This window comes from Streptomyces sp. NPDC001530, from assembly GCF_042894545.1.
Classification (GTDB): domain Bacteria; phylum Actinomycetota; class Actinomycetes; order Streptomycetales; family Streptomycetaceae; genus Streptomyces.
In genome coordinates this window covers 1-57,274 of the sequence record NZ_JBIAVS010000006.1, presented here as the reverse complement: position 1 = coordinate 57,274, position 57,274 = coordinate 1, and the positions used below count along the sequence as shown (strand labels likewise).

Here is a 57,274-nt window from a genome sequence, read left to right as displayed (position 1 = left end):
GCTGTAGAGACTCATGCGCGTCTGCTTAGCGGAACTCACTCCTCCAGATCCGGCAGCCGCGCCGGAGCCGGGCAGATGCGTTCACCGTGCTGGTCGAAGACGAACAGATGGGCGATGTCGACGAGGAGGGGGACCTGCATGCCGTGGCGCAGTTCGATGTCGGGGGTGGTGCGGACGACGAGGTCACCGGGCAGACGGCCCTCCGGCGGCGCCGGTTCGGGGACATCGGGTCCTGTGTCCCCCGGGTGCTCCAGGACCACGACCGGCCCGGCCCGCAACGCTCCGGCGCGCTCCCGCAGCCGGTCCAGGACGGTGCCCTCGCGGCGCCGGCGCCGGGTCGGGCGGGCCGGTCGCGGCGCCTCCAACTCCGGTACGACGGCGGGCCGCGAGCCGGTGTTGAAGTGGACGAGGACCTCGTGCCCCTGGAACTCCACGTGCTCGACGAGGCCGCTGATCGCCACCTCGCCCGGCCGCGCGGCGGACGGCTTGGCGAGTCGGACGGCCTCGGAACGCAGCCCGACGATGACCTCGCGGCCCTGCTGCACCCGCAGCAACTGGTGGTCCAGCGACAGGGGTTCGGGCAACCGCAGGTACTGCTTGCCGAGGCTGATCGACATCGCTCCGTCGAGCGGGGCACGGACGAGACCGCGCAGCAGGTTGATCCGCGGGGTGCCGATGAAGGCGGCGACGAAGACATTCGCGGGCAGCGCGTAGACCGTGCGGGGCGTGCCCAGCTGCTGCAGGACTCCGCCGCGCAGCACCGCGACCCGGTCACCGAGCGACATCGCCTCGGCCTGGTCGTGGGTGACGTACACCGTCGTCGTGCCCAACTCCCGGGTGAGCCGGGCGATTTCGGCCCGCAGGTGATTGCGGAGCTTGGCGTCGAGGTTGGACAGCGGCTCGTCCATCAGGAAGGCGGAGGGATGGCGCGCTATGGCCCTGCCCATCGCGACGCGCTGGCGCTCGCCGCCGGAGAGCTGGTTGGGGAAGCGGTCGAGGAGGTCCTGGATGCCGAGCATCCGCGCGGTGGCGTCCACCCGCGGACGCGGATCCTCGCCGGGGGTCTCGATGCGCAGCGGGAAGCCGATGTTGTCGCGGCTGGTCATACTCGGATAGAGGGCGAAGTTCTGGAACACCATCGCCATGTCCCGCCCGGACGGCGGCAGATCATTGGCGTACTCACCGTCGAGGCGCACCTCGCCCTCGGTGACCTCTTCGAGCCCGGCGATCATTCTCAGCACGGTCGACTTGCCGCAGCCGGAGGGCCCGAGCAGCACGAGGAACTCGCCCGGCCGGATGTCGAGCGACAGCCGCTCCACCACGCGGACGCCGCGGGTGTACGACTTGCTGACGTTGTGCAGAGAGATGGCGCGTGTCATGACGGGTGCCCCCGGGGGCTCACGGGACGCTGGTGCTCCGCGGTCGGACGTCCCGTGCGGGTCGTACGGGACGTGTGAGTCACGGAAGTTAACGGACCGCACACGCCCGGGGGAAGACGCGCGGCGGGATCGGGACGGTCCGGTTCTGCACGGGGAGAAAGTGGACGATCGGGTACCGGTGAGGCGGACGATCGGGTGCCACGTGAAGTGGACGATCGGGTACCGGGTGAGCGAGCGGTTCGGTTCGGCGCGGCGGGGCTCGGCGCGGCCGGGCTCGGCGCGGGGGTTGCCTCATGTGGTGCGGGCCCGTCCCCGGGTCTGCGTGAGGTGGGCGAACACGACGATGTTGCCGGCGTAGCCCGTCCTGCGGTCGTATACGCCGCCCGCACGTGATCAGACGCAGTTCGGGGCGCCCCCTGTCGCCGTACACCTCCTTGTTGGGGAAGCGCGCCTTCTCGTACGTCCGCACGGCGTCCACCGTGTAGACGGCGGTCCGTCCGTCGGCACGCCGGGCCTCGACGAGCCTGCCAGGCCGGAGTTGGCCCAGCGCGGCGAAGATCGCGGACCCCGTCCTGGTGTCGCGGTGACCGACGGCCACGGCCGTGACCGACTCGTCCGGCGTCGGCCCGCCCCCGTACCAGCCGACCCTTTTCGGATCGTCCACGGGCGGCGCCGGTGAGCCGCCGCTCACGATCGAGCCGCACACCGACGACCGGGGCCTCCAGGCCGAAGTACGGGATGCGGAGCGACGTCGCTGGGGAGCGCGGCAGCGGTGTGGGCGGGCGTGCGGGCCGGAGGTACACGACTCCCCCGGTCACGACGAGGCCCACGGCCGCCGCACCGGCGATCGGTGCGAAGTCCTGAGGGGCGAGACCGCCACCGGCGGGGGTCCACCGTGCGGGCCGCACCGGGCCGAGTCGTCGGCGTCAGGCTCGGGGTGCTCGGGCACTCAGCAGCGCCCCGCACCCCGTCAGATATCGCTCTTCGGGCGCAACGGAACCTCGGCCCGCCGCCCCTCACCGCGGACCCGGGCAGGCTTCGCCGGCGAGCGCAGCGCGATCCCCGACGACAGCAGCAACAACGCGCCGAGCATCACGAACGGCGCGGCCACGCCGGCGACTCCGGCCACCAGACCCGCGGCGGCGGGCGCGGCGACCTGACCGAGCCGGTTGCCGGTCAGCCGCAGGGCAAGGGCCGTCGAACGGGCGTCGTCCGGGGCGGCCTGGACGACCGTCGTCATGGACAGCGGCTGGCCGACACCGAGGCAGAAGCCGAGGACGATGAGCATCAGCGCCAGCGTCCACACCGGTACCGGCAGGGCGATGCCGACGCACAGCACGGCCGCCAGCAGGCAGGTGACGGTGAGCAGAAGGGACCGGCCGAGCATCCGCAACAACGGTGTCAGCACCAGCCGGCAGGCGATGGTCGCCGCCGCGCGCAGACTCAGCAACACGCCGATCACGGACGGTGCGATGCCCCGGTGCTCACCGACCACCGGGAGGTACGCGGTGAGGATGTCGGTCGCGGACAGCACGGCGAGGCTGACGAAGATGCCCGCGGGCACGCCCCGGGTGCGCAGAATGCGCTGGACAGGGACCCGGTCGCCTTGCGCGGTACGGGACTTGTCGACCGCAGGGTGCTCGATGCGCCACAGCGAGGTGAACGCGACCGCGGCGCCCGCACCCGCGACGAGCAGCGCGAGCGCGCTGCTGCCCGCCATGTCGGGACCGCCGATCAGGGCGCCCGCCGCGATCGGTCCGACCAGCTGGCCGAGCGAGGCGCCGATGGTGAAGTGACCGAAGTTGCGGTCCTGTTCGTGCGGCGCGGACTGGCGGGCGACGAGCGACTGCGCGCCGATCACGAAGCAGAGGTGGCCGAGGCCCATCACTCCGCTCCAGACCGCCATCGCCCACAGACTGTCGGCGAGGCCGCTCATCGCGCAGCCGCCGGATATGAGGACGACGCCGACGGGCAGCAGCGGCGCGCAGCGCCCGTGGTCCGTGCGACGGCCCAGCGGTACGGCGGCGAACAACGGCAGCAGCGCGTACACGCCCGCGATCACACCGACCGCCCGCTCGTCCGCGCCCAGCGCGAGGGCCCGGTAGGAAACGGCGGGCCGGGCCATCGACACCGCCCCCTGCGCGAAGCCGAAGGCGATGATGAGGCGGAGCAGCCAGCCGCGGTTCCTACCGGGCCCCATGGTTTCTTTTCCTCCCGGGAAGGTCAGATGATGCCGAACAGGATTCCGGCCCCGAGCACGACCAGCGACGTCAGCGCCGCCCACTTCACCACGAACCTGGTGTGGTCGCCGAACTCCACCTTCGCCATACCGACCAGGACGTATACGGCCGGCACCAGCGGGCTCGACATGTGCAGCGGCTGGCCGACGAGCGAGGCGCGGGCGATCTCCAGGGACGAGACGCCGTGCGCCTGGCCCGCCTCGGCGAGGACCGGGAGGATGCCGAAGTAGAAACCGTCGTTCGACATGAAGTACGTGAGCGGGATGCTCAGGATGCCGGTGACGAAGGCCATGTGCGGGCCCATGCCGTCGGGGATGTTGGAGACCAGCCACTTGGCCATGTGGTCGACCATGCCGGTGCCCTGGAGGACGCCGGTGAAGACGGCTGCGGCGAAGACCATGCCGGCCACGTTGAGGACGTTCTCGGCGTGGGCGCCGAGGCGGGCCTTCTGGTCGGGCATGTGCGGGAAGTTGACGGTGAGCGCGAGCGCGGCGCCGAGCAGGAAGAGGACCGGGATCGGCAGCCACTCCATGATCATGGCGGTGAGCAGCGTGACCGTGAGGAGCGCGTTGAACCAGTAGAGCTTGGGGCGCAGGGTGGCGCGGTTCGGGTCGAGCCCCTGGAAGCCGTCGTCCTCGTCGGGCACCTCGGCGTCCGTACCGGACCCCGAACCGCCGCTCGCCACGGCCTTCTTGCCACCAGCGTGGGTACCGGAGCCGCCGGCGCCCGCGCCGACCAGAACCGTCTCCGTCTCCTGCGGCTCCAGCACCTCGTCCAGCGTCAGCACGCCGAGCCGCTTGCGCTCGCGGCGACCGAGGACGTACGCGAGGGCGAAGACGCCGAGCAGACCGACGGCCAGTGCCGGGATCATCGGGACGAAGATGTCGCTCGCGTCGAGCTTCAGCGCGGTCGCGGCGCGGGCGGTCGGGCCGCCCCACGGCAGCGTGTTCATCACGCCGTTGGCCATCGCGGCGACGCCGGTCATCACGACCAGGCTCATCTTCAGGCGCTTGTACAGCGGGTACATCGCCGAAACCGTGATCATGAAGGTGGTCGAGCCGTCGCCGTCGAGGGAGACGATCGCGGCGAGGACCGCGGTGCCGACCACGATGCGCAGCGGATCGGCCTTGCAGAACTTGAGAATCCCCCGGACGATCGGGTCGAAGAGACCGACGTCGATCATCACACCGAAGTAGACGATCGCGAACATCAGCATCGCCGCCGTGGGGGCGAGGCTGGTGACGCCGTCGATGACGTAGTCACCGAGCTTGGCGCCCTTTCCGACGAAGACGCAGAAGAGTGCCGGAATCAGCACGAGCGCCGCGATCGGCGACATCTTCTTCAACATGATCAGGACCAGGAAGGTCGCGATCATGGTGAAGCCGAGGATGGTCAGCATGTGTGGATACCTAACGTTCGCCCTTGAACTCCCACCAGGGCCGGCGGTAGGGCGACGTTAGGTCGGGTCCGAACGCGTTAACAAGACGTTGACACGCGAGCAATAAGCGCAAAACTCCAGGTCACAGGCTTGTCTCGGTGAGCGCTAGCTCCACGGGCACGCCATTGAGCACCGCCGTGCCCGACAGCGGGTCGAGGAGCGAGCCGTCGAGGAGCTGGTTGACGTTGACGCCCGGGTCCAGCGCGGCGTGGCTCATCCGGGTGCCGGGGCGGTCGTGTCCCCAGCCGTGCGGAAGGCTCACCACCCCGCGCCGTACGGCGTCGGTGACCTCCGCCGGGGCGGTCACCTCTCCCCCGGCGCCCTTGACGCGTACGGCCGCGCCGTCGGCGAGTCCGAGGCGTGCGGCGTCGTCGGGGTGGATGTGGAGGGTGCAGCGGTTGGTGCCGCCGGTGAGCGCGGGCACGTTGTGCATCCAGCTGTTGTTGGATCGCAGATGGCGGCGGCCGACGAGCACGATGGCCGCCGGGCGCTCGCGCAGCGCGTCCCGCAGGCGCGGCAGATCGTCGACAATCGGTCCGGGCAGCAGCTCGATCTTCCCGCTGGGCGTCTTCAGCGGCTGCGGCAGGCGCGATCGCAGCGGGCCGAGGTCGATGCCGTGCGGATGGGCGAGGAGCTTGTTGAGGCTCAGCCCGTCGGGGCGGGCGCCGAAGCCGTCGCCGTACGGGCCGAGGCGCAGCATCATGTCGAGCCGCCGCTCGGCGCCGTTCTCGCCGGTGAGCCGGCCGGCGAGCTCCTTCGGGTCGCGGCCGTGCACCGGTGAGTGCGCCTCGGTGACGGCCTTGCCCAGGCTGGTGTCGATGACCATCGCGTCCACGGCGGACGGGTCGGCACCGTGCATGCCGCTCGCGGCGAGGACGAGCCGGGCGAGGATCTCGGTCTCCGCCATGCGGCCGGGCTCCAGGGGGACGGCGGGGCGGTTGTAGCGGACCTGGTTGCGTACGGCGAGGGTGTTGAAGGCGAAGTCGTGGTGCGCGCTCTGCGAGGGCGGGGGCGGCGGCAGGACGACGTGGGCGTGGCGCGAGGTCTCGTTCAGGTACGGGTCGACGCTGACCATGAAGTCCAGTGAGCCGAGGGCCTTGTCGAGGCGGTCGCCGTTGGGCGCGGACAGGACGGGGTTGGCGGCGATGGCGATGACGGCGCGGACCGGGCTGCCCTCCGGTGTGGCGGTGTCGATCTCCTCGGCGAGGGCGGACAGCGGCAGTTCGCCCTTGGCCTCGGGGTGGCCGCTGACCCGGCTGTGCCAGCGGCCGAGCGCGAAGCCGCGTCCGGGGCCGACGGGGCGGGGTGTCTTGTCGGTCGCGGCCTGCGGGAAGAGGGCGCCGCCGGGCCGGTCGAGGTTGCCCGTGAGGATGTTGAGGACGTCGACGAGCCAGCTGGCCAGGGTGCCGTGCGGGACGGTGCAGCTGCCGATGCGGCCGTAGACGGCGGCGGTGGGCGCGGCGGCGAGCTCGCGCGCCAGCGCCCGGATGGTGTCCGCGTCCACGTCGCAGGCCTCGCTTGCGGCTTCGGGGCTGAAGTCCCGTACGGCGTCGGCGAGTTCGTCGACGTCCTGGACGTGCGGGGCGAGGTCACCGAGATCGACGAGCTTCTCCTCGAAGAGGACGTACGTCATCGCCGCGAGCAGCAGGGCGTCGGTGCCGGGGCGGATCGCCACATGGCGGTCGGCGAGTTTGGCCGTACGGGTCCGCCTCGGGTCGATGACGGTCAGGGTGCCGCCGCGTGCCCGGAGCGCCTTGAGCTTGCCGGGGAAGTCGGGGGCGGTGCACAGACTCCCGTTGGATTCCAGGGGGTTGGCGCCGATGAGGAGGAGGTGGTCGGTGTGGTCGAGGTCCGGTACGGGGATCGCGTTGGCGTCGCCGTACAGCAGGCCGCTGGAGACGTGCTTGGGCATCTGGTCGACCGTGGAGGCGGTGAAGAGGCTGTGGGTGCGCAGCGCGGTGAGCAGGACGGGCGGGTAGAGGGCGCCGGCCATGGTGTGCACGTTCGGGTTGCCGAGGACGATGCCGACGGCGTGCGGCCCGTACTGCTCGACGACCGGGCGCAGTCCCGCGGCCACCGCGTCGAAGGCCTCCTCCCAGGTGGCCTCGCGCAGTTCGCCGTCCTTGCGGACGAGGGGGGCGCGCAGCCGGTCCTGGTCCCCGTCGACCGCCCCGAAGGAGGCACCCTTCGGGCAGATGAACCCCTTGCTGAACACGTCGTCGCGGTCGCCGCGGGCGCCGGTCACGCGGGTGCCCTCGATGGTGAGCGTGAGCCCGCAGGTGGCCTCGCAGAGGGGGCAGACGCGCAGGGCGGTGCGGGAGTCGGGGGTGGTGCCGGAGGTGCGGGACACGGGTCCTCCCGGAGGGCGGTGACGGCGGTGGCACACGGACTGGGGCCGAGCATACCGACCGGTATGCATGGAGGGGAGGGGGTGCCGGGGGTGAGGTCGGAAATTCGCGAGCGGTTCGCCGACTCGCGAACGACCATTCACGCCCGTACGTAAAGCCGGGGCCGATCCCCCCGGCACGGACAGCCGGGGGCCTGTTCCCCCGTGAACAACCCGGGGCTGCTGGCCCTGCGAACAACCGGGGGCGGCTGGTCCTGCGAACAACCGGGGGCCGCTGCCCCCGGCACGAACAGCCGGTCCGCGCCTCGCGCGAACCGCTCAGTCGAGAACCCTCGCGAGATAAGCCCGCAGCAGCTCCCGTGTCTCCTCGATGATCCGCTCGTCTCCCTCCGGGGCGACCCGGAAGGCCAGGTGGACCAGGGTGTCGGCGGTTTCCACGGCTATCAGGAAGGTACGGCGCATGTCCTCGTCGGGGGTGCGGCCGAGGTAGCCGGAGAGCAGGTCCATGAGACGGTCGGCGACGCGGGTGTTGGGCTGGGCGGTTCCGGAGCCGACGGGGATCTGGTTGCCGAAGTCGACGAGGGAGAAGCCGGGCGCGGTGCGCTTCATGGCGAGGTACTCGTCGAGCACGGCGTCCATGGCCGCCCGCCAGCCGCCACCTCCCGTCTCCTGGAGGCGGGCGGTGACGCGCTCGGCGTAGCGCTCCAGGTTGCGCTGGGCCAGCGCGTCGGCCATGGCGCGCTTGTTGCCGAAGAAGCGGTAGACGGAGCCGATGGGTACGCCGGCCCGCTGGGCCACGGCACGGGTGCTCAGGGCGTCGTAGCCGACCTCGTCGAGGAGGTCGGCGCAGGCGTCGAGGATTCTGGTCAGTCGTTCGGCACTGCGCCGTTGTACGGGCGCTCTGCGCAGCGAGGTCGCATGGGGCACGGGCTTCATGATGCCTTTCCGCCGGGGTCCGGTGAACCTCCCGTATCAGTACGGGCCTCGGCTCCGCTCCCACTCAACGTCCTCCTCGCGCTCGGTGTCGCCGTCGTCCCGGCCTCCGAGGCCGTGATGTCCGCGGTGCTCTCGACGGGCTTGCCGTCGACGGCCCAGACGGTGCCGTCGTCCGCGTACAGGCGCGCGGTGACATGGTGGGTGCCGCGCGGGACGAGGTCCCCGGCGAGGTGGTACTCGGCGGTGCGTAGCCTGGCGATCGTCCGGCCGTCCACGTAGAGGTGGGCGATGCCCCGTCCGGCCACCGGCACGGGTCGCGTACCGGCGGCCGAGAAACGGAAGTGATGGACGGTCAGCGTCACGTCCCAGCTGTCGTCGGAGTCGGGCTGCACCTCGATCTCGACCTCCGGCGCACCTTTCTTGTCCACCTCACGGTAGAGCCGCCCCTCCTCGTCCGACTCGTCCAGCAGCTTGCCCACGGGTGAGGCCGACACCCCGTCCCTCCGCTCGTGCGCATCACTGGTGCCGCAGCCCGCCGATCCGCCGAGCAGTGCGCAGACCGCGAGCGCGGCGAGCAGTCCACGCGTCCTCCACATGCCCGGGAGCGTAGAACACCGCTCTGACAGTCGGATCCCCCTGAAGTCGGGTTCTTGGGCCGTACAGCGCCCCCTGAGGAGTAGGCCGGGCGACGATTCCGGCCAGCACCCTCCGCCGACCGCGACCGAGTCCGTACGCCCACCGCGACCGAATCCGTACGCCGCCCGTGACCGAATCCGCGCGCCGGGCATGATCCGGTCGATACGCCGGGCATGACCGACTTCGTACGCCGACCTTGGCCGATCCGGTGCGCTCGCCCGGGTCGGCCTCTTGCGCTGGGAAAACCTGAATCCTACGGTGATACATAGGAATCAGGCGCAAGGGAGCGATCATGAGCGGGGACGCGAGGAAGACGGCCGAGGGGCTGACCTACCTCTCCGGTTTCGGCAACGAACACAGCTCGGAGGCGGTCCCGGGGGCGCTGCCGCAAGGCCGCAACTCGCCGCAGCGCGCACCGCTCGGGCTGTACGCGGAACAGCTGAGCGGTACGGCGTTCACGGAGCCGAGGGCGCACAACCGGCGTTCGTGGCTGTACCGGATCCGCCCCTCGGCCGCGCACCCCGCGTTCACCCGCGCCGACAACGGCGCGCTCCGCACGGCTCCCTTCACGGAGACCGCGCCCGACCCGAACCGCCTGCGCTGGAACCCGCTGCCCGAGCCCCCCGCGGGGACGGACTTCCTCGCGGGCCTGTGGACCCTCGGCGGCAACGGCGACGCGACGCAGCGCACCGGCATGGCCGTGCACCTCTATCACGCCAACTCCTCGATGGAGCGGGTGTTCAGCGACGCGGACGGTGAACTGCTGATCGTGCCGGAGCGCGGTGGGCTGCTGCTGCGCACCGAGTTCGGCCTGCTGCAGGTGGAGCCCAGCCAGGTCGCGCTGATCCCCCGTGGCGTCCGCTTCCGTGTGGAGCTGCTGGACGCCTCCGCCCGGGGTTATGTGTGCGAGAACTATGGGGCGCCCTTCCGGCTGCCCGACCTCGGCCCGATCGGCGCCAACGGTCTCGCCAACGCCCGTGACTTCCTCGCGCCGGTCGCCGCGTACGAGGACGTCGAGGGCCCGGTCGAGGTGGTGAACAAGTTCTGCGGCAACCTGTGGACGGCGACGTACGACCATTCGCCGCTGGATGTGGTCGCCTGGCACGGCAACCATGTGCCGTACACCTATGACCTGCGCCGTTTCAATGTGATCGGCACCATCAGCTACGACCACCCGGACCCGTCGATCTTCACGGTGCTGACGTCCCCGTCGGACACCCCGGGCCTGGCCGGCGTCGACTTCGTCGTCTTCGCGCCGCGCTGGCTGGTGGGCGAGGACACGTTCCGGCCGCCGTACTTCCACCGGAACGTGATGAGCGAGTACATGGGGCTCATCGAGGGCGCGTACGACGCGAAGGCGGAGGGTTTCGTGCCGGGCGGCGGTTCGCTGCACAACATGATGTCGGCGCACGGACCCGACCGGGAGACCTTCGACCGGGCCAGCGCCGCCGAGCTGCGCCCGCAGAAGATCGACGACGGGCTCGCCTTCATGTTCGAGACGCGCTGGCCGCTGACCGCGACGGCCCAGGCGGCCCGGGCGGAGCATCTGCAGCAGGCGTACGACGACGTCTGGCAGGGCCTCCAGCGGCACTTCCGCCCGGCCGACTGAGATTCACCACCCGTTGCATTCAACGCCCACGACCGGTACGGATACCCTCGTGACCTCCTTCGCCCCGGACTCGATCGTCCTGAACCGCAAGCTGCCGCTCTGGTATCAGGTGTCGCAGTCCCTGCGTGCCTCGATACTCGGCCGCTCGCCCCAGGACCCGCTGCGGCTGCCCACGGAGGAGCAGCTGGCGGGGCACTACGGGGTGAGCGTGCTGACCATGCGGCAGGCGCTCAAGGAGCTGGAGGACGAGGGGCTGATCACCCGCCATCGGCGGCGGGGCACGTTCATCGAGCCGAGCGTGCAGCGGGGCGCGCCCGTGCGGCTGCTCGGCTCGGTGGACGCAATCGTCGCGCAGCAGTCCGGCATGGCCACCGAGCTGCTGGAACAGGGGAAAGCTCCTGTTTCCGGGGAATTGGTGGAGTATTTTCCGGACTTGGACGAGGTCGCGACGTATCACCGGTTGCGCGGCGACGAGAAAACGGGCGAGCCGACGAACCACGCGCGCAACTACATCAGGCCGGAGCTGGCGGAGCGCATCGACCAGGAGGATCTGATCCGCTGGCCGATGACCAAGGTGCTGCGGGACGTGATCGGCGTCAGCATCAGCCGCATCACCGACACCGTGGAGGCGCGGCTCGCGGACCCGGAGACGGCGCGACTGCTGCAAGTACCGCTGCTCAGCCCGATCCTGCGCTACACGGGCGTCATCTACGACCAGGACGGGCGGGCCCTCGACGTGGCCGTCATCCACTACCGGGGCGACCGTTTCTCCTTCACGGTCACCCTCGACACCCACTGATCACGTCGTACGATGCCGAGCGTGACGCACGACGACGCTCCGCTGCTCGCGGACCTCATGCCGTGGTCCGTCGCACCGCCGAGGCTGGGCCGGGGGTGGCCGACGGCCCCCGACGCCGCGTCTCTGAAAGCGCGCTGGGACGCGCTGATGAAGGCCGAAGCGCCGGACCGCGAGGCGCTGTTCGGCCCCACGCGCTCCCGCACGACGCACTCGGCGGTCGCCCAGCTGCCGGGGCAGTCCAGCGGGACGGGCCGGCTGGCGCGCGAGTCGGGCCCCTGCCCGGAGCCGGTACGCGTCCTGCACGGCCCCTTCGACGAACAGTGGCTCATTCCCGACCACCGGCTGATCGACGCGGCACGCCCCGAATTGTGGCGGGTGGCCGACGAGCGGCAGGTGTTCGCGGTCGAGCAGACGGTGGTGCCGGACGCGTCGGGGCCGGTGCTGCTGGCCGCCTCCGCGCTGCCCCTGAGCGCCGGCCGCTCGGGCCGCGTCCGCCCCCTCTACCGGCGCCCCGGCGGCCTCGAACCGAACCTGGCCCCGGGCCTGTTGGAGCACCTCGGCACACGCCTGGGCCACTCCCCCGCACCCGTCGATATCCTCGCCTGGACGGTCGCGGTCGCGCGAGCGCACCGCGACGGATACGCCGTCCCGCTCACCGCCGACCCCGAAGTGTGGGCGCACGGTGTCGAGTTGGGCCGCCGGATGCTGTGGCTGATGCGCCGCGACGGCGAGCGCCCCAAGCTCCCCGGCGGCCGCCGCCCGTACGTCCGCGCCCCGCTCCCTGCCCGCCCCCTGGATCTGCACTACGACCGTGACGAGGAGGCCCTCCACCTCGACGAGGGCCGGATCTCGCCCGTACCGCCGGAGGCCTGGGACTTCGAGGTGGGCGGAGTGCGCGCACTGGAGCAGTGGTTCGCGGCCAGGACGGAACCGCCACCCGAACCGGGCACCCTGGAAGCCATCCGGCCCGCCACCTGGCCGCAGGCGTGGACGTCCGAACTCCTCGAACTCATCACGGTGTTGGCACTGCTCGCCGAGCTTCGCCCTCAGCAGGCCGAGCTGCCGATCGAGTCACCGATCACACGGGCCGGGCTGCGCAAGGCGGGCGTACTCCCGGTGCCGGACGCGGCGCGGCGGCCCGCCTCCGTCCTCGACCACCACGAAGAGGGCCCCGAGGGGCAGTTCGCGCTGATCTGACCCGTGGGCCTGGCCCCTGGGGGCCTGACCCCTGGGGGGCCTGGCCCCTCGGGTCTAACCCCCGGGGTCTACCCCTTGGGCTCGAAGCCGTCCAGCACCCGCCCCAGTGCCCGCTCGAACACCGCCTCCAGATCGATCGGACCGGCGTCCTCCATGAAGGCCGCCGCCATCCGCGGATACTCACCGGTGGCGAGCCGGCTGCCCAGGTAGGCGATCCGGACCGCGTTCTCCTGCTCCTGCGACCAGGGCAGCGAGCGGGCGCGCTCGGCGGTGGCGAGCTCGTTCCCGACATACGTCGTCACGACCCCGTTGAGCATCGCGATCAGCTCGATCTTCGTGCCGTACGACACGTCGAGCGGGTCGAGGCAGGCCAGGCAGTGCTCCAGGTAGCGCAGGGCGTGGGGGCTGAAGCCGTAGACCGGGGACATCAGGCCCGGCAGCCAGGGGTGGCGGTGCATGAGGCCCCGGGTCTGATGGGCGACCCTGAGCATGTCGGCGCGCCAGTCGCCCGAGGGCTCCCAGATGTCGTGCTCCGCGCTGATGGCGTCGACCATCAGCTCGTACAGGTCCTCCTTGCGCGGCACGTAGTTGTAGAGCGACATCGTGCCGCAGCCCAGTTCGGCCGCCACATGCCGCATCGAGACCGCGTCGAGCCCCTCCGCGTCCGCGATCCGCACGGCGACGGCCGCGATGTCCGCGCGGCTGTACGCCGGCCGCGGACCACGGCCCGCCCGCTCGGGACGGGCCCAGATCACTTCGGGTACGGCGTTGCGCCCTGCCATTGGTCGATCACCTCGCGACCATCCTAGTTACGTACACCGTACGTAGTGCGCTATGGTCGCCTCATGACTACTACGTACGCTGTACTTAGTGAGGGGCTGGAGAAACGCTTCGGGGATGTCCATGCGCTGCGCGGCCTCGACCTGGCCGTGGCGGAGGGCACGGTCTGCGGGGTGCTCGGGCCGAACGGCGCGGGCAAGACCACGGCCGTACGGCTGCTCACCACCCTGCTGCGGCCCGACGCGGGGTCCGCGCGTGTCGCCGGGCACGACCTCGTGCGCGAGGCCGCGGCCGTCCGCCGGAGCATCGGGGTCACCGGGCAGTACGCCTCGGTCGACGGCGACCTCACCGGGCGGGAGAACCTGCGGCTGTTCGCGAAGCTGCACCGGATGCGGGACGCGGGGGCGCGGGCCGCCGAGCTCCTCGATCGCTTCGGGCTGACCGAGGCCGCCGACCGGCCGGCGTCCACCTACTCGGGCGGTATGCGGCGCCGCCTCGACCTGGCGGCGAGTCTGATCCGCCGCCCCGCGGTGCTCTTCCTGGACGAGCCCACCACCGGACTCGACCCCGTGAGCCGCAACCAGATCTGGGAGGCCGTGCGCGCACTGAAGGGTGAGGGCACGACCGTGCTGCTGACCACGCAGTACCTGGAGGAGGCCGACCGCCTCGCCGACGACATCGCCCTCGTGGACCGGGGCAGGGTCGCCCAGACCGGCTCGCCCGCCGAACTCAAGGCGCTCATCGGCTCGTACGCGGAGGTGGTCGTCGCCCACGCGGGCGCGATGGCCGGGGCGGCTGCCGTCCTGGACCAGCTCACCGGCAACGAGCCTTCGTTCGACGACGAGCGGCATGCGGTGGGCGCCGTCACCACCGACCCCACGGTGACACTCCCTCGCCTCGTCCGCGAACTCGACGCCGCGGGCGTGCCGTTGCTCGACGCGAGCTTGCGGCCGCCGACCCTCGACGACGTCTTCCTCCGCCTCACCGAAGGCCGGACCGGACCCAAGGAGCTCGTGACATGAGTACGTTGGCGTACGACGGGACCGCGATGCTGGGCCGCCAGTTGCGGCGGATCCGGCACAACCCGGGGCTCGTCATCCTCACCCAGACCATGCCCGTCACCATGCTGCTGTTCTTCGGCTACGTCTTCGGCAGCGCCCTCGCGATGCCGGGTGAGGAGTACCGCGCCTTCCTGGTACCGGGGTTGCTGGTGGCGACCGCGGCCAACGGGATCATGACCGCGATGTTCCAGGCGGCCCAGGACTCCCACCGGGGTGTGATGGACCGCTTCCGTACGCTGCCGATGAGCCGGGCGGCCGTGCCGCTCGGGCAGGCGGCCGCGGATGTGGTCGTCATGGCCGCCGGGACGGTGCCGTTCCTGCTGGTCGGGCTCGCGGTGGGCTGGCGGATCCAGGGGTCGGTGCTCGAAGCGGTGGGCGGCGTAGGGCTGTTGCTGCTCTTCCGGTTCGCGACCACATGGGTCGGGATCCTGCTGGGGCTCGCCTCACAGAGCGAGGAGGCGGCCGGTCAGCTGGGCGGCGCGACCTTCATCCTGCCGCTGCTGTCCAACGCGTACATCCCCACGGACAATCTGCCGGGCTGGCTGCGGGCGATCGCCGAGTGGAACCCGATCAGCGCGGTGACCACGGCGCTGCGGGACCTGTTCGGGAACGCGCCGGTGCCGGACGAGGGCGCCTGGCCGGTCACCCATCCCCTCGCCGGGTCCCTGGCGTGGTGCGCCGTGCTGATCGCGGTGTTCCTGCCGCTCGCCGTCCGCCGGTACGCGATGGGGCACCTCCCAAGCGTCAAGTAGGGGGAAGGACGGTGAGGGGTGTGCGCAACGCCCACATCTGGTCGCCGAATTACTGCCGCTGGAGGACTTCTGGTGTCGCGACGCCCGGCACGCCGGGCGGCAAAGAATCGTGTAAACGATCAGCAACCCTGGCCCCAGAAGATCGCCCCGTCGACATCCACGCATGACAAAGGCGTGAGCCACGGGCCATGATCCACCGCATGCAGTCACTTCCCCTGCCCTTGGAGGGCATCACCGTCGTCGCCGTCGAACAGGCCGTCGCCGCACCCTTCGCCACCCGCCAGCTCGCCGATCTCGGCGCCCGGGTCATCAAGGTCGAACGGATCGACGGCGGGGACTTCGCCCGCGGCTACGACACCACGGCCGCCGGCCTCGCCTCGCACTTCGTCTGGTGCAACCGGGGGAAGGAGTCCGTCGCCCTCGACCTGAAGGACCCGCGCGGGCTCGACGTCGTACGCCGTCTCGTCGCGGACGCGGACGTGTTCGTGCAGAACCTCGCGCAGGGCGCGGCGGCACGGCTCGGTCTGGACGCGGCGACGCTGTGCGCCGAGCATCCGCGGCTGATCGCCGTGGACATCTCGGGGTACGGGGCGTCGGGACCGTACGCCGACAAAGGCGCGTACGACATGCTCGTGCAGTGCGAGGCGGGGCTGGTGTCGGTGACGGGGACACCGGAGCAGCCGGTGAAGGCGGGGATCCCGGCGGCGGACATCGCGGCGGCCATGTACGCGTTCTCGGGAGTGCTCGCGGCGCTGGTGCGGCGCGGCACGACCGGGCGCGGCGGTCCGGTGGAGGTGTCGATGCTGGATTCGCTCGCCGAGTGGATGGGGCATCCGCTGCACCATGCGATGCACGGAGGAACACCCCCGGCGCGCACGGGTCTCGCGCATGCCGTCATCGCGCCGTACGACGCCTATCCGACGGCGGACGGCGGGCGGGTGCTGTTGTCGGTGCAGAACGACCGGGAGTGGCGTCGGCTCGCTCAACAGGTGCTGAGTCAGCCGGAGTTCGCCGACGATCCGGCGTATGCGACGAACGCGGCGCGGGTGGAGAACCGGGAGCGTACGGACGCGCTGGTGGCGAAGGCGCTGGGCGTGCTCGGCGCCGACGACGCCGTGGCCCGGCTGGAGGGTGCGGGCATCGCGTGCGCGCGGCTGAGGGACGTGACGGAGGTGGCGGAGCATCCGCAACTGGCGGCCAGGGACCGTTGGCGGGACGTGGGGTCACCGGTGGGGCCGTTGCGGGCGCTGCTGCCGCCGATCACGCTGCCGGGTGGGGAGGAGGCGCGGATGGGGGCCGTCCCCCGACTCGGGGAGCACACCGGGGCCGTGCTGCGGGGGCTGGGGATGACGGACGCGGACGTCGCGGAGTTGGTGCGGGACGGGGTGGCCCGCTGAGCCCGGGCGCTCCACTCGGCGCGGTGGCCCGCTGAGCAGGGGTGACCTACCCAGCCTGGGTGGCCTGCCGAGCCGGGGCCCACTCAGCGTGGTGGCCCGCTGAGCCTGGGGGTCCCACTCGGCGTGATGGCCGGCCGAGTGCGGTGGGCTGCTGGGTGTGGGACCCGCGCCCCGGCGGGGAACCCACCGGGCGCCGCTGCCTGCCGTGGGGATGACGGACGCGGAAGTGCAGCGCTGCGCCGGATTGGTGGGGTCGCCGGAGCGCGGGTCGTGGAACGCCGGTGCCGAACCGCTGCTCAGCGGCCGCCGAACAGCGAACGGCGCAGCCGCTTCAGCGGTGCGAAGAGCGACACCCGCCTCACTCGCGCGCCCCTGCCGCTGCTGTCGTGCGCGGTGTCACGCGCGGTGAGCTCGCGCATCAGCGAGGTGGCCTCGACCGTTTCGCGCTGCGGGATGGCAGGGCCGCCCAGCACCGCTAGATGGCGGTCGAGGCGCGAACTGGTCGCGCTGCTCCCGCAGGTGATCGCAGGGACACGTGCCCTGCTGCGCACTGTTATCTGTTCCATGTCACTCCCCACCCGTACGAGTCCACCCGGCCCGGGCAGGCTAACCCTATCGCTCCCTCGTGGCACTCGTGTATCGCGGGCACAGGATTCACCTTCCCCGTAAGGGTGTTGACGATTACTCTCCGAATCCAACCGTTTCCAGGGCGAGTTGGACAACTGGTGTAGTGGTGGGCTGAGCTGAGCCCCCGTGAGGTTCGACGGTCACAGCGAGTGACGTCGCCTTCGTACTCAGTCCGCTCGCGACCAAGGGCGTGTCGCCGTCGAAGAGGCCGAGGGAGCGCGGATTCTCGCCCGGGCGCATGAGCCACAGCTGGTGCACCCGCCCTCCGGAGGGAGTGCCGAGTCCGCTCACCGTCACGACGGCGCGCCGCTCCGATGCGGAGGCGACAACTCCGATTCCGCGCCCCTGTGCGTCCCGGGCGCCGGTCGCGCGTGCGTCGGGCGCCGCGAGAACGTGGGCGATCTCACGTGCCTGGGCGCGCTCCTGGTCCAGCTTGTCCTCGGCTCGGGTCGCCTGTACGGCGAAGAGGGACGCGACGACGAGGGCCGCGGCGGCCGTGGTGGTGGCGAGTGGGGCGAGCAGGGGGCGGAAGCGGGGGGCACGCGCGCGTGAGGGCTGTTGGGGGGTACGCGCGCGTGGCGCCTCCTGGCGCGGCGCCTCCTGCGGTGTCGTGCGTACGGCGGTCAGCACCCGGTCCCGCAGCGCGGCGGGCGCCGGTGCCGCCGTCGACCAGGCGAGCCGCACCGCGTCCTCGGTCAGCGCCCGCACCTCGGCGGTGCAGCGCTCACAGCGCCTCAGATGCCGTTCGAAGCGGCGGCGCTCGTCGGGTTCGAGGGCGTCGAGGGCGTAGGGGGCGGCGAGGGAGTGCAGCTCGCGGCGCGTGAAGCGGTCGAGGAGGCTCATGCGACCCCTCCGAGGCGGTCCGCGGCGCTGCCCGGTCGGGCCACGACGGGGGCGAGGCGGTCCCAGGCGCCGCCCGAGCGGTACAGGGCGCTCATGCGGCACCTCCCAGGCATTCGCGCAGGCGCGTGAGGCCGTCACGCATACGGGTCTTGACGGTGCCGAGCGGCAGGGAGAGCCGTTCGGCGACTTCACGGTACGTGTAGCCGTCGTAGTAGGCGAGAGTGACGGACTGGCGCTGCAGGGCGGTGAGCCGGTCGAGGCAGCGGCGCACCCACTCGCGTTCGAGCCCGGCCTCGACCTCCTCGGCGACCTGGTCGAAGGCGGGGTGATGGGCCCGCCGTCCCTCGCGCTGCTCGCGCTCGGTGGCGGCCCGGGCGCTGCGGACCCGGTCCACTGCACGGCGGTGCGCGAGAGTGAGGATCCAGGACAGGGCGCTGCCGCGCCCGGGGTCGAACCGCGCGGCGGAGCGCCAGAGTTCGAGCAGCACCTCCTGGGCCACCTCCTCCGTCTGAGCCGGGTCCCGGACCACACGGCGCACCAGTCCGAACACCGGCCCGGACACCAGTCCGTACAGCTCCTCGAATGCCTTCTGGTCGCCTCCGGCCACGAGCACCAGAAGTTCGTCCGCCTCCACCCGTCCCCCTCTCCGGCCGCGCACGGCCCGTCCTTTCACCTACGTGTTCGCAGCGAGCGTGTCTACGGATGGGGTTACGGATCAGCGAACCGAAAACGCGGGTCCGCGGCAGAACAAACGCGCTCGTCGATGAAACAAGCTGACGAAGCCGCCGTAAGAACGTTTGGGATTCGACCAATCCACCCCGGCGACCGCTCCGAATGGCGTGCGTCAGGCAATTGGGACGTGAGGACGGACGGCATGACACCTATCTCCAGGAGCGGCGCGGGACGCAGGAGTCTCGCGACCCTCGTATGTGGTGCGCTGGCCGCCGGGGGGCTCGCAGCCGCCGGCGTGACCGCGCTGGAACCGGGGGCGGCCTCCGCCTCCAGCCACCGGGAGGCCCCGCTGATCTCGGGGCAGCCCCAGTACGACAACACGGACGTGTACGCGTTCGTGAGCCCCGACAAGCCCGATACGACGACCATCGTGGCGAACTGGATCCCCTTCGAGGAACCGGCGGGCGGGCCGAACTTCTACACGTTCGCCGACGACGCCCAGTACGACATCCACATCGACAACGACGGTGACGCGCAGGGCGAGTTGGTCTACCGCTACACCTTCAAGACGCACCGCAAGAACGGCGACACCTTCCTCTACAACACGGGTCCGGTCACCAGCCTCGACGACCCCGACCTGAACATCACGCAGACATACGACATCGATCTGCTGCGGCTGCACAACCAGAAGCTGGTGTCGCGGACCAAGGTCGCGGACGACGTTCCGGTGGCGCCGTCGAACGTCGGCAAGGCGTCGATGCCGGACTACGGCAAGCTGCGCGACCAGGCCGTCTACAAGCTCGCGGGCGGCTCGACGACGTTCGCCGGGCAGGCCGACGACCCGTTCTTCCTGGACCTGCGCGTCTTCGACCTGCTGTACGGCGGGAACCTGACCGAGGTCGGGCGGGACACGCTCAAGGGCTACAACGTCAACTCGATAGCCCTGCAGGTGCCGAACGACATGATCCGCGAGTCGGCCGGACAGCCGGTCGTCGGCATCTGGTCCACCACCCAGCGCAAGGACGCGCACGGCGACTGGACGCAGGTCTCCCGGCTCGGCATGCCGCTGGTCAACGAGGTCGTCAACCCGCAGAAGGACAAGGACAAGTTCAACGCGTCCGCGCCCTGGAACGACGGCCAGTTCCTCAAGAACGTGACCAACCCCGAGCTGCCGAAGCTCATCGAGGCGATCTACAAGATCAAGGCGCCGGCGGAGCCCCGCAACGACCTGGTCGACGTGTTCCTGAAGGGCGTGAAGGGCCTCAACCAGCCGCCCAACGTCCGCCCGGCGGAGGAGCTGCGGCTCAACACCTCGATCAAGCCCACCATGCATCCCAAGCGGCTCGGTGTGCTCGACGGCGACAACGCGGGCTTCCCGAACGGGCGTCGGCTCACCGACGACGTGATCGACGCCTCGCTCCAGGTCGTCGAGGGTGAACTGGTCGGTTCCAAGAACGACTTGGGCGACGCGGTCGACAAGAACGACAAGAAGTTCGAGAACTACTTCCCGTACGTGGCCGAGCCGACCTCCGGTTCGCGCGGCGCGCTCGCCAAGGGCACGACCAGCGGCACCGACGTGCGCAACCAGCTGGGTGACGCGCTGAAGCCCGCGGGGGCCTCCGGCGGCGGCACCGACACCACGCTGATCGCGGCCTCCGCGGCGGCGGGCGCGGCCGGGTTCCTGCTGATCGCCACCGGCCTGATGTGGTGGCGCCGGCGGATGCACAACCGGGCGTACTGACCCGGACGCACAACCGGGGGTACTGCCCCGGACGCACAACCGGGCCCACTGACCCGGCTCACCGACTGGCGCGGCCCGCACCTCTTCATCCCCCACGGCGCGGGCCGCGCCGCCCCGCCCCACAACGACCGTTCCCGCCAAGGCTTTGAGGAGAGGGCATGTCCCCGCGTACGAACGAGAGCGCGACAGCGGACGCCGAGGAGGCCACGCCCGAGGCGAGCACCGAACGGGCTACGTCCGAGGCGAGCGCCGAAGGGGCCACGCCCGAGGCGAGCACCGTGGGGGTCACGGAAGCGCCCGACGACGAGCGCGTCGCCGCCGTCCAGCGGCTGTCGGCGTCCCAGCGACGCTGGCGAGCGGCCCAACTCGCCGCCTGCACCGCCGCGTTGGCGGTCGCGTTCACGGCGGGGGCCGTGGTGCTCGGGGCGGTCCGGGACGGCGGAACCACCTCCACCGTCGCATCCGCGCCGAGTGGCGTATCGCCGCAGTTGCTCGCCCGTGGGGATCTGGACGCGAGCATCACCTCTCTGCAGGCCCATCTCAAGGCTCAGCCGAAGGACTTCGGCGGCTGGGCGACGCTCGGGCTCGCGTACGTGGAACAGGCCCGCACGAAGGGCGATCCTTCGCGATACCCGCAGGCTGAGCAGGCGCTGGACCGATCCCTGGAGCTGCGCCCCGGCAACGAATCCGCGCTCGCGGGGCGCGCCGCCCTCGCCGCCGCGCGGCACGACTTCACCGGCGCCCTGAAGTACGCGGACAAGGTGCTCAAGGAGAACCCGTACAGCGAGCGTGCCCTCTCCTCCCGTATCGACGCGCTCGTCGAACTCGGGCGCTACGACGAGGCGTCGAAGGCCGCCGGCGTGGCCGACTCGCGCCGCCCGGGCGTACCCGTCTTCACCCGGTACGCCTATGTGCGCGAGCTGCGCGGCGATGTGAAGACCGCCCGCCGGGTCCTTCAGCAGGCGCTCAGCACCGCGTCCACCCGTGGCGACGTCGCGTACGTGGCGACCACGCTCGGCCAACTCGCCTGGAACCAGGGCGAGTACGACACCGCCCTCACGTACTACGCGCGGGCGCTCGGCGCCGACGACACCTACCTTCCCGCCCTCGAAGGCCGCGCCCGAGCCCAGGCCGCACAGGGCGACCGCGCGGCGGCGATCCGCGGTATGGAGCAGATCGTGGACCGCTGTCCGTTGCCCCAACCCCTCGTGGAACTTGGCGAGTTGTACGAGGCTCGCGGCAAGGAGGGCGACGCACAGAAGGCCCGCGACCAGTACTCCCTGGTGAACGCCTGGGTCTCGCTGGCCCGCGCCAACGGCGTCAACGCCGACCTCGACACCGCGCTGGCCGCCGCCGACCACGGCGACCCCAAGGCGGCGCTCAAAGCCGCCCGCGCCGAATGGGCCCGCCGCCACACCGTGCACACCGCGGACGCCCTCGCCTGGGCCCTGCACGTCAACGGGCGCGACGCGGAAGCCCTGCCGTATGCCCGCGAGGCCACGGCCACCGGCTACCGCAACGCGTCCTTCCTCTACCACCGCGGCATGATCGAGCGCGCCACCGGCCACGAGAAGGAGGCCCGCGCGTCGCTGAAGTCGGCCCTCGACCTCAACCCGGGCTTCTCATCACTGGGCGCCCGTGCGGCCCGTAAGGCGCTGGAGGCCGCGAAGTGAAGCCCCGTCGCCTCTTCGCCGCCTACGCGGCCGTCCTGACCGCCGCCTGCGCGCTCGTGCTCGTGCCCTCCACGGCCGCGAGCGCGCACCCGCTCGGCAACTTCACCGTCAACCGCTACGACGGACTCGTCGTCGCCCCGGGACAACTGCGGGTCGACCATGTCGAGGACCTCGCGGAGATCCCGGCCACCCAGGCCCAGCCGCAGATCAAGAAGCTCGGCATGACGGACTGGGCCCGCGAGCGGTGCGCGTCGGCCGCGCGCGGCAGCGAGGTCACCGTCGGCGGGCGCGAGGTACCGCTCAGCGTCGGCGAGAGCCACGCGCGCGTGCGGCCCGGGCAGGCGGGGCTCGACACCCTGCGCGTGGAGTGCCGGTTGACGGCGCCGCTGCCCAAGGGGGACACCGTTTCCCTCGGCTTCCACAGCGCCGGGGCCGACCCGGGGCCCGGATGGCGCGAGATCACCGCGCGGGGCGACCGGATGACGCTCACCGCGTCGGACGTACCGAAGACGTCGGTGTCGCGGGAGCTGACCCAGTACCCGAAGGAACTCCTGTCGTCACCGGCCGACACCGCGTCCGCATCGCTGCGGGTGCGGGCCGGTGGCCAGGCGCTCGTCGAGAAGGACCGCGACGCGCCCGCCGCCTCGGTGCTCCCGCGCGGCGCCGACCGCTGGACCCAGGCCCTCGACGGGCTGGTGGCCCGCCATGATCTGACGTTCGGTTTCGCGGCCCTCGCGCTGCTCATCTCGGTGGGCCTGGGCGCGATGCACGCGCTTGCACCGGGCCACGGCAAGACTCTGATGGCCGCGACGGCGGCGGCGCGCGGTGGCCGGGCGCGCCTCAAGGACGTCCTGCCGCTGGCCGCCTCGGTGACGGTCACGCACACCCTGGGCGTCGTCGCCCTCGGCCTCCTGGTCACGGCCGGTTCGGCGGCGGCGCCCTCCGTGATCGCGTGGCTGGGCATCGCGAGCGGCGTCCTGGTGACGTGCGCCGGCGTCACGCTCGTACGACGGGCCTGGCGCAACCGGGCACTTGGACACGGGCACACCCACGATCACGGGCACACGCATGACCATGCCCACGGACCGGGGCACACGCACGACCACGGACACGCGCGCGACCACGACCACGACGACGCGCACGGCCACGCGCACCACCCTCACGAGCACGCCGAAGAGCACGAACGCCCCTTGGTTCTCGCCCACGCCCCCGCATCCGTGGCGACGGCCCCCAGCAGCAAGCCCCACCCGCACGACCACCCGCACCCGCACACCCCCACCGCCCCCTCCCCCACCCTCGAACACACCCACGGCGGCTTCACCCACACCCACGACACCGCCCCCACCCTGCGCGGCACGATCCTGCTCGGCTTCGCCGGAGGGCTTGTGCCCAGTCCTTCCGCCGTCGTCGTGCTCGTCGGCGCCGCGGCGCTGGGACAGGCGTGGTTCGGTTTCCTGCTCGTCCTCGCGTACGGCGTCGGGCTCGCCCTGACGCTGACGGCGGCCGGGTTCGCCGTCGTCAAGCTCGGCGGCGGGATGACCCGGGCGCTGGCCAGGCGCCCCCGGTGGGCGGGGGGACCCGTCGCGGCCCTGTTGCGACGCACCGCACCCCTGGGATCGGCGTTCGTCGTCGTAGCCCTTGGGGCTGGATTGGTGTTCAGGGGGGCGGCATCCGCACTCGGCTGAGCTACTTTTGGGGAGGAATCGCGCGGATGCGAATGGGGGACGCACGTGTCCGAAGATCCGGGCAGTGAACGTGTGATCGCGGGGCGCTACCGTCTTCTGTCGCCCTTGGGCGAGGGCGGCATGGGAACGGTGTGGCGCGCCCGCGACGAAGTGCTGCAGCGCGAGGTCGCCGTCAAGGAGGTCCGCGCCCCGGCCGGTATCCCGGCGCACGAGGTCGAGCGGATGTACGCGCGCCTGGAACGCGAGGCGTGGGCCGCCGCCCGTATCTCGAACCGCAACGTGGTGACGGTGTACGACGTGGCCACCGAGGACGGCCGCCCCTGGATCGTGATGGAGCTGGTCCGTGGCCTCGCCCTGTCCGATCTGCTGGACGCCGAGGGCCCGCTGCCCCCGCGGCGTGCCGCGCACATCGGCGCCGAGGTGCTCGCCGCGCTGCGTGCCGCGCACGAGGCGGGGGTCCTGCATCGCGATGTGAAGCCGGGCAACGTCCTGATGGCGAACGACGGTCGGATCGTGCTCACGGACTTCGGTATCGCGATGGTCGAGGGCAGTTCCGCGCTGACCATGACCGGCGAGGTCATCGGCTCGCCCGAATTTCTCGCCCCGGAGCGGGCGTTGGGCCGTACGCCGGGGCCCGAGTCGGACCTGTGGTCACTCGGGGTGCTCCTGTACGCGGCCGTCGAGGGCAACTCTCCCTTCCGGCAGAACACTCCGCTGAGCACGCTGCGGGCCATCGTCGACGAGCCGCTACCGCCGCCCCGCCGTGCGGGCTCCCTCGGACCCGTCATCGAGGGGCTGCTCGCCAAGGACCCGGCCGAGCGGCTGGGCGCCGAACAGGCCGAGCACGACCTGCGGATCATCGCGGCGGGCGGCACGACGCCCACCGCGCCGCTGGGCCAGCTGCCCCCGACCCCGGACGCGCCGACGCTCGCGGCATATGGCCAGCCTCCGCCGGGGCCGCCCGGACCGCCGGTCCCCACACCCCGCCCCGGGCCCTACGATCCGACGGCCAGGACCACCACGGACCAACCCGCCCGCAATCGCCGCGCCGCCGTCGTCCTGATCGCGGGCCTGGTCGCGCTCGCCCTCGCCCTCGGCGGACTGACGTACGCCCTGCTGAACCGCGACAACGGAGGCAACGGCAACAGCGGCCAGGAGACCAACAGCAGCAGCGGTGGGACCAACAACGGTTCCAGCGGCGGGAGTTCGAGCGGGGACGACTCCAGCAGCGGGAGCGACAACACCGGCGCGACCGGCGGAGAACCCTCCACCACCACTCCCGGCGGGGGACAATCGACCACCACCCCACCCGCGCAGTCCGTGCAGGTGACGGTCACCGGCCAACGCACCGACTACTCCGGTGCCTGTCCGCCGCCCGCCGCCCAGGCGCCCACCTTCACCGCGACGTTCACGGTGGGGCGCGTACCGGTGGACGTCGAGTACCGCTGGGTGACGAAGACCGGCGATGTCACCGATCCGGGCTGGAAGACGCTCTCGTTCCCCGCGAGCGGCGGGAAGACCCAGCAGAAGACGGTCGTGGCGACGACGTACGACGCGAGCGGGACCTTCGAGAACGAGATCAGCGTGGAGGTCCGGAGCCCGGTGCGCACGACGTCCAACTCCGTGCCGTTCTCGATCACTTGTGCGACGGAGACCCCGACGGACGGGGCCTCCGCTTCCACATCACCGTAGGTGGATGATCAGGCCACGCCGCTGAAGACCGGCAGATACCCGCCGGACTGGCCGGGCGCGGTCGGGTGGTACGACTCGCCGATGTTCAGCCAGTTGAGGCTGTGCAGCCAGGCGTCGCCCGAGCAGATCTCATGGCCGGTGAAGGTGCCTCTGACATCGCCGAAGGTGAAGCCGTGGTCGGCGGCGCGCTTGGCGATCGCGCTGTCCAGGTAGTCGGCCGCGTCGTTGATCGCGGCCCGCTTGGTCTCCGAGAGGCCTGCCACACAGGAGCCGCTCAGCTTGTAGAAGTGGGGGTAGCCAAGGACGACCACGTGGGCGGCCGGGGCTTTCGCGCTGATCGCCGAGAAGACGGTGTCGAGTCGGCCGGGGAGTGTCGAGTCGACGTACGCCTTCGCCGTGGCGATCCGGGCGAGGCAGGAGCTGTCGGACTGGAGCACGCACGTCGTCATGACGTCGGAGAAGCCCGCGTCGTTGCCGCCGATGCTGATCGAGACGAGGCCGGTGGAGGAGTTGAGCGGGCCGAGCTGGTTCGCCGTCACATCACCCGTACGAGCGCCCGAGCAGGCGGTGAAGGCGAACGACGAGGGTGAATGGGCGGCGGCCCAGAGGTAGGGGTACGCCTTCGTGCTGCGCTTGCAGTCGCCGCTGGAGCTGATGTAGCTGCCCGCGCCGACACCGGACGAGTAGGAGTCGCCGAGGGCCACATAGCCGGTGGCCGCGGCGGTTTGGGACGCCTGCGCCGTCGCCGCCCCAGTAAGGGCGAGGCCGACGGCGAGGAGGAGTGAGGTCACGTATGCCGTAATTCGGGAACGTCTCATGGAACCTCCCTTTAGCAGGATCTCTGCCACAACTTTCGTAGCAGCTACGCGTGTTGACAGGAAGTGTCCATGCCAAGACTTTTCGGCCCCTACCGGGACCCTCACCCCGCGTTCACGGCATATTTCCTTGCGTGCCCATGACAGGCCCCTGGCGGAGCGTCAACTCCCTTGAGCCACTCCGACGTGGTCACCAGCGCGGGCACCGGGTCACCGAACAAGCTCGTGAAGATCGTCTCGCAACGCGCCGACCGAGTGGATCTCGGAGCCCAACTCGCTTGATCCGTAAGGCAGTTCCCAGGAGGCGGCCGGCACCTCAGGGGAACGTATGTTTAAAGGCGTCCAAGAACTGCCATGAGCGTCTTCCGCATCTTGACGACCCCCCGCCCGCTGCGCGACATTGAAGCCCGGCATCCGGCGCTTCAGGGGGCAAAGTCGCCCATGCAGACCATACGTATCAAGACACCTTCGTCAGACAGCGCGGAGCGGTCGCGACAGGGGCCGGGGAAGGACCTCCTGCCGCTGCTCGCGGGTGCCGCGACCGTGGTCGGAGGAGTTGGTGCGGTCCTTGCGCTGGCCGACGTGGACTCACCACTGCGTGGCCCGTTCACGTTGTTCTTCCTGCTCGCGGCGCCGTCGGTCGCCATCGCGGCCGCGCTGCGCGGGCTGGAACCCTTCGGCCGCATCCTGGCCTCGATCGCGGGCGCGATCGCCGTCAACATGCTGGTGACCCAGGGCATGCTGGCCGTCCACCGGTGGTCCGTCCGCGGCGGAATCGCGTCGGTGACCGCGATCAGCTCCCTCATTCTCGTGCTGGTACTGGTACGCCGGTGGCGCGGCCGTACGGACCGGCGTTCGCGAAATACTCTCCGGGGGTGATCCCGTATTCCTCAAACGGATGGGGAAAATCCGTTCGAGGTGTTGGGTAACGGCCAAACCAACAAAAACGTGAGGCCTCGTTCCAGGTCTTGCCATACGGACGCAATCGTCAATACCGTCATACATCTCACCCGCATCGGACCATCACGCTCATGCGATCTAGGGGAGGGCTCAAGATCGCGCAGACGGCCCGGCGCGGGGCGCGGTAGGGGGGTGCCGTACTCGGTGACCACAGCTGTGCCGAGTCGTGCCGCGCGACCGGCTTCCGTTTTCCCGAAAGCCGGCCAGCTTTGCCAGCTCACCCGGCAGGCACGGAGATCCATTTCGTCATGCCGTAAGTGAGAACCCCCCTTTCGAACCGGATACATAGCCGGACCGCCCAGGGGCGGGCGGTCCGCCGGACGAGAGGGACCAGACTCATGAGCTCAGTCCTGCGCCCAGCCGTTTCGGGCCAAGATCCGTTAATGGCCAGCAAGTACCGGCCGATCTCCTCTCACCTGGCCATTGCGCCGCCGGTGAGTGTCGTGATTCCCGCCATGAATGAGGCCGAGAATCTCCCGTACGTCTTCAAGACACTTCCCGGCTGGATTCACGAAGTGGTTCTTGTGGACGGCAATTCCACCGACAACACCGTCGAAGTGGCCCGCGAGCTGTGGCCGGACGTCAAGGTCGTCGAGCAGCGCGGAAAGGGCAAGGGTGATGCCCTGATCACCGGCTTCGAGGCGTGCACCGGCGACATCATCGTGATGGTCGACGCGGACGGCTCGGCCGACGGCCACGAAATCGTGTCGTACGTCTCCGCGCTGGTGTCCGGGGCGGACTTCGCCAAGGGCTCGCGGTTCGCCAACGGCGGCGGCACGTCCGACATGACGCCGATCCGCAAGCTCGGCAACCGGGTGCTCTGCGCGGCCGTCAACGCCAAGTTCGGCGCCCGCTACACCGACCTCTGCTATGGATACAACGCGTTCTGGCGGCACTGCCTCGACAAGATCGACCTCGACTGCACCGGCTTCGAGGTCGAGACCCTGATGAACATCCGGGTGGTCAAGGCGGGACTCAAGGTGCAGGAGATCCCCAGCCACGAGTACCTCCGCATCCACGGCACCAGCAACCTGCGCGCCGTGCGGGACGGGTTCCGGGTGCTCAAGGTGATCCTCAAGGAGCGCTCCAACCGGCGCGCGCTGCGCCGCAGGCCGCACGCGGCTCAGCTCGACTCGGGTCAGGGAGAGGTGTCTTGAGCGAGCCGGACATCGCGCGCATCTCGGTGGTCGTCTGCGTCTACACCGAGGACCGCTGGGAGGACATCCTCGCGGCGGTCTCCTCGGTGCGGGCGCAGTCCCTGCCCGCCCTGGAGACGCTCCTGGTCGTGGACCACAACGCCACGCTCCTGGAGCGGCTGACCAGGGAGTACAAGGAGACCGACGCGGTGCGGGTGCTCGCCAACGCGGGCCCCCGCGGGCTGTCCGCGGGTCGCAACACCGGGATCGCGGCCTCGCGTGGCGAGATCATCGCCTTCCTCGACGACGACGCCGTGGCCGAGCGGGACTGGCTGCGGCACTTCGCCGAGGGGTACGCGGATCCGCGGGTGATGGCCGTCGGCGGCCGTACGATGCCGATCTGGGCGTCGGGCCGCCGGCCGGCCTGGTTCCCCGAGGAGTTCGACTGGGTGGTGGGCTGCACCTACAAAGGGCTGCCGCCGGGCCGCGTACAGGTCCGCAACGTCCTCGGGGGAAACGCTTCCTTCCGCCGTACGGCGTTCGACGCGGCGGGCGGCTTCGCCACCGGCATCGGCCGCGACGGCGACAAGCGCCCGCTGGGCTGCGAGGAGACGGAGCTGTGCATCCGCCTCACCCGCGCCCGGCCGGACGCGATCCTGCTGATCGACGACCGTGCGGTCATCCATCACCGGGTGCCCGAGGCGCGCGAGCACTTCGGGTACTTCCGCACGCGCGCGTACGCCGAGGGCCTGTCCAAGGCGCTCGTGGCCCGAAGTGTCGGCTCCGACAGGGGGCTTGAGTCGGAGCGCCGCTACACGACCCGTGTCCTGCCGGCCGGGGTGCTGCGCGGACTGCGGGACGCGGCGCTGGCCCGCCCCGGCGGCGCGGGCCGCGCGGGCGCCATCGTCGCCGGGGTTCTGACGGCGGCGGGCGGGTACGTACTCGGGAGCGTCCGGGCACGCAGGGGTGGCGCCACATTCTCCGTCGTGGAGATCGAGGCCGTCGTCCCGGGCGACGAGGGGGCGGCAGCATGAGGGCGAGGTCCATGCCCGTCGCGGCGCGGTGGGGGGCGCCGACCCGCGGCTGCACAGCGTATGCGCGCGCCGCGCGGTGTGGGAGCTCCGCGTGCGCGGGCCCGCGCGGCGCGGCCGCCGCGATGCCCCCTACGAGCGCCGCGCGTTCCGCGCGCGCCGAAGCCACGCTCACACGCGGCGCGGTGGGGGGCGGGGCCGTATGAACGCTCCCGTCCCCATCCTCATGTACCACTCGATCGCGACCGCGCCGAACGACGCGACCCGCGAACTGTCCGTCGCGCCCGAGGCGTTCGCCGAGCAGATGGAGCTGCTCGGCGAACGCGGGTTCACTCCGGTCGACACAGCACAGCTGGCGGCGAGTTGGCGCTCGGGCGGCCCGCTGCCGACGCGGCCGGTTCTCATCACCTTCGACGACGGCTACGAGGGCGTGCACCGGCACGCCCTGCCCGTGCTCGCCAAGCACGGTTTCGCCTCCACGCTGTTCGTCTCGACGGGGTGGATCAAGGGCGCGTACGACACCGGGGGCGGCCTCGACACCATGCTGGACTGGGACCAGGTGCGCAAACTCGCCGAGGAGCAGGTCGAGATCGGCGGGCACAGCCACACCCACCCACAGCTGGACCAGCTCCCGGACGACGCGCTCTGGTTCGAGCTGCTGCGCTGCAAGGAGATCATCGCCGACGAACTGGGCTCCCGCCCCGCCTCGTTCGCGTACCCGTACGGCTACTCCAGCCGCCGGGTGCGCCGTACGGTGCGCGAGGCGGGGTTCGCCCAGTCACTCGCCGTCGGCAACGGTCTCGCGCGCCGCCGCCAGGGCCCGTACGCCCTGCAACGGGTCACCGTGCGCCGTACGACCGGTATCGAGGAGTTCGAGCGGCTGGTCGAAGGCCGCGCGATCGCCCGCAACTTCGCCCGGGACCGCGCCCTGACCAAGGGGTACGCCATGGTCCGAAGAGCACGACAGGTCCGCCGGAAGGCCATCCGTTCCCGTGTCTGACACGACGACCACAGCCCAGGCTTCCACGCCCACGACCGAGGCACCCGAGCAGCAGTCGGGCCGCCGCCTTCGCCTGCCCGGCAGGGGCCGCAAGGGGGCCGGAGGGGGCAACCAGCTGTTCCGCAACGCCTACGCCCTGATGCTCAACACCGGGATCTCCGCGGTGCTCGGGCTCGGCTACTGGCTGGTCGCCGCCCGCTACTACTCCGAGTCGGCGGTCGGCCAGGGCTCCGCCGCGATCGCCGCGATGAAGCTCCTCGCGGGTCTCACCGCGGTGACGCTGACGGGCGCCCTGGCCCGCTTCATCCCGGTCGCGGGGCGTGCCACCGGGCGCCTCATCTTCCGTACGTACGCGGGCAGTTCCGTAATCGTGGCGCTGGCGGCCGGGCTCTTCCTGCTCACCCTGGACCTGTGGGGGCCCTCGTACCGCTTCCTGCACGGACCGCTCAACGGCCTCGGCTTCATCCTCGCGGTGATCGCCTGGTCGCTGCTGACGCTCCAGGACGGTGTGCTGACCGGGCTGCGCAGCGCGCTGTGGGTGCCGGTGGGCAACACCGTGTTCTCCGCGGTGAAGCTGGTGCTGCTCGTCGGCCTCGCCGCCGCGATCCCCACCACGGGCGTCTTCGTCTCCTGGGTGGCGGCGATCGCCCTGTCGGTGGTGCCGCTCGGGCTGCTGGTCTTCCGACGCCTGGTGCCCCGGCACATCAAGGCGACCGAGGAGCATGCGAAACCGCCCACCTTCAAGGAGATCGGGCGCTTCCTGGCCGGCGACTACACCGGCTCCCTCTTCTCGCTCGCCGTGGTCTACCTGGTCCCGGTGATCGTCGCCGCGCAGGTCAGCTCCGCCGACAACGCGTACTTCTACATCACCACCACGATCGGCGGCACGGTCAACCTGCTCGCCATCAACATGGGCGCCTCGCTGACCGTCGAGGGCTCGCACGACCCGGCGCGCCTGGCCGCCAACACCCGGGCCGCGCTCAAGCGGATGGCGCGGCTCATGCTGCCCGTGTGCGGGCTGCTGTTCCTCGGCGCGCCGTTCATCCTGCACGTCTTCGGCGAGGGGTACGCGCACGCGGCGACCCCGCTGCTGCGCTGGTTCGCCGTCGGCGCGCTGCTGCGGGTCGTCATGGAGACGTACTTCGCGGTGCTGCGCGCCCAGAGCCGCACCTCCGGACTCGCCTATCTGCAGGGCCTGTTGTGCGTGCTGGTGCTGGGTCTCACGGTGATCCTGCTCCCCCGCATGGGCCTGACGGGCGCGGGCGTCGCGGAGATCTCCAGCCTCGCCGTGATCGTGGCGCTCGCCGCGCCCAAGCTGTACAAGATCGTGCGCACCGCGCCGCCCGCCGACGTGCCCGCGGACGCGGCGCCGGACGGGGACCTCGCCGACCTGGGGGCGCGCGAGGTCCCCGCGCCGAAGACCGGTCCCTCCTGGGCGAAGAAGCTGGACGCCGACACCCTCGCGCTCGGCATCCACGTCGACTTCGACCACCAGGAACGCCGACCGGACGTACGACCGGGCCCCGGCACCCCGCCCACCGGTTCGCCGACGGTACGGCCGGACCACCGCCCGACGTGGGCGCTCCGGCCACAGGTGGGACTGCCCGTAGAGGCACGGGAGCCGGGTTCGGAGGCCAGCCTGGGCCCGTCCGAGGCCCCGGAGATAGACGCCCCCTTTGAAACGGGCGAGGCGGAAAGCGCCCCGATAGGGGCGCGGGGCGTGACATCAAGCGGCTCCGCCGCGCGGGCGCGACCAGCCACAGAGCACCCGCAGCCAACGGACAACACCCCCTCCTCCCTGCGCGAACGCCTGACCCACCCGACCAGATCCGGCGTGGTCCTGGGCTGCCTACTGATTTCCGCCCTTCTCCTCTACTGGGTCCCCGCACTGGGCCTCAACGACGGCACCCTCGCCCGCATGGGCGGCCTGGGCCTGATCTCGGTCCTCCCGCTGCCGACCCTGGTCGGCGCGGCCCTGCTGATCACCGTCTTCGCCTCGCTGCTCTGGACGGCCCGCGAGCACAGGGGACTCCTGCTCGTCACCCTCCTCGCCACCGTGGTCTCGCTGCACGCGCTGCCCGCGGTGATCGAGACCGAACCCCGGTTCGCGACGGCCTGGCAGCACCTCGGATTCCTCGACTACATCGACCGGACGGGCTCGGCGGTACCCGACCTGGACGCCCGCTGGAGCTGGCCCGGCTTCTTCGCCGCGGCCGCGTTCATCGCGAAGGCCTGCGGGGTCACCGATCTCACCGAGGTCATCCGCTGGTGGCCGCTGGCCATCCAACTCCTCTACCTGGCCCCGATGTTCCTGCTCGTACGCTCGATGCGGGCGAGCTGGCGCGCCAAGTGGACCGGCATCTGGATCTTCACGCTCAGCGGCTGGGTCGGCCAGGACTACTTCTCACCGCAGGGCTTCACGTATCTGCTCTACCTCGTCTTCGTGGCGATCCTGCTGGTGTGGTTCCGGGCACCGCGCGTGCTGTGGGCGAAGGTGCGCCCGGGCGAGGCGGAGGTCGAGCCGACGAACCGCCGTCAGCGGGCCGTCCTCCTGATGATCCTTATAGGGCTGTTCGCGGCGACCGTCCCGGCACACCAGCTCACGCCGTTCGTGATGCTGGGCGTCCTCGCGGTCCTCGTCCTCATCGGCCGCTCCGAGCTGCGCGGTCTGCCCATCCTGTTCGCCGTCCTGGTCGCCGTCTGGCTCGCCTTCATGGCCGAGCCGTACTGGTCGGGGCACTTCGACGACCTGTTCGGCGGGGTCGGCGGCGTCGGCGGCAATGTGTCGTCGTCCGTCTCCGGCCGTATCCAGGGCGGCAGTTCCACGCACAAGCTCGTGCTCTACACGCGTGTGCTGCTCGCCGGCGGTGTGATGGCCTTCGCCTGCTGGGGCTGGTGGCGGCGGCGCGACCACAAGTACCGCGAGCGCTCGCTGCTCGTCCTGACCTTCGTACCGTTCCTGGGCTTCGGCATGCAGTCGTACGGCGGCGAAATGGCCCTGCGGGTCTTCATGTTCGCCGTCCCGGGCGCGGCCCTGCTCGCCGGGCTCGCCCTCTTCCCGCGCACCGGCGTCACCGCGAAGGAGCGCGAGAAGGACCGGGTGAGCCTCGCCCCGCTCGCCGCCCTCATGGCGGGCCTGCTCCTCATGGGCGGCTTCCTGGTGGCCCGCTGGGGCAACGAGCCCTTCGAGCGGATCAGGCCGGGCGAGGTCGCGGCCATGAACTACGTCTACGAGCACGACGACCCGACCGTACGGCTGCTGTGGATGAGCAACGACACGATCGACAACGTGACGCCCGCGATGCCGTGGGGCGCGCGGGACATGGAGAAGGTGCAGTACGTGCCCACGCTGGCGCCCGCCGACCCTGTCCTGGTGTCCGGGCTGGTCAAGGCGCTCAAGGACGCGGGCCCGAACTCGTATCTGATGATCAACCGCAGTCAGGTGGTCTACCTCGAGATGGACGTGGGCTATTCGGCGACCTGGGAGTCGAGGCTGATCAGCAACCTCGACGACCGGCAGGAGCTGAAGAAGGTCCTCGTCAACGACGACGTGACGATGTACGCGCTGCGCAAGCAGCCCGAGGGCAAGGTCCCGAAGGCAGATCCGGGGCCGATCGGGCCCCAGGTGACCTGGACGCCGTGGTCGGTCGTCGGCGGTCTGGCCGCGATCGCGCTCATCGTGCTGCTGACGACACGGGAGGTCGTACGGGTTGCGGTACGGCCGAGCGTGCGGCAACTGCGGTGGCTGCAGAGCAGCTTCTGGTTCGCGCTGCCGCTGCTGGCGGTCTTGCTGGCTTCGATGGTGCAGCGGTTCCTGACCATGAAGTAGTACGTACGTGGGAGGTGGCTCACCGGCGGGCTTACCGGGTGAGCCACTTCACCTCGTAGGCCCGCATCTCGAACCGCTTGCCGTCCACCTTGGCGCTGATGGAGCGGTCCAGGGTGTTCACCACGAGGGCGACCTTGTCGGTGGCGAGGACGCGGACGTTGGGCACGTCGTCGGCGGCGATCGACACCGTCTCGTACTTCGTCCCGGGCGGGAACTCCTTGCCGAAGCGGGAGACGAGGTCGTACATGGGGAGCGCCTTCCCCCCGGCGGCGGTGTCGGTCGGTGTCCAGAGGCAGCCCGCGCAGTCGGAGCCCTTCTCCTCCTCCGGGTTCCAGTAGAAGCCGGAGGAGGCGCCGCCCTTGACCATGGCGATCATTCCGGCGGCCTGGACGGCGGCGCGGTGGATCTCGGACCAGCCCTTGCGGTCGTCGTTGCCGTCGGCCGGTTCGACGTAGTACTCGGCCCACCACAGCGGCAGGTCGTGCGTCTGCCGGCGCACCCACTCGCCGACGGCCGTGAGCTTGTCCGTGGCCGCGAACTCGCCTGGCAGCATGTCGTCGTCGTTGGTGTAGCTGGAGCCGTCCACGACGACGAAGTCGGCGCCCACCTTGTTCTTGTTCCAGTAGTCGAAGGCGTCGAGGACTCGCTGGTCCATGACGCCCCAGGTGCCCTTCACTGTGGTGGACGCGTTGTCCTTCTGACGCGGGTCGAAGCTGTCCATGACCAGGTAGGGGCCGCCCACCATGATGTCCTTGTTGACCTTTTTCAGCGCCTTGTAGACCAGGTTGTAGAGCTCGGTGTAGCCCTCGTAGTCCCAGCGGGCCTTGCTGTCGTTCCAGAAGCCCTTGAACTCGTTCCAGACGACGAAGTGCCGTACGTCCGGATAGCGTTTGGCGACGGTCGCGGCGAGCGCGGCGAAGTCCTTGTAGTGGGCGCGGTCCGGGGCGGTCTCCAGGGCGGCCTGGCTCCAGTCGGTGTCGCCGGAATCGCCGCCCTTCATCCAGTCCGGGGAGCAGCACAGGGTGACGATCGGGGTGCCGCCGGACTTGCGGATGAAGTCGATACGGCTGTCCATCTCCGCGAAGTCGTAACGCCCCTTGGACGGTTCGGGGTTGCCGGCGCCCCAGCCCATGATGTGCTGGTTCTGCGGCAACGACTGCTTCTCCAGCAGCCCCTCGACGCGCTCGGTGGCGGCGTCGTCGCCCTCGTCGGCGCTGAACTGGGTGTGGGTGAAGCCCCAGCCCACCTCCGGCCGCGGCGTGTCGGGCGGGGTGACCGGCGTGCCGTGCACCTTGTCCCCGTCGCGGGTCGTGCCGGCGGCGCTCCCGCCGTCCCCCGGCAGGGTGTTGAGCAAGGTCACCACCAGGGCCAGAGCGGCCACACCCACGCCGAGCAACGCGGTGAGCCGCCACCGCCGTGCCCCCGAATTCCACCCATGACGTCCCATCATGGGCAACAGTAACGGCGGGCATCGGCCATGGGACAGATCTCGTAAATGCACAGCCTTGTAACAGGACGGAGGGGATACACCGGAAGCACCGGGCGACAGCCGACACACACGGCGCACTGCGGAAACCGGGTGCACGGGGCGCCCACGTGACGGATCATGGCGACATGTCTGCGAACCCACACGACGCTCTGCCGATCCGGCTCAACGTCGACGACAGCGACTCGCCGTCGGACGTCGTCGACGCGCTGTTCCTCGGCCGCTTCGCGACGGGCGAGCAGCCGCACTCGCACGCGGCGAACATCGACCGCGTACGGTCCGGGGCGACGCTCCTCCCGCCTGGCGCGCGGGTGCTGCGCTCGGCCCGAGACGACGACCGCAGCGCGACCCTCGCCGAGGGCGACGGCTGGACCCTCCTGATCTCCCGCTGGAACCGCGGCGCCGACGTCACGGTGACCGCGACCAGCACTGAGCTGGCCGAGAAGGTACTGAACCAGGCGACCGACGGCGCGGCGGACGAACCGGAGCCGCAGCCGGAGAACGTGACGATGGGGTTCTGGTACGTGTCGCCGCGCCGGGGCCCGCACCGTACGACACGCCAGATCTCGGCGGGGACGTGGGAGGAGGTCCGCCCCAACTACACGGCGCCGGTGGCGGACGCCATGGACCACCTGATGAAGACGACGCCGGAGGACATCGCGGGCCGGCTGTTGCTGCTGCACGGCCCGCCGGGCACCGGCAAGACGTCCGCGCTGCGCACGCTGGCCCGGTCCTGGCGCGACTGGTGCCAGGTCGACTGCGTCCTGGATCCCGAGCGGCTCTTCTCGGACGTCGGCTATCTGATGGACATCGCGATCGGCGAGGAGGACGGTACGGGCAAGGGCCGCTGGCGGCTGCTCCTGCTCGAGGACTGCGACGAACTGATCCGCGGCGAGGCCAAGCACACGGCGGGTCAGGCGCTCTCGCGGCTGCTCAACCTCACCGACGGGCTGCTGGGCCAGGGCCGCAATGTGCTGGTGGGCGTCACCACGAACGAGGACCTGGAGCGCCTGCACCCCGCCGTCGTCCGCCCCGGCCGGTGCCTCGCCCGCATCGAGGTCGGCCCGCTGACCCGCCCCGAGGCGGTCAACTGGCTCGGCACGGAGGAGGGCGTCTCGCGCGACGGCGCGACCTTGGCGGAGCTGTACGCGCTGCGCCGGGGGACGACTCCGACGTCCGTACCGGATCCGCGGGAGGGGGCGGACGCGGGGCTGTATCTGTAGCGGCCTGGTACCGCGCACGGTGCTTTGATGGGTGTATGACCCTGTTCGTCGGGACGTCGGGGTGGCAGTACAAGGACTGGCGCGGCGTCCTCTACGCGGAAGGGCTGCCCCTGCGGCTCTGGCTGGAGGAGTACGCGGCACGGTTCGCGACGGTCGAGATCAACAACGCCTTCTACCGGCTGCCCTCGCGGGAGAACTTCGAGAGCTGGCGGGAGCGCACTCCCCCGGACTTCGTCATCGCCCTCAAGGCGAGCCGCTATCTGACCCACATCAAGCGGCTGCGCGACCCCGAGGAGCCGGTGCACCGTCTGATGACCCACGCCGCCGGCCTGGGCGACCGCCTCGGCCCGGTCCTGCTGCAGCTCCCGCCCACCCTGCACGCCGACCCGGGTCTTCTCGACGACTGTCTGGCCCGCTTCCCGTCCGGCACGCGGATCGCGGTCGAGCCGCGCCATGACTCCTGGTGGACGCCGGAGGTGCGCAAGGTGCTGGAGTCCCGGGGCGCCGCCCTGTGCTGGGCCGACGTGCTGTCCCGCCCGGTGACCCCACTGTGGCGGACCGCCGACTGGGGCTACCTCCGCTTCCACGAGGGCAGCGCCCGACAGTGGCCGCGCTATGGCCACCAGTCCCTGACGACCTGGCTCCGGCGCATCACGGACACCTGGCCCGACGACGCCGACGTGTACGCGTACTTCAACAACGACGTCCACGCGGCGGCGGTCCGGGACGCGGTGACCTTCGCCCGTGCGGCGAGGGCGACGGGCCTGACCGTCACGCGTACTCCAGAGCGCCTACCGGCGGGATAGGAAGTCCCGCCGCAACGGCGCAGCCTGGCGGTGGCGAACCCGCCGCTGCCCCTCCCGGGACCGCGGGAAACGGCTACTCCCCGTAAGCCGCCCTCAGGGCATCCCGTACGGCGTCGAGCGCGGCCGACTCGGTGAGGCCGAGGCGGCGCGCCCGCTCGGCGTAGGCCTGCGCGGCGGTCGCGGCCTCGCGTGACGCGGCGTCGCCCGCGGCGGCCACGAACGTTCCGTTGCGGCCCCGCGTCTCGATCACCCCGTCCGCCTCCAGGGCCCGGTACGCCTTGGCGACGGTGTTGGCCGCGAGGCCGAGCGACTCGGCCAGCCCGCGCACCGTGGGCAGCTTGTAGCCCACCGGCAGTGCGCCGGACCGGGCCTGCTCGGAAATCTGGGCGCGCACCTGTTCGTACGGTGCGGTCCCCTCATCGAGGTGGATCTTCAGGGTCACGCAGCGATTGTCCCGTACCCACCGGAAAATGAGAGGCATCCGCACACGACCCACGCGTAGCGTGCAACTCCATGACAGTGATCGTTCGCGCACTGCGCCGCGGGAACCGGGCAGACGCCGAGGCCTACGCCCGCATCCGCCACGTGGCCCTCCCCTTCATGCTCTTCACCGCCGAGTCCGTCGCCTACGACCTGGAACGCGCCCACCCGGACTCCCACTACCAGCCGTTGCTGGCCGAGGAGGACGGCGAGTTCATCGGCGTGGCGCAGATGGGCATCGTCTACGACAGCCCGGAGCCCGGGCACGCGTTCCTCAGCGTGTACACGCACCCGGAGCGGACGGGCCGCGGCGCGGGCTCCCTGCTGGCGCGCACCGCCGAGGAGCGGCTCGTCACGCTCGGCGCGACGAAGCTCCACACCTGGGTCCTCGACGCACCCGCGAACCGCGCCTTCGCGGAGAAGCGCGGCTATCGCGCGAGCCGTTCCGCCCACTTCCTCCGCCTGGACCTGGCGAACGGCACCCTGCCCCCGCGCGAAGAGCCGCCCGCGGGCGTCGAGTTGCGCACAGCGGCGGACTTCGCGGACGACCCGCGCCCCCTGTTCGACCTGGACGCCGAGACGCTCCTGGACGAACCGAGCGACGTCGACCGCGAGTTCACGGACTACGAGGCATGGCTGCGGGAGACCTGGCACCACCCCCTCCTCAGTCACGAGCTGACCTCGGTCGCGGTGGTCGACGGCCGCCCCGCCGCGTTCAGCGCGGCCCGCACGGACGGCGGCACCCGCTACGGCACGGTGATGACGGGCACCGCCCGTGCCTTCCGCGGCCGCGGCCTCGCGAAGCTGGCCAAGAACGACTCCCTGCACCGCGCCCGCGCCGCCGGCTTCACGGAGGCGTTCACCGGTAACGACTCCGGCAACGGGCCGATGCTGGCGATCAACAAGTGGTGCGGTTACGAGATCTGCGCGACGGAGGTGACGTATGTCCGTGAACTCGGCTGAGTCGCATGGCTCGCTGGAGGTCGTCCTCGTCAAGTACGGCCGCACCAAGATCAGTTACCCCGCGGATCTGGTCGACGACGACGGCACCCGGGTCATCGTGCGCGCGCCGTGGGCGGGCGACGCGGCCCGCGACTTCGGCTTCGTACGGTTCGAGCAGGGCGATGTCTCCACCGAGTACTACTGGCGGGACCGCTGGTATGCGGTGAAGGAGGTCCGTGACGCCGAGGGTGTGCTGAAGGGCTGGTACTGCGACATCACCCGCCCGGCCACTGTCTCCCGCGGCGAGCTGGTCGTCGAGGACCTCGACCTGGACCTGTGGCGGTCGGCCGACGGCAGGACCGTACTGCGCCTGGACGAGGACGAGTTCGCGGCGAGCGGCCTGGCGACCACCGATCCGGCGGCCGCGGCCGCCGCCGAGAACGCGCTGGACGAACTCGAACGCCTGGCCCGCGAGGGCGACTTCGAGGCGCTGCTGGCCTAGGCATGGAGGGACGCCGCCCCCTGAAAGAGCTGCCTGCGCCTAGGGGGCGGCGATCACCGCGTACCGCTCGTCCTCGACCTCCCGTCCCCACAGACGGGCGTCGTCCGACAGCGGCTCCACGCGGATGTCGGCCGCGAGCGGCTTCAGGAAGGCGGTCAGCCGGTCGGCGGGTATGCCGACCGGGCTTACTGTCCCCCACACTCCCTCGACGAGGACGAGCCGGCCTCCGGGGCGGAGCAGTCCACGCCAGTGCCGCAGGACGCGCTCGGGGTCGGGCAGCGTCCACAGGACATGGCGGCAGAGCAGCACGTCGAACCGCTGCTCGCCGATGGGCGGCGCCGCCGCGTCACCGACCAGGAACACCGCGTCACGGCCGGCCAGCTTCGCGCGAGCGAGGTCGACCATGCGCGGCGACCGGTCGACCCCCGTGACCCGGTGCCCCCACTCGGACGCGAGCAGTGACAGGCTGCCGGTGCCGCACCCCAGGTCGAGGACGTCGGCCGCGCGCTCGGGCAGCCACGCCCGCAGCCGGGTCGCCCAGGCCTCCCTTACGACGGGGTCGCGCAGGCCGTGGTCCGGCTCGTCGTCGAAGGTGACGGACTCCGCGTCCCAGTCGACGCCCGCCCCCGGATTCATGTCACTGTTACTCGTCATGCGCCCCAGGGTGACACCCGCCACTGACAGTCGATTCGTGACAGCCGCCACAGACAGATTCCGACCGATGAGGAACTCTCCCGGAAAGGGTCTACCTCCGTACACAACGGAACCCGGTAGGCACAAGGAGGCAGCCATGCGCCGTGTGACCGTGCAGAAGCCCCTGAGGAAGTCGGACTCCCGCCGTGTGCGGGACGAGGCCGACGAGCGTCCGGCCGAGCGCCCGGAGGTCCGCAAGGACATCGCACGAACGTGGTGGCCGGACGGCTGAGCCGCCACGACCACCACGAGAACCGTCAAACCACCACCGGAACCGTCAGACGAGTACCAGAACCGTCAGACCAGCCTCTTGCGGTAGTGGATCCGGTCGTACGGCCCCTCCGCGCGCCGCTCGACCACCTCGTACCCGTACTTCGGGTAGATCTTCTGGTTCTCCCACATCAGCGCGTTCGTCAGGAGCCTGATCTCGGGCAGACCGAGCGCACGCGCGCGTGCGTCCACGAAGTGCAGCAGCCGTCGCCCGACGCCTTTGCCATGGGTGTCCGGGTGGACGGCGATGATGTCGAGGTACAGATGATCCTCGCGCTCCTCGACCACCACGAGCCCGGTCACCGGCTCCCCCGTGACGTACACCCGCCCCGCGGCCACGTTCGCCGCGTGGTCCGCCTCCATGGGCGCCGGTACCAACCCGATGCGCTCGATGTAGGGATGGAACGCCGCGTCGATCACGGCCTTCACGACCGGTACGTCGGCGGCGACGGCCGGCCGGATCTCCTCATCTGTCATGCCGCGAACGCTACCTACCTGATCGCAGTCTCAGCACTCCCTTAACGGCGCCATAAGGATCTCCCCCACCCGCCTCCAGCAGGCGATTTCGCGGTTTCTTGGGGCTAGCTTGCTGATCGCCCCCACGGGATTCAGCCCACGGGTTCGCCCCATGCCTCCAGGACCGTTTCCGAGGAGTTCCCCCATGCCTGCTCGCCGCAAGGTCGCCGTGTTCGCCGCCGTCGGTGTCGCGCCGCTCGCCCTGACCGCGCTGGCCACCGCGCCCGCGTCCGCGCACGGCACGATGGGTGATCCGGTCAGCCGGGTCGCCCAGTGCTACGCGGAGAATCCGGAGAGCCCCACGTCGGGCGCCTGCAAGGCGGCCGTCGCGGCGGGTGGCACCCAGGCGCTCTACGACTGGAACGGTATCCGGATCGGCGACGCGAACGGCCGGCACCAGGAGCTCATCCCCGACGGCAAGCTGTGCAGCGCGAACAACGACGAGTTCAAGGGGCTCGACCTGGCGCGCGCCGACTGGCCCACGACGAGCGTGAGCAGCGGCGCGTACACCTTCAAGTACCGGGTGACCGCCCCGCACAAGGGCACCTTCAACGTGTACATCACGAAGGCGGGTTACGACCCGTCCCAGCCGCTGGCCTGGGACGACCTGGACCTGGAGCACCCGGTCGCGACGTCCACCGACCCGGTCGCCTCGGGCGGCTTCTACACGTTCTCCGGCACTCTCCCGGAGCGTTCCGGCAAGCAGCTCCTGTATGCGATCTGGCAGCGCTCGGACAGCCCGGAGGCCTTCTACTCCTGCTCGGACGTGACCTTCGGGGGAAGCACGAGCGGAAGCGGCGGCAGCGGAAGCGGCAGCGCTGGTTCCGGGAGCGGCTCCTCCCCCGCTCCGACCGCCTCCGCGCCCTCTGACGAGCAGATAGCGGACGGTGCCGACAAGTCGACCGTCGAGCACCACGGTCACGGTGACGACGACGCCAGTACGTCGGCGGAGCCGGCGGCGACGACCGCGAGTCCCGCCGCGGCCGTCACGGACACCTCGAACGAGCCGAAGGCGGACGGTTCCTCGGGGAACCTCGCCGAGACCGGCGGCGACTCCACCACGTCGTACCTCGCGATCGGCGGGGCGACCGCCCTGGCGCTCGGTGCCGCGGCGCTGTTCGCCTCGGTCCGGCGCCGTGCGATGTCGGGCGGCCGCCACGGCCGCTAGGACGAGGGACTCCGGAGTCTGTCCGGCGGCTCAGGCCGGACAGACCCCGGCGGTGTGCTCGGCTCCCGGCGGCGTGCTCAGCTGAACACGGACGCGCAGGTGGTCGCGGTGGCGTGCGCCGGATCGAGGGCGTTCGCCACCTCGTGGTACGCGATCCGGTCGAGGAGACCGATCGCCACGTGCTCGGAGAAGTCGACCGGGCACAGGTCCTGCAACAGGACGTTGTGGACGTCGGATCCGCTGAGGAATCCCGAGCTGTACGGCGTGACCACCTCGTCGTGCTTGGTGGCGATGACCGTGTAGTGGACGCCCGCGACGGTGTCGCCGCCGGCGTTGAGCTTGGTCAGGAACGCGGATCCGGCCATCTGGTCCGCGAGCCCCGGAGTGGACGCCTTCAGCAGGTCCTCGGCACCCGGGAAGTACGGCAGCAGGTTGGTCAGGCCACTGAGGGTGGTGCCATGGTTGTCGGGCGCGAGGCCGACGAGGGCGTTCACCTTGGCGGCTCCGCCGAGGAACTTGAGGTAGTAGCGGGGCATCATGCCGCCCTGCGAGTGACCGACGAGGTCGGCCTTGGCGGCGCCGGTCGCGGCGAGCACCTTGTCGACGAACGACTGGAGCTGTTCGGCCGACTTGTCGATGGGGCCGAGGCCGTTGAAGAGCGGGACGCCGGGCAGTTGCCCGTAGTCGAGGGAGTAGACGCAGTACCCGCGGCCCACCAGATAGGGCGCGAGGGCCAGCCAGTTGTCGACGGAGTTCCCGAAGGTGCCGTGGACGAGGACGACGGGGCGGGGGTGGGCGGTGGACGGCTTGCAGGAGTAGGTGTTCCAGCCACTGCTGGGGGCGGAATCGGCTCGGGCGGTGGCAGCGGGGACGACGGCGACCGCGGCGGTCAGCAGCAGCGCGGTCAGGGGTCTGAGCACTCGCTTCCAGGGCAGCATCGTGTGATCTCCTTGCGGCTCAAGGGAGTTGCGACGGCATACGCCCTGTGATCCGGATCACGAGGATGCTGTTCACTTGTCAAGTTACGGACGAGTAGTGCAAGTGTGAAGTTACGCGTCAGTAAAAACTTCCAGCGGTAACCACCGTCGGCGGTTGCAGCCGGGTTACAGCTGATGAAGCGTCACCAGACAGGCTTGATGGGGCCGTAGGGCGCGATGCGCAGCAAACGGTCGTACAACGCGCGCAGGTCACTCTCCCCGAGCAGCTCGCCCCACGCCCGCACGACGTCGGCGGCCGCCTCCTCCGCCGCGCGCGTACAGGCCCAACCGAGCTCGGTCATTACGACCAGCCGGGCGCGCGCGTCGACGGGATGCGGGCGCCGCTCGACGTACCCCTTGCGGACGAGTTCCTCGACGAGCTGGCTGGCGGCCTGCTTGGTGACTCCGAGGTGGGCGGCGAGGTCGGTGACCGTCGCACCGCCCGGGGCGAGCCGCGTGAACGCGAAGCCGTGCGCGGGCCGCAGCCCCTCGAACCCCCGGGCGACCACGCCCTCGTGAATACGTTGCGTCAGCTCCCCGGCGACGGCGAGCAGCGCGGCGGACAGGGCCATGGCCTCGGAGTTCTGCACGCATGCATTGAAACACCCTTGACGAATTGGTCAAGCAGCTTGACCATAGGGGTCAGCCCATATGGTCAAGCAACTTGACCATCTATCCATCCACTCGGAGGCACCCGTGCCGGTCATCCGCTCGTCCGAAGCCATCGTCCACGAGATCCACGGCGCCCGTTTCGTCTCGTACGCCACTCCCCTGAGCGGCAGCAAGGAGCTGTGCGCCTGGCGCGGCGAGATACCCGCGCGGCACCAGGCCCCCGTGCACACCGTCAACCGCGAGGAGATCTTCCATCTCCTCTCCGGCGAACTGCTGATCACCCTTGACGGCCGCACCGAGACGGTCACCGCGGGCGACACGGTGATCATCAACCCCGGGGCGACCCTCGGCGTCGAGAACCCGACGGACGAGGTCGCGATCTCCTGGGTCACCACGTCCATCGGCCTTCAGGCCGAGTTGGCCGACGGCTCGGTACTCACTCCACCCTGGGCCAACTAGAGCTGCTGGAGGACGAGTTCGGAGCGGGTGAGCTCCAGTAGGCGGCCCATCCACGCAGGGGCGGTCCTACGGCGGTTTTCGCCCCCTCCGCCCCTACCCAGGCTTTTCAGCCCCGACGCGCCGGCCTTTCCGGCCGAGAGGAAAAGCCAGACGGACACCCCATCGCCCCGGAGAACCGACCGATTCAGACACCAGTTCGATACGGTGGGCGACCGCCGACCGGTTCACATCCAACGGCAGGATCGGCACCCCCCGCCGCCGCGCGTCCGCCAGCAGCAGCCGCTTCGGATACATCCCGGGGTCGTGCGTGAGCAACCCGGCGTAGAACGCGGCCGGGTGATGGGCCTTCAGCCACGCCGACTGATACGTCGGCACGGCGAAGGCGACCGCGTGCGCCTTGCAGAAGCCGTACGACCCGAAGGCCTCGACGATCTCCCAGGTGCGCGCGATGGTCTCGGCGTCGTACCCCTTCGCCGCCGCGTGCTGTGCGAACCAGAAGCGGATCCGCCCCTGCGACTCGGGGTCGGAGAGTCCGCGCCGCACCCGGTCCGCCTCGTCGCGCCGCCGGTCATGATGTCGACGACGAGGTCGTGGAAGGTCGCGGGCTGCAGGCGTCCGACCAGGTCCCGCTGCGCTCTTCATTAGTCAAGTCATGTGCCGACTTTGGGACTGTCGGGATAGACGACGTACGTCCTGTGGCAACGGCGTCGAGTGGCTGGGCGCCGATCTCATCATCGGCGCCCAGCAGTGGTCACGAGACGAAGCCGCGGGTCACGTGCGTTCCCGCCCCGTCGTTCTCGGCGTGGTAGTTCGACTCCCCGACGCAGTCGCTGTACTCATAGTTGGCCCTGGACGTACCGCTCAGGCCGCCCGCGTCAGTTGAGGTCGGGCCTCCGAAAGTGACATCGGACCTGGGCATTTCCGCGCAGCTCGGGATCCCGGCGTAGTACTCCACGAAGCCTCCCTGGGAGCCCTGGAGACTTCCGCTCCCCGACGGCAGGTTCCAGGAACCCAGGTGCACGGAAACGCCAGTCACGGCGTCCGTCGCCGTTCCGGTCCACGCGTCGGTCCCGGTCCGTTCGACCTTGATGTCGTAACGGTGTCCGTAGACGGCGTCGAAATCCACGGCGCAGGTCACACCGGGCCCGCCGTCGGCGCCGGCGTGACAGAGCGGGTCGGACGTGGTCGCTCCATCGGTGAAGGTGGAGAACCGTGCCGAAAGCCGCTCGTGACCACCGCTGTTCTCCCGGGGCTGGAGGCCGGTGTAGCCGAAGGCGTGCGCGAAGTCGAATTGCCGGGCGAAGTAGATCCCGCCCCTGTGCGCGGTCTCAGGGTTCACGGTGATGGGGAAGGTGATGTTGCTCATCCCCTCGGACGGGATGTTGGGGATCGACCATCCGATGGAGACATTGCCGCCGCCCACGTCCGCGGACGCCGCCTGAGGCGTGAGCACGAGCAGCCCCGTCGCCACGCCAACGGTGGCCCAGCGACGGAGAGTTGAGGTGGCCAGGTTTGACATGTGCTGTCCCTCTCTCGATGTGTGGGGGTATGAGGGGACTCGCAGATTCGCCGCGCCCGAACGGCGTTGGTGTCTGCGAGGACGCACTGGCCGGAGAAGGAGGCGCGAGTCGTGAATCGTTCGTCCGCACCACCGGTCACCTGAGGGGCGCGCTATGCCACTGCCTCAGGGCTCCGTGAAGAGCTTCGTGACTGAACGGAGTTCGCCTGACGGTCACTTGGCATACGTTGTACTCGCTCCCAGAAAGCGGCTCCATGGACGAATGAGCGAGGGGACTTGGACTCTTCGCTGAATCTTGGAGCGTCTACTCCGGGCTCTCCAGGCCGGCGGGAGCGCAAGCGAATGAGCGTCGGTCTCGCCCCGGCGCACCGACGGCTGACCGAGCCTGCCGGTCGACCGGAGCGCCCGATACGTCCGGGCGCCTGCCGGGCGACCCATGAGCAGGTGCTCCCGACGGAGATCATCGTCCGCCAGTCGACCGTTGCTCCGCGCGCCTACTCGGGTTGAGGCCGGGCCCCCGCCCACGGTTCCACCCCATGGCCGGGCTCCGCGCCAACCGAGTACGCCCATGTCGGTGGGATTGCGCCGTCGCCCATGCCCAGAAGCATCTGCTGTCTCGGTCTGACGGTCAGTCGGAACGGCGCGCCCGAACCTCGGCTGCTTCAGCGCGCGTGACGTGCGGACGAGCGGCTGCGTCTGCGGATCGTCCTCATGGCGGACGTGCTGCCGACGGCGAGCAACAGCGCACCACCAGCCGCGAGGGGAATCGTCGTGTCGCTGTCACCGCCGGTCGCGGCGAGGTCAGAACCGCTCTGGGCCTTGGGCGACGCAGGCTGGGCGGACAAGAGCCCTCGGGCTCCTCCATGCAGATGCCTCCGCGCCGAAATCCGAGCCAAAAACCGACAGTGGCTCAGACAGTAGAGAAGCGCTTTCTTTGACGATCTGGCGGAGGCTCCTGACGAGACCGGTCGACACGTGAGTGACGGCGTGCGCATAGGTGTTGACGTGGACGGTGGTGCTCACGGCAGCTCCAACTCGTCGGTGTTGAAGACGATCCGGGCCGCGCCAACGTGGGACTCGGTCTCGGCAGGCACGTCATCATCGCGGTCGCGGACGTTGATCTGCGGGTGTCCGGCGAGGGCCGCGCGCAGTTCGGGCGCGTCGGTGACAACGCAAGCCGCCATGGTTCCGGAAACCTTCCTGCGTGCGGCTGCGGCGTCGCCGGACGGCACCTCGCGCCGCCGCAAACGACGCCCCAGGGGGCCGGGCGACCAGATTCAGGTGCGGGAGATGCTCAGCTCCGCAGAACGCCGACTGCCCCGGGCTCCACCGACAGGATGGTGGTCGCCCAGATCCTCGACGGCGTGTTGTTTGCTCAGCGTCCCGCGCGTCCAGACCGCAGGAGCGCCGCTGACTGGGCACTGCGTGCGGCGAAAGGCGGCTGTGCGGGCGTCGGCAGCCCGCCTCTGCGGCTGACCACCCTCTGCCTTGCGGCACACACGGACCCCTCGACCGGTCGCGGGTGCGCCGAGGTGGACCGGATCGCGCGTGAGTGTGGACTCGTTCCTGCGGCTCTGTTCCCTGTGCTCGACCGATTGGCGGCGGCATCCCTCACCTCCTGGAGCGTGACCCTCGCCGCAGGAGATCTGTGCTGGGAGCTGCCACCGAAGGGCGATCCGCGTCAGCGGGCAGCCGACCGATCTGACACCGCCGTAAGTCCCGACTGACACGACCGATCCGAGACTCGTTCCCATTACGGAAAGTGGCGTTCGTACGACATACCGTCACCCATCCGTCCGCCTTGAGTCGCTGAATGACTGCGGCGCGGTGTGTACCACGGGGTTGATTTCCCCCAACTGCTCTCCCCGACCGAGGAGGTGACGAGGCGGCGCCTGTTCCGGCCACTGCTCAACTCACCAATGAATCGTTTACGTGTTCGAATGCGGGTCGCTGACCGGGACTGATGGGGTTAGAGTAATCGAACGCGAGTACGATGAACATATCGGGTGTATGGCCGAAAAGGGGTGGAGTGATGGAGGTGCGGCATGGAGGGTTTCGCCCACGTGCACGTCGCGTCCGGTTACTCCGCCCGCTACGGCGCCTCCCATCCGGAGCAGCTCGCCCGGCGGGCGGCCGAGCGGGGCATGTCCGCGCTCGCACTCACCGACCGCGACACGGTCACCGGGGCCGTGCGGTTCGCGCAGGCCTGCGCGAAGGACGGGGTCCGGCCGCTCTTCGGCGTCGACCTGGCAGTGGAGGCCATCGCGCCCCCGCCGCCCGGCCAGCGCCGCCGTACCCCGGCGCGCGGTGGCGCGCACGTCGTCGAGCCGCCGCTGCGGTTCGTGCTGCTCGCCCAGGACAGGGCGGGATGGGCGCGGCTGTGCCGCATCACCTCGGCCGCCCATGTCGGTGCCGTGTCCGGTACGCCGCCAGTGGTGCCATGGGAGGCGCTGCGCGAGTACGGCGGCCCCGGCCTGACCGTGCTGCTCGGGCCGCTCTCAGAGCCGGTGCGGGCGCTGTCGGTGGGCCGGGAGGACGTCGCGGTGAAGCTGCTGGCGCCCTGGCGGGAGATCTTCGGGAGGGGAGTCCGGCTGGAGGTCGTTGCGCAGAATCGTTTTGGCACAGGTCCGGGATCCCTCCGCCTGGCCGCCCGCACCCTCGCGCTGGCCGACCACACCCGCACCACCGCGGTGCTCTCCAACGCCGTCCGCTACGCCGACCCGAACCAGCACCGCCTCGCCGACGTCCTGGACGCCGCACGGCTGCTGCGCCCCATCGACCGGCGCCACCTGGACAGCGGGCAGCGCTGGCTCAAGGGCGAGCGGGGGATGGCGGTCGTCGCGCGGATGGTCGCCGAGTGCGCCGGAGGAGACGTCCGGCGGGCGCGGCGCCTGATGGCGGACACCGCCGCCACGGCGGCCGCGTGCACCGTCGATCCCGCAGCGGACCTCGGGCTCGGCGCCCGGCACTTCCCGGAACCGGCGCTCTTCGGCGCCGACCCCGGAGCGGGCGGAGCCGCACAACTGCTGCGCCGGCAGTGCGAGGAGGGGCTGGTCCGGCGCGGCCTGGACCGTGACCGGACGGCGCTCGACCGGCTGGAGCAGGAGCTCGCCGTGATCTCCGAGCTGAACTACGACTCGTACTTCCTCGCCGTCGGCCAGGTCGTCGCCGACATCCGCGCCAAGGGCATCCGGGTCGCGGCCCGCGGCTCCGGCGCCGGATCGATGGTCTGCCACGCCCTGGACATCGCCACCGCCAACCCGCTCGACCACCGTCTGCTGTTCGAACGCTTCCTCAGCGTGCGCCGGGCCTCGCTGCCCGACATCGACATCGACGTGGAGTCGGCTCGGCGGCTGGAGTGCTACGACACGATCTTCGAACGGTTCGGGAAGGAGCGGGTGGCTGTCACCGCGATGCCCGAGACCTACCGGGCGCGCCGGGCCCTGCGGGACACCGGCCTCGCGCTGGGGATCGCGCCCGCGGACGTCGACCGGATCGCCAAGAGCTTCCCGCACCTGCGCGCCTCAGACATCACCAGCGCCCTCGCCGAACTGCCCGAACTGCGGCAGCTGGCCGGCGAAGCGCACCGGTACGGACCGCTGTGGGAGCTCGCCGAGGGCCTCGACTCGCTGGTCCACGGCATGGCCATGCACCCCTGCGGCGTGGTCATCAGCGACGCGACCCTGCTGGACCGGCTGCCGGTGCAGCCCACCCCGCAGGGCGACTACCCGATGGCCATGGCGGCGAAGGAGGAGATCGAGGCGCTGGGCAACATCAAGCTCGACGTCCTGGGCGTGCGCATGCAGTCCGCCATGGCCCACGCCGTCGCCGAGATCGAACGGACCACCGGCAACCGCATCGACCTGGACGACCCGAAGCAGGTGCCCCTCGACGACGTCTTCGCCTTCAAGCTCATCCAGGAGAGCCAGACCTTGGGCCTATTTCAATTGGAGTCACCTGGTCAGCAAGATCTTTTGTCGAGACTGCAGCCACGCGATCCTCAGGACGTCATTGCCGACATCAGTCTCTTCCGTCCCGGTCCGGTCGCCGGTGGCATGCCCGAGCGGTACATCGCCGCCCGCCATGGCGGCACGCCGTCGTACGCGCATCCGGATCTGGAGCCGGTGCTCGCCGACACCTACGGCGTGACCATCTGGCACGAGCAGATCATCGAGACCCTGTCGGTCATGACCGGCTGCGACTATGCGCTGGCGGAGATCGCCCGGCGAGCGCTCGGGGAGAAGGACCGACTGCCCGGGATCAGGGACTGGTTCCACAGCCTGGCACGCGCGCGTGGCTACAGCGCGGCGGTCCGGGATGAGGTCTGGAAGACCATCGAGGCCTTCGGCGCCTACGGCTTCTGCCGCGCCCACGCGGTCGCCTTCGCCGTACCCGCCCTGCAGAGTGCCTGGCTCAAGGCCCACTACCCAGCGTTCCTGCTGGCCGGCCTGCTCGAACACGACCCCGGCATGTGGCCCAAGCGCGTCCTGGTCTCCGACGCCCGCCGCAACGGCGTACAGCTCCTGCCCGTCGACATCAATCACTCCCAGGTGAAGCACACCGTGGAGAAAGCCGACGGAGACCAGTGGGGCGTACGCCTTGCCCTCTCCGGGGTGCACGGCATCAGCGAGGAGGAGTGCGCCCGAATCGAGGAGGGGCAGCCGTACGGATCACTGTCGGACTTCTGGCAGCGGGCGCGTCCCAGCAGACCGGTCGCCGAGCGCCTCGCCGAGATCGGTGCCCTGAACTGTCTCCACGACGGCCGGCTCACCCGACGTGATCTTCTGCTCCAGATCGCCGAGTTGCACCGGCAGTCCCGCAACCGGACCGCGGGTTCAGGCCAACTCCCCATCGATGCAGGTGCTGTTGGAGGAGCGGAGCCGAGCGGGCTGCCTGAGATGACCGGACGCGAGGCCCTGAGCGCCGAGTTGAGTACTCTCGGCATCGATGTCTCCAAGCACCTGATGGAGCACCACCACAGACTGCTGCGCGAGATCGGCGCGACCGACGCCGCGCACCTGGCCGGGATGCGCGCCGGTCAGCAGGTGCTTGTCGCGGGCGTACGGGCCTCCACCCAGACCCCGCCGATCGCCAGCGGAAAGCGGATCATCTTCGTCACCCTGGAGGACGGTTCCGGCCTGGTCGACCTGGCCTTCTTCGAGGACTCCCACCCGGCCTGCGCGCACACCGTCTTCCACAGCGGGCTGCTGCTGGTGCGCGGCACGGTCCAGGTGCGCGGCATCCGCCGTACCGTCGTCGGCTCCATGGCCTGGGACCTGGACGAGATCGCCGCCGCCCGCCGGGACAACGGCCCCGAGGCCGCGCTCGCCCTCCTCGGCGAGAGCCGTCCGCACCCGACCCCCGCCCAGCCGCAGCGCACCCTGGCCAACGGCACCACCGGCGCCCGCCTGCACCCGTATGCCGACCTCCAGCCCGCCGGCACCCGTTCCGCCGACCTGAAGAAGTTCGGCTACACCAGCCCCGGGAGTGCGGGATGAACACACGTCAGCGGCACATCGCCCACCTCCATCTGCACGCGGGGCTGACCGAGGATCAGTACGGAGATATAATCGAACTGTTGTACGGCATAACCCCCCATGTGCAGGCCATCCCGCCCAACGCCGTCCAGCTCGACCTGACTTCGGCGCTCCGATACTTCGACCTCTCTCCCTACGACATGGTCCAGATGACGATGATGAGGCTGAAGCTCTTCTACGACATCGACAGCAGTGCCGGGCTCGCGGGCAACCGCATGCTGGCGGCGATGGCGGCCGACGCGTCCGCGCCGGGCGAGACCACCTGGGTCCCCGCCGAGCGGGCCGCCGACTGGCTCCACCCCCGCCCGGTCACCGCGCTGCCCGGGATCGGCCGCGCCACGGCGTCGACGCTCGGCAGATACGGCCTGCACACCATCGGCCAGCTCACCGACCTGCCTTCGGTGACCCTGCAACGGCTCCTCGGCGCCGGCCAGGCACGGCTCCTGGCCGAACGCGCCCGCGGCCACGACCCCCGCCCGGTCACTCCTTCGGAACCGGCGGAGCACCTGACCGCCGACCTGGTGTTGGAGCGGGACTGCCTCGATCCAGCACAACATCACCGGGCGGTCCTGGGGCTCGCCGAGCAGCTCGGCGGGCGCCTGCGCGGTGAACGGCGGATCGCGAGCCGGCTCACCCTCACGGTGCGGTACGCCGACCGCAGCTCCAGCACGCGCACGCGTGCGCTGCCGGAGCCCACCGACCACTCACCCGCCCTCGCCGCGACCGCCCTGGGCCTGCTGACCAGCCTCGGCCTGCAACGGGCAAGAGTCCGCGCCTACGCGATCCGCGCCGACGGTCTGCGGCCCGCCGAGAGCGCCTACTGGCAGCTCTCCCTGGATCCCGGCGATGCCCGGGCCCGCGCGGCCGAAGTCGCCGCGGACCGCGCCCGCCGACGCTTCGGGCCGCAGGCCGTACGTCCAGCTGCTCTGGCGGACTGACCGCTTGTGCCAAGAACCACGAATACAGGCTTTGATCAGGCCGATCTCATGTTGCGCAGGTCAGACGGCACCTTTCCGTCCTGCGCCGTTCAACGGTTCCGGTTCCGTCCCTGGCTGATCAACTGGTTGCTGCCCTGGGCGGGGTGACGGTTGGCACTCTTCGTCGTTCCGGCCTGCGACCACACGACCCGGGGAGCCAGTCGGCGGGGGCGCCGCGACGGAATCCCCTTACCTCAGGTGTGACGCGAAGAGTGCGGCAACTCTCTCCCTGTCGCTACACATCTGCGTAGTGCGGACGGACTGATACCGCTCGCGGTGCTGCGACGGTGGGAAGACCACTGGAGCCATTGCCGACAGCTGGTCGGTTCTGCTTGGAGGTACGCATCATGACCGAGACGGTCCTCCCGTCGCAGCGCGAACTCCGCCACGGCGCCCCTGTCGTCGACCTCTCTGCCGATGCGCCGGTCAGACCCCCCGTCCTGCGGACCATGGATCTGGCCCGGCAGCACGGCCCGGCCTTCTTCCAGCGGATCTTCGACCGCGAGCTGCTCGTCGTCAGCGGGCTGGACCTGGTCACCGAACTGGCTGACGAGCGGCGGTTCGCGAAGGCAGTGGGCGCGCCGCTGCTGAACGTGCGGGAGTTCGCCGGCGACGGCTTGTTCACGGCTTTCAACGACGAGCCGAACTGGGGCCGGGCGCACGACCTGCTGATGCCGGCCTTCGGTCTGGGGGCGATGCGCACTTATCACCCCGTGATGTTGCGTGTCGCCCGCCGCCTCATCGATGCCTGGGACCGCCACGCGGCCGCGGGAGCGCCGGTGGACATGGCTGACGACATGACGCGCATGACGTTGGGCACCATCGGCCTGGCCGGTTTCGACTTCGACTTCGGCTCCTTCGGGCGACCGGAGCCACACCCGTTCGTCGCGGCCATGGTGCGGTGCCTGGACTGGGCGATGCTGCGCCTGACGCGCCGGCCGGGTGCCGACTACAGCCACGCCGACGAAGCATTCCGGACCGACGCGGCGTACCTGGCGGGCGTGGTCGACGAGGTCATCGCGGCACGCACTACGGCCGGGGCGTCGGAGCAGGAAGCCAAGGACCTGCTCGGCTTGATGTTGCGCGCCACCCATCCCTCCGACGGGAAGCCCCTGGATGCGGCGAACATCCGCAACCAGGTGATCACCTTCCTGATAGCCGGGCACGAGACCACCTCCGGCACCCTCGCCTTCGCCCTGTACTTCCTCGCCAAGCACCCCGCCGTGCTCCACCTGGGGCCGTGGCGCAGGGCCGGGAAGACCGGCAAACGGGGGCCGCCCGCCACCTCAAGCAGCTCTCCCAGCGCTGGAAGGCGGTAGGCAAGACCGCCCTGGTCGCCCGCGCCTACGCCGCCGGCCTCCTGGCCCAAGGCACCTGGCCTCCTGCCCCAGCCCCGACCGCCCGTCAACCTGCGCAGAGGGCCGGCGAAGTCCACGAAGGACACGGGCCCTCCGGCTGCCGGTGACGGAGCGCACCCATGCCTGGCAGAACGCCTTCCACCGGCTCGCCCACTGCTACGAACGCCGCAGCCACGTCATCGACGCGTTCGACCTCGCCGACACGATCATCATCGTACGTAGCCTGATCCGCCGGGCCTGGACCACCCACCGCTGGGACAGCCGTCCACAACGCCGAGCATGAACTGGCCCATATCCGCGCGACTTAGTCAGCGGGTCCGCAGAGGCTCCGCGTCACGGTGTTACGGCGTGAGCAGGGCGAGGTTCACGGCGTTGGCCATCGCCTGATAGCCGGCGTCGTTGGGGTGCAGCTTGTCGGGGCTGGCGTAGGCGGGGTTGAGGGCCAGAGGGTTGCCGGGGTCCCGCATTGCCTGGTCGAAGTCGATGACGCCGTCGAAGTAGCCGCCGCTTTTGCGGATCCACTCGTTGACGTCTTTGCGGACCTGCTCGCCGTAATCCGTGTAGTAGCCGGCCCCCTTGTAGGGCAGGATCGTGCCGCCGATGACCTTCACGCCGGCGGCGTGGGCTTTGTCGATCACGTCCTTCATGCCGTTCACAAGTTCCGCGGCGGTCACAGGGCTGTGCCAGTTCGGGCCGACGTTTATTCCGATGTCGTTGATGCCCTCCAGCATGATCACGTATTTGACGTTGGGCTGGCCGAGCACGTCGTGGGCGAAACGGGTCTGGAGACTGGGGTTGTTGCCGTCGGCTTCTGACAGCACGCGGTTGGAGCCGATGCCGGCGTCCACGACGCCGAGGGTGGGGCCGCCGGGGGCGGAGTTCATGCGCCGGGCGAGGTAGTCGGGCCAGCGGCGGTTGGCGCCCCAAGTGGAACCGACGCCGTCGGTGATGGAGTCCCCGACGCACACCAGGGTTCCAGCGGCGGTCGGGGAGATGACGTCCAGGCCGTCGAGGAAGTACCAGGATGCGTTGTTCGTGTTCGGGTAGTTGCCGGTGCCGTCGTCGGTGACGTGGTTGCCGGCGGTGGAGATCCAGGCGGTTTGCTGTGCCTCGCGGTGCCACGTGGTGCCGGCGGGCGTGCCCGGCAGGTGGATGCTCACGAGCTGGTTTGTGTCCGCGGCCACGGCCATCGGGATCGGGTCGCTGGCGACGTCCTGCCCGGCGGGGATGGTGACGGAGGCGTTGCCGTTGAAGGTGACGGTGTGGTGCGTGCCGGGGACGGCGGTGCCGGGGGTGCTGCTTTGCTGGGCGACGTCGACGGCGTCGATGGTCAGCGGTGCGGTGCCGTAAAGGTTGCTCAGCCGGACGCGGAGCATGGACCCTGCCACCGTGGTGTGAGCGACCATGCGGATGCTCTGGTTGGTGAAGGAGGGTCCGTTTTTCATCAGGCCGGCGGTGTAGGTGCCGACCCGGGTGAGCTGGGTGAGAGTCCAGTGCTGGTTGGCGCCGCCGCCGGACGCCCACTGGATGATCTCGGTGCCTTCCTTGGTGGACGACTTGATGTTGTCGGCGAGCAGGCCGTTGGCGGCGTTGGCAAGGGTGTAGGTGCCGTCGCCGACGGGTTGGATCTTCCATTGCTGGCGGCTGGAGCCGTTGCAGGTGTTCTGGACGAGCTGGATGGAGTCCTGCGAGTTGGGGGTGTCCAGACACAGGCCGCTGTTGGCGCTCCTGACGGTGTAGGCGCCGGAGCTGGTTCGGGTCAGGAACCATTCCTGGTTGGCCCCGTTGTTCGACTTCCACTGGATGATGGGTGCGCCAGGGGAGGTCGAGCCGTATTTGACGTCCATCAGCATGCCGCTCGCGGCGTTCGTCAGGGTGTAGACGCCGCCGGAGGCGGGGACTGCCGAGGCCGCGTGGGCCGTAGCGGCGGTCCCGGTCAGCGCGCAGGCCGCAAGGACCAAGGCGACCGGGACCGCGAGGCGTCTGGGTATTCGCACAAGAACCTCTTCCTTGAGTCTTTGCGTGGTGAGGGGGCGCGGCGCGGGGCATCCGAAGTTCCGGCGCTCCACCTCTTGCCGCGAGATAGGCAAGGATGAGGCATCTCCCGTGCGACGAGAGCGGCCATGGGACGCCCGCCTGACCCACGGGTATCTTCGGACGGCCCGCGTCAAGAGTTCGTACTGCTCCCGGCTGGCCGCTCGTGGAGGTGGATCCTTTCCCTGCCTTGCTGGGGGGTTGTATCGATGGCGGCCACCTTCGCCTCGGTGCAGGCAAGGCGTCCATGGACATCTCGCGGCGACGCTTGCACTCTCTGCCCCGACCGGGCGGCTGAATCTTTTGTGCGGGTGGGGCGACCGGCCGACTCATTCGTTCGTGACACGTCTCGTTGATGTGCCCGTGCTTCTGCCGCGGCGAGCGTGCCGGACACGTCGGTGCAGGGGATCTTGCCGGTCCAGACATGGCCGACGACGGCGTCATGGACGTTGGCCTGGGTGACGATCTCCAGGCTCGTGATGTTGGTGCCGCTCACGACGGTGAGCGTCTTGGGATTGCAGCGGACGATCCCGTAGAAGCGTTTGCCGATCTTGGCGAAGTCGCCGGGCTTGAAGTCGGTGCGCATCCAGACGCGGATGCCCTTCTCGGCTCGGGCGGCGTCCAGGTGCTTCTTCCAGTAGGCGTTCACTGCCTCTCACATCGCGGCGAGCGCGCGGTTGATCGCCAGGAACTGCTCACTGCGGCCGATGCCGACGCGGGCGGTGTTCTGCCGGAGCGAGACGGAGAGGATCTGCGAGCCTGCGGCGAGTTCGGCGAACCGCTTACGGAAGGTCTTGCGCCAGTGGCCATACCCGTACCTGCCGAGCCAGATGACCCAGTGGTCCTCCCGCGGGAGTATCTCCGGTGGAGCTTCCGGACTTCCGCTTCAAGGCTGTCGATCCGGTTGACGGTCCCGATCGCCTCGCGGCCGGCCTGGTACCCGGCGGCGGCCTTGGCACGGCCCGCCCAGTGCTCGCCGGGCTTGACGTGCCCATATCCGCGATGTTCCTTGGTGTCGGTCCTCCCCTGCTGACGACGCACGCGGAGCCGGCGGGCATCGAACGGGCCTGCTCGCCCCGCTCTTCGGGCACGGAAGCTACCCAATCTCACCTGCCCACCCGCTCCGCCCCAGGTCCGATGCGGGCACACATCCAGCCAAGCGGGCAGAATCGGGCAAACTCGGGCGTACCGCAGGCCTGGCCACCGCCGCACACCCGCTGTAGAACTTTCTTCATGAGCCCTGCCGGACCTGACCGGGCAATGCGCTTCGGGTGCGTACCCCTGCCGGCCCCTCAGACCCGCGGCCGGTGAGGGATCCCGCAAACGGGCCACCCGATTGGCGCACGGACGCCGAGGGGGCTATCGTCGAGAGGGAGAACGACCGGTCTTCCTACCCTTTGGGGAATGGCCTCTCGGCCTTCTGGGGCGGGACTGCCTCCA

Annotated in this window: 48 protein-coding genes and 3 pseudogenes (1 of these 51 cut by a window edge); 26 read left to right on the top strand and 25 right to left on the bottom strand. The window is 70.4% G+C overall.

Going from position 1 to position 57,274, the window contains the following annotated elements:
- The 8 genes from ACFY0T_RS13150 to ACFY0T_RS13115 form a co-directional block, all read right to left on the bottom strand.
- On the bottom strand, window positions 1-15 hold the 5' portion of the coding sequence (locus ACFY0T_RS13150) for a DUF3574 domain-containing protein (RefSeq protein WP_388868422.1). It extends 126 nt beyond the left edge of the window; only the first 15 of its 141 coding nucleotides appear in the window; the start codon lies at window positions 13-15; the stop codon falls past the left edge of the window.
- 20 nt (window positions 16-35) lie between these two features.
- Window positions 36-1,379 carry an ABC transporter ATP-binding protein gene (locus ACFY0T_RS13145; protein WP_388868419.1) on the bottom strand — a complete coding sequence of 448 codons (1,344 nt, stop codon included), beginning with the start codon at window positions 1,377-1,379 and terminating at the stop codon, window positions 36-38.
- An 88-nt stretch (window positions 1,380-1,467) separates the two neighbouring features.
- Window positions 1,468-2,043, bottom strand: coding sequence for a sortase domain-bontaining protein (locus ACFY0T_RS13140; RefSeq protein ID WP_388868417.1), 576 nt, complete (start codon window positions 2,041-2,043; stop codon window positions 1,468-1,470).
- Window positions 2,044-2,349: 306 nt separating this feature from the next.
- Complete coding sequence (locus tag ACFY0T_RS13135) at window positions 2,350-3,579, bottom strand: MFS transporter (protein WP_388868414.1); 1,230 nt, start codon at window positions 3,577-3,579, stop codon at window positions 2,350-2,352.
- A 23-nt stretch (window positions 3,580-3,602) separates the two neighbouring features.
- Window positions 3,603-5,018 carry a citrate:proton symporter gene (locus tag ACFY0T_RS13130; protein ID WP_388868412.1) on the bottom strand — a complete coding sequence of 472 codons (1,416 nt, stop codon included), beginning with the start codon at window positions 5,016-5,018 and terminating at the stop codon, window positions 3,603-3,605.
- Between the two features lie 121 nt (window positions 5,019-5,139).
- Entirely contained in the window at window positions 5,140-7,476 is a 2,337-nt protein-coding gene (locus ACFY0T_RS13125) for a molybdopterin oxidoreductase family protein (RefSeq protein ID WP_388868409.1), read from the bottom strand.
- A 246-nt stretch (window positions 7,477-7,722) separates the two neighbouring features.
- Window positions 7,723-8,340 (bottom strand): TetR family transcriptional regulator, encoded by a 618-nt coding sequence (locus ACFY0T_RS13120; protein ID WP_388868407.1) that lies wholly within the window; start codon window positions 8,338-8,340, stop codon window positions 7,723-7,725.
- Window positions 8,337-8,936, bottom strand: a complete 600-nt coding sequence (locus ACFY0T_RS13115; protein WP_388868404.1) for a hypothetical protein — start codon at window positions 8,934-8,936, stop codon at window positions 8,337-8,339. Before ACFY0T_RS13115 ends, ACFY0T_RS13120 begins: the two co-directional genes overlap by 4 nt.
- Before the next feature lie 332 nt (window positions 8,937-9,268).
- Here ACFY0T_RS13115 and hmgA point away from each other — a divergent pair, with 332 nt between their 5' ends.
- Genes hmgA through ACFY0T_RS13100 form a run of 3 tightly spaced genes read left to right on the top strand, consistent with a single transcriptional unit; the run spans window position 9,269 to window position 12,581 of the window.
- Window positions 9,269-10,585 (top strand): homogentisate 1,2-dioxygenase, encoded by a 1,317-nt coding sequence (hmgA, locus tag ACFY0T_RS13110; protein WP_388868401.1) that lies wholly within the window; start codon window positions 9,269-9,271, stop codon window positions 10,583-10,585.
- 49 nt (window positions 10,586-10,634) lie between these two features.
- Entirely contained in the window at window positions 10,635-11,384 is a 750-nt protein-coding gene (locus tag ACFY0T_RS13105; RefSeq protein ID WP_388868398.1) for a GntR family transcriptional regulator, read from the top strand.
- Between the two features lie 12 nt (window positions 11,385-11,396).
- Complete coding sequence (locus tag ACFY0T_RS13100; RefSeq protein WP_388868396.1) at window positions 11,397-12,581, top strand: type ISP restriction/modification enzyme; 1,185 nt, start codon at window positions 11,397-11,399, stop codon at window positions 12,579-12,581.
- Window positions 12,582-12,649: 68 nt separating this feature from the next.
- Here the strand turns inward: ACFY0T_RS13100 and ACFY0T_RS13095 are convergent, their stop codons facing one another.
- A complete protein-coding gene (locus ACFY0T_RS13095; RefSeq protein WP_388868393.1) occupies window positions 12,650-13,363 on the bottom strand; it encodes a TetR/AcrR family transcriptional regulator in 714 nt (237 codons plus the stop codon).
- Between the two features lie 63 nt (window positions 13,364-13,426).
- Here ACFY0T_RS13095 and ACFY0T_RS13090 point away from each other — a divergent pair, with 63 nt between their 5' ends.
- The 3 genes from ACFY0T_RS13090 (at window position 13,427) to ACFY0T_RS13080 (ending at window position 16,571) form a co-directional block, all read left to right on the top strand.
- Window positions 13,427-14,383: an ATP-binding cassette domain-containing protein gene (locus tag ACFY0T_RS13090; RefSeq protein WP_388868391.1), complete on the top strand. Its 957-nt coding sequence runs from the start codon at window positions 13,427-13,429 to the stop codon at window positions 14,381-14,383.
- Entirely contained in the window at window positions 14,380-15,174 is a 795-nt protein-coding gene (locus ACFY0T_RS13085; RefSeq protein ID WP_388868388.1) for an ABC transporter permease, read from the top strand. Before ACFY0T_RS13090 ends, ACFY0T_RS13085 begins: the two co-directional genes overlap by 4 nt.
- 200 nt (window positions 15,175-15,374) lie before the next feature.
- Window positions 15,375-16,571 (top strand): CaiB/BaiF CoA transferase family protein, encoded by a 1,197-nt coding sequence (locus ACFY0T_RS13080; RefSeq protein ID WP_388868385.1) that lies wholly within the window; start codon window positions 15,375-15,377, stop codon window positions 16,569-16,571.
- Window positions 16,572-16,867: 296 nt separating this feature from the next.
- Here the strand turns inward: ACFY0T_RS13080 and ACFY0T_RS13075 are convergent, their stop codons facing one another.
- The 3 genes from ACFY0T_RS13075 to ACFY0T_RS13065 all read right to left on the bottom strand — a co-directional run bounded on the left by ACFY0T_RS13075 (window position 16,868) and on the right by ACFY0T_RS13065 (window position 18,675).
- Window positions 16,868-17,137, bottom strand: coding sequence for a hypothetical protein (locus ACFY0T_RS13075; protein WP_388868383.1), 270 nt, complete (start codon window positions 17,135-17,137; stop codon window positions 16,868-16,870).
- Between the two features lie 115 nt (window positions 17,138-17,252).
- Window positions 17,253-18,041, bottom strand: coding sequence for an anti-sigma factor domain-containing protein (locus ACFY0T_RS13070; RefSeq protein ID WP_388868380.1), 789 nt, complete (start codon window positions 18,039-18,041; stop codon window positions 17,253-17,255).
- A gap of 91 nt (window positions 18,042-18,132) precedes the next feature.
- A complete protein-coding gene (locus ACFY0T_RS13065) occupies window positions 18,133-18,675 on the bottom strand; it encodes a sigma-70 family RNA polymerase sigma factor (RefSeq protein WP_327427574.1) in 543 nt (180 codons plus the stop codon).
- Between the two features lie 240 nt (window positions 18,676-18,915).
- On the opposite strand from ACFY0T_RS13065, the gene ACFY0T_RS13060 reads away from it, so the two are divergent.
- The 4 genes from ACFY0T_RS13060 (at window position 18,916) to ACFY0T_RS13045 (ending at window position 25,504) form a co-directional block, all read left to right on the top strand.
- Window positions 18,916-20,454 carry a DUF4331 domain-containing protein gene (locus tag ACFY0T_RS13060; protein ID WP_388868378.1) on the top strand — a complete coding sequence of 513 codons (1,539 nt, stop codon included), beginning with the start codon at window positions 18,916-18,918 and terminating at the stop codon, window positions 20,452-20,454.
- Window positions 20,455-20,612: 158 nt separating this feature from the next.
- Window positions 20,613-22,127, top strand: coding sequence for a tetratricopeptide repeat protein (locus tag ACFY0T_RS13055; RefSeq protein ID WP_388868375.1), 1,515 nt, complete (start codon window positions 20,613-20,615; stop codon window positions 22,125-22,127).
- Window positions 22,124-23,812 (top strand): nickel transporter, encoded by a 1,689-nt coding sequence (locus ACFY0T_RS13050; RefSeq protein ID WP_388868373.1) that lies wholly within the window; start codon window positions 22,124-22,126, stop codon window positions 23,810-23,812. The genes ACFY0T_RS13055 and ACFY0T_RS13050 overlap by 4 nt, the downstream gene beginning before the upstream one ends.
- Before the next feature lie 45 nt (window positions 23,813-23,857).
- The gene (locus tag ACFY0T_RS13045; protein WP_388868370.1) at window positions 23,858-25,504 is read left to right on the top strand and encodes a serine/threonine-protein kinase; all 1,647 of its coding nucleotides are present in this window, start codon (window positions 23,858-23,860) and stop codon (window positions 25,502-25,504) included.
- Between the two features lie 8 nt (window positions 25,505-25,512).
- On the opposite strand, the gene ACFY0T_RS13040 is transcribed toward ACFY0T_RS13045, so the two are convergent.
- Window positions 25,513-26,322 carry an SGNH/GDSL hydrolase family protein gene (locus ACFY0T_RS13040; protein WP_388868367.1) on the bottom strand — a complete coding sequence of 270 codons (810 nt, stop codon included), beginning with the start codon at window positions 26,320-26,322 and terminating at the stop codon, window positions 25,513-25,515.
- 438 nt (window positions 26,323-26,760) lie between these two features.
- Here ACFY0T_RS13040 and ACFY0T_RS13035 point away from each other — a divergent pair, with 438 nt between their 5' ends.
- The 5 genes from ACFY0T_RS13035 to ACFY0T_RS13015 all read left to right on the top strand — a co-directional run bounded on the left by ACFY0T_RS13035 (window position 26,761) and on the right by ACFY0T_RS13015 (window position 34,275).
- Entirely contained in the window at window positions 26,761-27,198 is a 438-nt protein-coding gene (locus ACFY0T_RS13035) for a hypothetical protein (protein ID WP_388868364.1), read from the top strand.
- 419 nt (window positions 27,199-27,617) lie between these two features.
- The gene (locus tag ACFY0T_RS13030; protein WP_388868362.1) at window positions 27,618-28,436 is read left to right on the top strand and encodes a glycosyltransferase family 2 protein; all 819 of its coding nucleotides are present in this window, start codon (window positions 27,618-27,620) and stop codon (window positions 28,434-28,436) included.
- Entirely contained in the window at window positions 28,433-29,449 is a 1,017-nt protein-coding gene (locus ACFY0T_RS13025) for a glycosyltransferase family 2 protein (protein ID WP_388868359.1), read from the top strand. The genes ACFY0T_RS13030 and ACFY0T_RS13025 overlap by 4 nt, the downstream gene beginning before the upstream one ends.
- Before the next feature lie 199 nt (window positions 29,450-29,648).
- On the top strand, window positions 29,649-30,446 hold the full coding sequence (locus ACFY0T_RS13020) for a polysaccharide deacetylase family protein (protein WP_388868356.1): 798 nt from the start codon (window positions 29,649-29,651) through the stop codon (window positions 30,444-30,446).
- The gene (locus ACFY0T_RS13015; RefSeq protein WP_388868353.1) at window positions 30,439-34,275 is read left to right on the top strand and encodes a polysaccharide biosynthesis C-terminal domain-containing protein; all 3,837 of its coding nucleotides are present in this window, start codon (window positions 30,439-30,441) and stop codon (window positions 34,273-34,275) included. The genes ACFY0T_RS13020 and ACFY0T_RS13015 overlap by 8 nt, the downstream gene beginning before the upstream one ends.
- Before the next feature lie 31 nt (window positions 34,276-34,306).
- On the opposite strand, the gene ACFY0T_RS13010 is transcribed toward ACFY0T_RS13015, so the two are convergent.
- Entirely contained in the window at window positions 34,307-35,722 is a 1,416-nt protein-coding gene (locus ACFY0T_RS13010; RefSeq protein ID WP_388869373.1) for a xylan 1,4-beta-xylosidase, read from the bottom strand.
- Window positions 35,723-35,889: 167 nt separating this feature from the next.
- Between ACFY0T_RS13010 and ACFY0T_RS13005 the strand changes: the two genes are divergently transcribed.
- Window positions 35,890-36,984 (top strand): DUF5925 domain-containing protein, encoded by a 1,095-nt coding sequence (locus tag ACFY0T_RS13005; protein ID WP_388868351.1) that lies wholly within the window; start codon window positions 35,890-35,892, stop codon window positions 36,982-36,984.
- 35 nt (window positions 36,985-37,019) lie between these two features.
- Window positions 37,020-37,790, top strand: coding sequence for a DUF72 domain-containing protein (locus ACFY0T_RS13000; protein WP_388868348.1), 771 nt, complete (start codon window positions 37,020-37,022; stop codon window positions 37,788-37,790).
- Between the two features lie 73 nt (window positions 37,791-37,863).
- On the opposite strand, the gene ACFY0T_RS12995 is transcribed toward ACFY0T_RS13000, so the two are convergent.
- Window positions 37,864-38,232 carry a GntR family transcriptional regulator gene (locus ACFY0T_RS12995; RefSeq protein WP_388868346.1) on the bottom strand — a complete coding sequence of 123 codons (369 nt, stop codon included), beginning with the start codon at window positions 38,230-38,232 and terminating at the stop codon, window positions 37,864-37,866.
- Between the two features lie 71 nt (window positions 38,233-38,303).
- On the opposite strand from ACFY0T_RS12995, the gene ACFY0T_RS12990 reads away from it, so the two are divergent.
- On the top strand, window positions 38,304-39,233 hold the full coding sequence (locus tag ACFY0T_RS12990; RefSeq protein ID WP_388868343.1) for a GNAT family N-acetyltransferase: 930 nt from the start codon (window positions 38,304-38,306) through the stop codon (window positions 39,231-39,233).
- Window positions 39,214-39,714, top strand: a complete 501-nt coding sequence (locus ACFY0T_RS12985) for a DUF402 domain-containing protein (protein ID WP_388868341.1) — start codon at window positions 39,214-39,216, stop codon at window positions 39,712-39,714. The genes ACFY0T_RS12990 and ACFY0T_RS12985 overlap by 20 nt, the downstream gene beginning before the upstream one ends.
- Window positions 39,715-39,753: 39 nt before the next feature.
- On the opposite strand, the gene ACFY0T_RS12980 is transcribed toward ACFY0T_RS12985, so the two are convergent.
- On the bottom strand, window positions 39,754-40,368 hold the full coding sequence (locus ACFY0T_RS12980; protein WP_388868338.1) for a class I SAM-dependent methyltransferase: 615 nt from the start codon (window positions 40,366-40,368) through the stop codon (window positions 39,754-39,756).
- 136 nt (window positions 40,369-40,504) lie between these two features.
- On the opposite strand from ACFY0T_RS12980, the gene ACFY0T_RS12975 reads away from it, so the two are divergent.
- Window positions 40,505-40,639, top strand: a complete 135-nt coding sequence (locus tag ACFY0T_RS12975; RefSeq protein ID WP_356140129.1) for a hypothetical protein — start codon at window positions 40,505-40,507, stop codon at window positions 40,637-40,639.
- A 65-nt stretch (window positions 40,640-40,704) separates the two neighbouring features.
- On the opposite strand, the gene ACFY0T_RS12970 is transcribed toward ACFY0T_RS12975, so the two are convergent.
- Window positions 40,705-41,154 (bottom strand): GNAT family N-acetyltransferase, encoded by a 450-nt coding sequence (locus ACFY0T_RS12970; RefSeq protein ID WP_388868335.1) that lies wholly within the window; start codon window positions 41,152-41,154, stop codon window positions 40,705-40,707.
- 184 nt (window positions 41,155-41,338) lie between these two features.
- On the opposite strand from ACFY0T_RS12970, the gene ACFY0T_RS12965 reads away from it, so the two are divergent.
- Window positions 41,339-42,361, top strand: coding sequence for a lytic polysaccharide monooxygenase (locus ACFY0T_RS12965; protein ID WP_388868332.1), 1,023 nt, complete (start codon window positions 41,339-41,341; stop codon window positions 42,359-42,361).
- 77 nt (window positions 42,362-42,438) lie between these two features.
- Here the strand turns inward: ACFY0T_RS12965 and ACFY0T_RS12960 are convergent, their stop codons facing one another.
- Both ACFY0T_RS12960 and ACFY0T_RS12955 read right to left on the bottom strand, forming a co-directional pair.
- A complete protein-coding gene (locus tag ACFY0T_RS12960) occupies window positions 42,439-43,299 on the bottom strand; it encodes an esterase/lipase family protein (RefSeq protein ID WP_388868329.1) in 861 nt (286 codons plus the stop codon).
- Between the two features lie 182 nt (window positions 43,300-43,481).
- A complete protein-coding gene (locus ACFY0T_RS12955; RefSeq protein WP_388868326.1) occupies window positions 43,482-43,928 on the bottom strand; it encodes a MarR family winged helix-turn-helix transcriptional regulator in 447 nt (148 codons plus the stop codon).
- A gap of 106 nt (window positions 43,929-44,034) precedes the next feature.
- Here ACFY0T_RS12955 and ACFY0T_RS12950 point away from each other — a divergent pair, with 106 nt between their 5' ends.
- Entirely contained in the window at window positions 44,035-44,409 is a 375-nt protein-coding gene (locus tag ACFY0T_RS12950) for a cupin domain-containing protein (RefSeq protein ID WP_388869370.1), read from the top strand.
- Between the two features lie 144 nt (window positions 44,410-44,553).
- On the opposite strand, the pseudogene ACFY0T_RS12945 reads toward ACFY0T_RS12950, so the two are convergent.
- From ACFY0T_RS12945 to ACFY0T_RS12930, 4 genes and pseudogenes are all read right to left on the bottom strand, one after another.
- Window positions 44,554-45,041: pseudogene (locus ACFY0T_RS12945) on the bottom strand (DNA polymerase III subunit alpha); the annotation flags it as partial.
- 119 nt (window positions 45,042-45,160) lie between these two features.
- Window positions 45,161-45,928, bottom strand: a complete 768-nt coding sequence (locus ACFY0T_RS12940; protein WP_388868324.1) for a hypothetical protein — start codon at window positions 45,926-45,928, stop codon at window positions 45,161-45,163.
- A 662-nt stretch (window positions 45,929-46,590) separates the two neighbouring features.
- Window positions 46,591-46,773, bottom strand: a complete 183-nt coding sequence (locus ACFY0T_RS12935) for a hypothetical protein (RefSeq protein ID WP_388868322.1) — start codon at window positions 46,771-46,773, stop codon at window positions 46,591-46,593.
- Between the two features lie 174 nt (window positions 46,774-46,947).
- Window positions 46,948-47,112, bottom strand: a complete 165-nt coding sequence (locus ACFY0T_RS12930) for a hypothetical protein (RefSeq protein WP_388868319.1) — start codon at window positions 47,110-47,112, stop codon at window positions 46,948-46,950.
- A gap of 861 nt (window positions 47,113-47,973) precedes the next feature.
- Here ACFY0T_RS12930 and ACFY0T_RS12925 point away from each other — a divergent pair.
- The 4 genes and pseudogenes from ACFY0T_RS12925 to ACFY0T_RS12910 all read left to right on the top strand — a co-directional run.
- Entirely contained in the window at window positions 47,974-51,426 is a 3,453-nt protein-coding gene (locus tag ACFY0T_RS12925; protein ID WP_388868316.1) for a DNA polymerase III subunit alpha, read from the top strand.
- Complete coding sequence (locus ACFY0T_RS12920) at window positions 51,423-52,403, top strand: ImpB/MucB/SamB family protein (protein WP_388868313.1); 981 nt, start codon at window positions 51,423-51,425, stop codon at window positions 52,401-52,403. Before ACFY0T_RS12925 ends, ACFY0T_RS12920 begins: the two co-directional genes overlap by 4 nt.
- A gap of 386 nt (window positions 52,404-52,789) precedes the next feature.
- Window positions 52,790-53,677: pseudogene (locus tag ACFY0T_RS12915) on the top strand (cytochrome P450); the annotation flags it as partial.
- A gap of 232 nt (window positions 53,678-53,909) precedes the next feature.
- A pseudogene (locus ACFY0T_RS12910) lies at window positions 53,910-54,083 on the top strand (IS5/IS1182 family transposase); the annotation flags it as partial.
- A gap of 58 nt (window positions 54,084-54,141) precedes the next feature.
- Here ACFY0T_RS12910 and ACFY0T_RS12905 read toward each other — a convergent pair.
- On the bottom strand, window positions 54,142-55,797 hold the full coding sequence (locus ACFY0T_RS12905) for an RICIN domain-containing protein (RefSeq protein ID WP_388868311.1): 1,656 nt from the start codon (window positions 55,795-55,797) through the stop codon (window positions 54,142-54,144).
- Between the two features lie 170 nt (window positions 55,798-55,967).
- On the bottom strand, window positions 55,968-56,483 hold the full coding sequence (locus tag ACFY0T_RS12900; RefSeq protein WP_388868308.1) for a hypothetical protein: 516 nt from the start codon (window positions 56,481-56,483) through the stop codon (window positions 55,968-55,970).
- Window positions 56,484-57,274 lie beyond the last annotated feature (791 nt).

Bases quoted from the DNA above. Each gene is read 5' to 3' on its own strand.
- ACFY0T_RS13005 (WP_388868351.1), top strand. From the start codon at position 35,890: ATGTCTGCGAACCCACACGACGCTCTGCCGATCCGGCTCAACGTCGAC.
- ACFY0T_RS12975 (WP_356140129.1), top strand. From the start codon at position 40,505: ATGCGCCGTGTGACCGTGCAGAAGCCCCTGAGGAAGTCGGACTCCCGC.
- ACFY0T_RS12940 (WP_388868324.1), bottom strand. From the start codon at position 45,928: ATGTCAAACCTGGCCACCTCAACTCTCCGTCGCTGGGCCACCGTTGGC.
- ACFY0T_RS12970 (WP_388868335.1), bottom strand. From the start codon at position 41,154: ATGACAGATGAGGAGATCCGGCCGGCCGTCGCCGCCGACGTACCGGTC.
- ACFY0T_RS13085 (WP_388868388.1), top strand. From the start codon at position 14,380: ATGAGTACGTTGGCGTACGACGGGACCGCGATGCTGGGCCGCCAGTTG.
- ACFY0T_RS13070 (WP_388868380.1), bottom strand. From the start codon at position 18,041: ATGAGCCTCCTCGACCGCTTCACGCGCCGCGAGCTGCACTCCCTCGCC.
- ACFY0T_RS13060 (WP_388868378.1), top strand. From the start codon at position 18,916: ATGACACCTATCTCCAGGAGCGGCGCGGGACGCAGGAGTCTCGCGACC.
- ACFY0T_RS12930 (WP_388868319.1), bottom strand. From the start codon at position 47,112: ATGGCGGCTTGCGTTGTCACCGACGCGCCCGAACTGCGCGCGGCCCTC.
- ACFY0T_RS12920 (WP_388868313.1), top strand. From the start codon at position 51,423: ATGAACACACGTCAGCGGCACATCGCCCACCTCCATCTGCACGCGGGG.
- ACFY0T_RS13010 (WP_388869373.1), bottom strand. From the start codon at position 35,722: ATGGGACGTCATGGGTGGAATTCGGGGGCACGGCGGTGGCGGCTCACC.
- ACFY0T_RS12960 (WP_388868329.1), bottom strand. From the start codon at position 43,299: ATGCTGCCCTGGAAGCGAGTGCTCAGACCCCTGACCGCGCTGCTGCTG.
- ACFY0T_RS13035 (WP_388868364.1), top strand. From the start codon at position 26,761: ATGCAGACCATACGTATCAAGACACCTTCGTCAGACAGCGCGGAGCGG.
- ACFY0T_RS12990 (WP_388868343.1), top strand. From the start codon at position 38,304: ATGACAGTGATCGTTCGCGCACTGCGCCGCGGGAACCGGGCAGACGCC.
- ACFY0T_RS12980 (WP_388868338.1), bottom strand. From the start codon at position 40,368: ATGACGAGTAACAGTGACATGAATCCGGGGGCGGGCGTCGACTGGGAC.
- ACFY0T_RS13135 (WP_388868414.1), bottom strand. From the start codon at position 3,579: ATGGGGCCCGGTAGGAACCGCGGCTGGCTGCTCCGCCTCATCATCGCC.
- ACFY0T_RS13130 (WP_388868412.1), bottom strand. From the start codon at position 5,018: ATGCTGACCATCCTCGGCTTCACCATGATCGCGACCTTCCTGGTCCTG.
- ACFY0T_RS13030 (WP_388868362.1), top strand. From the start codon at position 27,618: ATGAGCTCAGTCCTGCGCCCAGCCGTTTCGGGCCAAGATCCGTTAATG.
- ACFY0T_RS12985 (WP_388868341.1), top strand. From the start codon at position 39,214: ATGTCCGTGAACTCGGCTGAGTCGCATGGCTCGCTGGAGGTCGTCCTC.
- ACFY0T_RS13115 (WP_388868404.1), bottom strand. From the start codon at position 8,936: ATGTGGAGGACGCGTGGACTGCTCGCCGCGCTCGCGGTCTGCGCACTG.
- ACFY0T_RS13020 (WP_388868356.1), top strand. From the start codon at position 29,649: ATGAACGCTCCCGTCCCCATCCTCATGTACCACTCGATCGCGACCGCG.
- ACFY0T_RS13055 (WP_388868375.1), top strand. From the start codon at position 20,613: ATGTCCCCGCGTACGAACGAGAGCGCGACAGCGGACGCCGAGGAGGCC.
- ACFY0T_RS13100 (WP_388868396.1), top strand. From the start codon at position 11,397: ATGCCGAGCGTGACGCACGACGACGCTCCGCTGCTCGCGGACCTCATG.
- ACFY0T_RS13145 (WP_388868419.1), bottom strand. From the start codon at position 1,379: ATGACACGCGCCATCTCTCTGCACAACGTCAGCAAGTCGTACACCCGC.
- ACFY0T_RS12965 (WP_388868332.1), top strand. From the start codon at position 41,339: ATGCCTGCTCGCCGCAAGGTCGCCGTGTTCGCCGCCGTCGGTGTCGCG.
- ACFY0T_RS13075 (WP_388868383.1), bottom strand. From the start codon at position 17,137: ATGGAACAGATAACAGTGCGCAGCAGGGCACGTGTCCCTGCGATCACC.
- ACFY0T_RS12925 (WP_388868316.1), top strand. From the start codon at position 47,974: ATGGAGGGTTTCGCCCACGTGCACGTCGCGTCCGGTTACTCCGCCCGC.
- ACFY0T_RS13125 (WP_388868409.1), bottom strand. From the start codon at position 7,476: ATGCATACCGGTCGGTATGCTCGGCCCCAGTCCGTGTGCCACCGCCGT.
- ACFY0T_RS13095 (WP_388868393.1), bottom strand. From the start codon at position 13,363: ATGGCAGGGCGCAACGCCGTACCCGAAGTGATCTGGGCCCGTCCCGAG.
- ACFY0T_RS13120 (WP_388868407.1), bottom strand. From the start codon at position 8,340: ATGAAGCCCGTGCCCCATGCGACCTCGCTGCGCAGAGCGCCCGTACAA.
- hmgA (WP_388868401.1), top strand. From the start codon at position 9,269: ATGAGCGGGGACGCGAGGAAGACGGCCGAGGGGCTGACCTACCTCTCC.
- ACFY0T_RS13040 (WP_388868367.1), bottom strand. From the start codon at position 26,322: ATGAGACGTTCCCGAATTACGGCATACGTGACCTCACTCCTCCTCGCC.
- ACFY0T_RS13000 (WP_388868348.1), top strand. From the start codon at position 37,020: ATGACCCTGTTCGTCGGGACGTCGGGGTGGCAGTACAAGGACTGGCGC.
- ACFY0T_RS13090 (WP_388868391.1), top strand. From the start codon at position 13,427: ATGACTACTACGTACGCTGTACTTAGTGAGGGGCTGGAGAAACGCTTC.
- ACFY0T_RS13080 (WP_388868385.1), top strand. From the start codon at position 15,375: ATGCAGTCACTTCCCCTGCCCTTGGAGGGCATCACCGTCGTCGCCGTC.